At 67.3% G+C, this 49,007-nt stretch carries 43 protein-coding genes and 1 pseudogene; 12 read left to right on the top strand and 32 right to left on the bottom strand.

Going from position 1 to position 49,007, the window contains the following annotated elements; translation table 11 throughout:
* Positions 1-351 (bottom strand): annotated as a pseudogene (locus tag ACM14_RS22525) (cobyrinic acid a,c-diamide synthase); the annotation flags it as partial.
* Positions 352-667: 316 nt separating this feature from the next.
* Here ACM14_RS22525 and ACM14_RS22520 point away from each other — a divergent pair.
* From ACM14_RS22520 to ACM14_RS22510, 3 genes are all read left to right on the top strand, one after another.
* Positions 668-877: a hypothetical protein gene (locus ACM14_RS22520; RefSeq protein ID WP_012204637.1), complete on the top strand. Its 210-nt coding sequence runs from the start codon at positions 668-670 to the stop codon at positions 875-877.
* A 33-nt stretch (positions 878-910) separates the two neighbouring features.
* Positions 911-1,312 (top strand): cell division protein ZapA, encoded by a 402-nt coding sequence (locus ACM14_RS22515; protein ID WP_065347347.1) that lies wholly within the window; start codon positions 911-913, stop codon positions 1,310-1,312.
* Positions 1,313-1,702: 390 nt separating this feature from the next.
* Positions 1,703-2,521, top strand: coding sequence for a sulfite exporter TauE/SafE family protein (locus ACM14_RS22510; protein WP_012204635.1), 819 nt, complete (start codon positions 1,703-1,705; stop codon positions 2,519-2,521).
* Here ACM14_RS22510 and ACM14_RS22505 read toward each other — a convergent pair.
* The 4 genes from ACM14_RS22505 to hemN all read right to left on the bottom strand — a co-directional run bounded on the left by ACM14_RS22505 (position 2,485) and on the right by hemN (position 8,488).
* A complete protein-coding gene (locus tag ACM14_RS22505) occupies positions 2,485-4,971 on the bottom strand; it encodes a bifunctional diguanylate cyclase/phosphodiesterase (protein WP_013803222.1) in 2,487 nt (828 codons plus the stop codon). The two genes, ACM14_RS22510 and ACM14_RS22505, sit on opposite strands and share 37 nt — an antisense overlap.
* Complete coding sequence (locus ACM14_RS22500; RefSeq protein ID WP_071954957.1) at positions 4,968-6,314, bottom strand: HD-GYP domain-containing protein; 1,347 nt, start codon at positions 6,312-6,314, stop codon at positions 4,968-4,970. The genes ACM14_RS22505 and ACM14_RS22500 overlap by 4 nt, the downstream gene beginning before the upstream one ends.
* A 69-nt stretch (positions 6,315-6,383) precedes the next feature.
* On the bottom strand, positions 6,384-7,100 hold the full coding sequence (locus ACM14_RS22495) for a sulfite exporter TauE/SafE family protein (RefSeq protein WP_012204632.1): 717 nt from the start codon (positions 7,098-7,100) through the stop codon (positions 6,384-6,386).
* A gap of 5 nt (positions 7,101-7,105) precedes the next feature.
* Entirely contained in the window at positions 7,106-8,488 is a 1,383-nt protein-coding gene (gene hemN, locus ACM14_RS22490; RefSeq protein WP_034391810.1) for an oxygen-independent coproporphyrinogen III oxidase, read from the bottom strand.
* A gap of 162 nt (positions 8,489-8,650) precedes the next feature.
* Here hemN and fnr point away from each other — a divergent pair, with 162 nt between their 5' ends.
* A complete protein-coding gene (fnr, locus tag ACM14_RS22485; RefSeq protein WP_034391808.1) occupies positions 8,651-9,370 on the top strand; it encodes a fumarate/nitrate reduction transcriptional regulator Fnr in 720 nt (239 codons plus the stop codon).
* Between the two features lie 81 nt (positions 9,371-9,451).
* Here fnr and ACM14_RS22480 read toward each other — a convergent pair whose 3' ends face one another.
* The 9 genes from ACM14_RS22480 to ACM14_RS22440 form a co-directional block, all read right to left on the bottom strand.
* Positions 9,452-9,739, bottom strand: a complete 288-nt coding sequence (locus tag ACM14_RS22480; protein WP_013803226.1) for a hypothetical protein — start codon at positions 9,737-9,739, stop codon at positions 9,452-9,454.
* Positions 9,740-9,918: 179 nt separating this feature from the next.
* Positions 9,919-10,239 carry a FixH family protein gene (locus ACM14_RS22475; RefSeq protein ID WP_065347346.1) on the bottom strand — a complete coding sequence of 107 codons (321 nt, stop codon included), beginning with the start codon at positions 10,237-10,239 and terminating at the stop codon, positions 9,919-9,921.
* Between the two features lie 57 nt (positions 10,240-10,296).
* Positions 10,297-11,751 carry a cytochrome c oxidase accessory protein CcoG gene (ccoG, locus tag ACM14_RS22470; RefSeq protein ID WP_065347345.1) on the bottom strand — a complete coding sequence of 485 codons (1,455 nt, stop codon included), beginning with the start codon at positions 11,749-11,751 and terminating at the stop codon, positions 10,297-10,299.
* A 77-nt stretch (positions 11,752-11,828) separates the two neighbouring features.
* Entirely contained in the window at positions 11,829-12,746 is a 918-nt protein-coding gene (gene ccoP / locus ACM14_RS22465) for a cytochrome-c oxidase, cbb3-type subunit III (protein WP_012204626.1), read from the bottom strand.
* Between the two features lie 27 nt (positions 12,747-12,773).
* Positions 12,774-12,911, bottom strand: a complete 138-nt coding sequence (locus tag ACM14_RS22460; protein WP_012204625.1) for a cbb3-type cytochrome c oxidase subunit 3 — start codon at positions 12,909-12,911, stop codon at positions 12,774-12,776.
* An 11-nt stretch (positions 12,912-12,922) separates the two neighbouring features.
* The gene (ccoO, locus tag ACM14_RS22455) at positions 12,923-13,555 is read right to left on the bottom strand and encodes a cytochrome-c oxidase, cbb3-type subunit II (RefSeq protein ID WP_012204624.1); all 633 of its coding nucleotides are present in this window, start codon (positions 13,553-13,555) and stop codon (positions 12,923-12,925) included.
* 19 nt (positions 13,556-13,574) lie between these two features.
* Positions 13,575-15,011 (bottom strand): cytochrome-c oxidase, cbb3-type subunit I, encoded by a 1,437-nt coding sequence (gene ccoN / locus ACM14_RS22450; protein ID WP_063326627.1) that lies wholly within the window; start codon positions 15,009-15,011, stop codon positions 13,575-13,577.
* Between the two features lie 63 nt (positions 15,012-15,074).
* Complete coding sequence (gene ccoS, locus ACM14_RS22445) at positions 15,075-15,212, bottom strand: cbb3-type cytochrome oxidase assembly protein CcoS (protein ID WP_013803228.1); 138 nt, start codon at positions 15,210-15,212, stop codon at positions 15,075-15,077.
* A gap of 163 nt (positions 15,213-15,375) precedes the next feature.
* Complete coding sequence (locus ACM14_RS22440) at positions 15,376-17,811, bottom strand: cation-translocating P-type ATPase (RefSeq protein ID WP_065347344.1); 2,436 nt, start codon at positions 17,809-17,811, stop codon at positions 15,376-15,378.
* A gap of 116 nt (positions 17,812-17,927) precedes the next feature.
* Here ACM14_RS22440 and ACM14_RS22435 point away from each other — a divergent pair, with 116 nt between their 5' ends.
* Entirely contained in the window at positions 17,928-18,371 is a 444-nt protein-coding gene (locus tag ACM14_RS22435; protein WP_065347343.1) for a universal stress protein, read from the top strand.
* Between the two features lie 108 nt (positions 18,372-18,479).
* Here the strand turns inward: ACM14_RS22435 and ACM14_RS22430 are convergent, their stop codons facing one another.
* From ACM14_RS22430 to ACM14_RS22415, 4 genes are all read right to left on the bottom strand, one after another.
* The gene (locus ACM14_RS22430) at positions 18,480-20,033 is read right to left on the bottom strand and encodes a malonyl-CoA synthase (RefSeq protein ID WP_065347348.1); all 1,554 of its coding nucleotides are present in this window, start codon (positions 20,031-20,033) and stop codon (positions 18,480-18,482) included.
* A gap of 43 nt (positions 20,034-20,076) precedes the next feature.
* Complete coding sequence (locus ACM14_RS22425) at positions 20,077-21,264, bottom strand: CaiB/BaiF CoA-transferase family protein (RefSeq protein ID WP_043781451.1); 1,188 nt, start codon at positions 21,262-21,264, stop codon at positions 20,077-20,079.
* Between the two features lie 163 nt (positions 21,265-21,427).
* Entirely contained in the window at positions 21,428-22,396 is a 969-nt protein-coding gene (locus ACM14_RS22420; protein ID WP_065347342.1) for a tripartite tricarboxylate transporter substrate binding protein, read from the bottom strand.
* A gap of 182 nt (positions 22,397-22,578) precedes the next feature.
* Entirely contained in the window at positions 22,579-23,328 is a 750-nt protein-coding gene (locus ACM14_RS22415) for an enoyl-CoA hydratase/isomerase family protein (protein WP_012204616.1), read from the bottom strand.
* A 39-nt stretch (positions 23,329-23,367) separates the two neighbouring features.
* On the opposite strand from ACM14_RS22415, the gene ACM14_RS22410 reads away from it, so the two are divergent.
* Complete coding sequence (locus tag ACM14_RS22410) at positions 23,368-24,084, top strand: GntR family transcriptional regulator (RefSeq protein WP_013803234.1); 717 nt, start codon at positions 23,368-23,370, stop codon at positions 24,082-24,084.
* Between the two features lie 12 nt (positions 24,085-24,096).
* On the opposite strand, the gene ACM14_RS22405 is transcribed toward ACM14_RS22410, so the two are convergent.
* From ACM14_RS22405 to ACM14_RS22365, 9 genes are all read right to left on the bottom strand, one after another.
* Positions 24,097-25,251 carry an esterase-like activity of phytase family protein gene (locus ACM14_RS22405; protein WP_065347341.1) on the bottom strand — a complete coding sequence of 385 codons (1,155 nt, stop codon included), beginning with the start codon at positions 25,249-25,251 and terminating at the stop codon, positions 24,097-24,099.
* Positions 25,252-25,367: 116 nt separating this feature from the next.
* Complete coding sequence (locus ACM14_RS22400) at positions 25,368-26,366, bottom strand: tripartite tricarboxylate transporter substrate binding protein (protein ID WP_012204613.1); 999 nt, start codon at positions 26,364-26,366, stop codon at positions 25,368-25,370.
* A gap of 96 nt (positions 26,367-26,462) precedes the next feature.
* Positions 26,463-27,908, bottom strand: coding sequence for a malonyl-CoA decarboxylase (locus ACM14_RS22395; protein ID WP_065347340.1), 1,446 nt, complete (start codon positions 27,906-27,908; stop codon positions 26,463-26,465).
* Between the two features lie 232 nt (positions 27,909-28,140).
* A complete protein-coding gene (gene lgt / locus ACM14_RS22390) occupies positions 28,141-28,986 on the bottom strand; it encodes a prolipoprotein diacylglyceryl transferase (protein WP_225614206.1) in 846 nt (281 codons plus the stop codon).
* A 61-nt stretch (positions 28,987-29,047) separates the two neighbouring features.
* Entirely contained in the window at positions 29,048-29,512 is a 465-nt protein-coding gene (locus ACM14_RS22385; protein WP_034391791.1) for a MarR family winged helix-turn-helix transcriptional regulator, read from the bottom strand.
* Positions 29,513-29,621: 109 nt separating this feature from the next.
* On the bottom strand, positions 29,622-31,412 hold the full coding sequence (locus ACM14_RS22380) for an acyl-CoA dehydrogenase (RefSeq protein WP_065347339.1): 1,791 nt from the start codon (positions 31,410-31,412) through the stop codon (positions 29,622-29,624).
* On the bottom strand, positions 31,409-32,779 hold the full coding sequence (locus ACM14_RS22375) for an MFS transporter (RefSeq protein WP_065347338.1): 1,371 nt from the start codon (positions 32,777-32,779) through the stop codon (positions 31,409-31,411). Before ACM14_RS22375 ends, ACM14_RS22380 begins: the two co-directional genes overlap by 4 nt.
* 106 nt (positions 32,780-32,885) lie before the next feature.
* Positions 32,886-35,057 (bottom strand): acetate--CoA ligase family protein, encoded by a 2,172-nt coding sequence (locus ACM14_RS22370; RefSeq protein WP_065347337.1) that lies wholly within the window; start codon positions 35,055-35,057, stop codon positions 32,886-32,888.
* Between the two features lie 70 nt (positions 35,058-35,127).
* Positions 35,128-35,967: a p-hydroxycinnamoyl CoA hydratase/lyase gene (locus tag ACM14_RS22365; protein ID WP_063326635.1), complete on the bottom strand. Its 840-nt coding sequence runs from the start codon at positions 35,965-35,967 to the stop codon at positions 35,128-35,130.
* A gap of 263 nt (positions 35,968-36,230) precedes the next feature.
* On the opposite strand from ACM14_RS22365, the gene bfr reads away from it, so the two are divergent.
* Positions 36,231-36,707: a bacterioferritin gene (bfr, locus tag ACM14_RS22360; RefSeq protein ID WP_013803242.1), complete on the top strand. Its 477-nt coding sequence runs from the start codon at positions 36,231-36,233 to the stop codon at positions 36,705-36,707.
* A gap of 338 nt (positions 36,708-37,045) precedes the next feature.
* Here bfr and ilvD read toward each other — a convergent pair whose 3' ends face one another.
* Both ilvD and ACM14_RS22350 read right to left on the bottom strand, forming a co-directional pair.
* The gene (gene ilvD / locus ACM14_RS22355) at positions 37,046-38,905 is read right to left on the bottom strand and encodes a dihydroxy-acid dehydratase (RefSeq protein WP_013803243.1); all 1,860 of its coding nucleotides are present in this window, start codon (positions 38,903-38,905) and stop codon (positions 37,046-37,048) included.
* A 189-nt stretch (positions 38,906-39,094) separates the two neighbouring features.
* A complete protein-coding gene (locus tag ACM14_RS22350) occupies positions 39,095-39,343 on the bottom strand; it encodes a TIGR04438 family Trp-rich protein (protein ID WP_013803244.1) in 249 nt (82 codons plus the stop codon).
* A 106-nt stretch (positions 39,344-39,449) separates the two neighbouring features.
* Between ACM14_RS22350 and ACM14_RS22345 the strand changes: the two genes are divergently transcribed.
* Positions 39,450-39,755 (top strand): c-type cytochrome, encoded by a 306-nt coding sequence (locus ACM14_RS22345; RefSeq protein WP_034398318.1) that lies wholly within the window; start codon positions 39,450-39,452, stop codon positions 39,753-39,755.
* A 104-nt stretch (positions 39,756-39,859) separates the two neighbouring features.
* On the opposite strand, the gene ACM14_RS22340 is transcribed toward ACM14_RS22345, so the two are convergent.
* Positions 39,860-40,342, bottom strand: coding sequence for a Signal transduction histidine kinase (locus ACM14_RS22340; RefSeq protein ID WP_065347336.1), 483 nt, complete (start codon positions 40,340-40,342; stop codon positions 39,860-39,862).
* A 175-nt stretch (positions 40,343-40,517) separates the two neighbouring features.
* On the bottom strand, positions 40,518-42,518 hold the full coding sequence (acs, locus tag ACM14_RS22335) for an acetate--CoA ligase (protein ID WP_013803247.1): 2,001 nt from the start codon (positions 42,516-42,518) through the stop codon (positions 40,518-40,520).
* Positions 42,519-42,749: 231 nt separating this feature from the next.
* On the opposite strand from acs, the gene ACM14_RS22330 reads away from it, so the two are divergent.
* From ACM14_RS22330 to proX, 4 genes are all read left to right on the top strand, one after another.
* Positions 42,750-43,358, top strand: a complete 609-nt coding sequence (locus ACM14_RS22330; protein WP_012204594.1) for a TIGR00645 family protein — start codon at positions 42,750-42,752, stop codon at positions 43,356-43,358.
* Positions 43,359-44,100: 742 nt separating this feature from the next.
* A complete protein-coding gene (gene proV / locus ACM14_RS22325; RefSeq protein WP_139093481.1) occupies positions 44,101-45,435 on the top strand; it encodes a glycine betaine/L-proline ABC transporter ATP-binding protein ProV in 1,335 nt (444 codons plus the stop codon).
* Positions 45,432-46,631 carry a glycine betaine/L-proline ABC transporter permease ProW gene (gene proW / locus ACM14_RS22320; protein WP_065347334.1) on the top strand — a complete coding sequence of 400 codons (1,200 nt, stop codon included), beginning with the start codon at positions 45,432-45,434 and terminating at the stop codon, positions 46,629-46,631. Before proV ends, proW begins: the two co-directional genes overlap by 4 nt.
* 110 nt (positions 46,632-46,741) lie before the next feature.
* Positions 46,742-47,788, top strand: coding sequence for a glycine betaine/L-proline ABC transporter substrate-binding protein ProX (gene proX, locus ACM14_RS22315; RefSeq protein ID WP_012204550.1), 1,047 nt, complete (start codon positions 46,742-46,744; stop codon positions 47,786-47,788).
* Between the two features lie 45 nt (positions 47,789-47,833).
* On the opposite strand, the gene ACM14_RS22310 is transcribed toward proX, so the two are convergent.
* The coding region (locus ACM14_RS22310; RefSeq protein WP_065347333.1) for a PTS fructose transporter subunit IIC at positions 47,834-49,007 on the bottom strand (1,174 nt) is incomplete at its 5' end.

Genomic DNA, 49,007 nt, shown 5'->3' with positions numbered 1-49,007 from the left:
GCCCAGCCGCTCGGCCACATCGGCCGCGCAGGGCGTGCCGTCGAACAGGCCCATGACGCCTTCCACCAGGATGAGGTCGGCCTCGCAGGCGGCGGCGTGCAGGCGCGCACGCATGTCGGCCTCGCCCGTCATCCACAGATCGACGCTGTGCACGGGCGCGCCGCTGGCCAGCTCGTGCCAGTGCGGGTCCAGGAAGTCAGGGCCGCACTTGAACACGCGCACGCGGCGCCCCTGGCGCGCATGCAGCCGCGCCAGTGCAGCCGTCAGCGTGGTCTTGCCCTGGCCCGAGGCCGTGGAAGTGATCAGCAGCGCCGGGCAGCGTGCCCCGCCCCGGCCAAGGTCAATATTCATGTGTATTTGTTTGCTCCGTGCGACGCTGCCTGGAACCGGCCGCTCCGCCAACGCGGCGCATTGTAGTGCGCACCCCCGCCGTATCCGCACCCGACCCGCACCGCGCCCGCAACCAATGCTTACGCATTACACCCCGCCGAAGCAGACGCGTCCTACACATGGCGCTACGATTTTGTGAGACAGTCTGCCGCCTGCGCTCGAATACCTGAGCACGGCGCTGACGTCAAGCCTTCTAAGCCCCCCTGCTATCAGGTTTCCTCGGATACTTCCACGGAATGCGCTCACTTCGTTCGCACGTCCTACAATCTCAGCGTCTATGACCTCCCAGACTTCCCTCGACCACATTGCAGAGCGCGTGGAGCGCCTGCTGGTTCGCCACGAGGAACTGCAACGCACGAATGCGCTACTCGCCGAACAGGTGGCGGCCCTGACCCAGGAGCGTGATTCGCTGCGCTCGCGGCTCAACGCCGCACGGGCCCGCGTCGATGCCCTGATCGAGCGCCTGCCCTCCAACCAGGGGGCTTGACCCCCTTCGCAACCGCCGACGTCCCGAACGCCCATGAAGCAGATCGAAGTGCAAATCCTGCAGCAAAGCTATGTGCTGACCTGCCCCGATGGCCAGGAAGAGCGTCTGCTCGAGGCCGTGCGCCGTGTGGACACGGCCATGACCCGGATCCGCGACAGCGGCAAGGTCCGCTCGCGCGAGCGCGTGGCCGTGCTGTCCGCGCTGAACATGGCCTTCGACGTGCTGGACCGCGAAGCGCAGGAAAGCGCCATGGCCACGGCCCAGGCCGAAATGCAGTCCCTGCATGACGAGGTCACCTCACAGCATGCCGCCCAGTCCCTGCCGCCCGAGCCCAGCCCCGAAGAACTGGCCGAGCGCCAGCGCCAGCAGGCCCTTGCCGAGCAACTGGTGCTGCGCCTGGACCAGGCCCTGGAAGGCGATGCACGGCTGCTCTGAGCCGCAGCACTCCCCGTCCATCCAACGGCCTCTTCGGAGGCCGTTTTCATGGCATCGGCCATGTCAATGGAAAGCCCATGCCGTTCAAAGAACTTGATTGCGGGCCTGCCCAATCGCCGTAGAATGGAGGCGTCTGCAAACCCGCCGGGCTTTATAGTTCCTTGGACCAATGCTCTATGAGCCCGGGCTTGGTACATTGCCATTCGAGCGTGATCGTCTCGCGTTAGATGAACCCAACGTCTGGCTGCCCTTGCCCCCCTGAACCCCGGTTCAGGATGACGGCCCGGTGGTCTTTGCAGACACCTGATTCCAACCCGGCGCACCTCCACGGTGCGCCGGGTTTTTTGTTGCCCGCCCCTCCCCGCCCATCCACTACCGACCTTCTGCCGCATGCCTGACCTGCTGTTTCTCGAACTGGCCCTGCTGGGCCTGTGCTCCGGTTTCCTGGCCGGCCTGCTGGGAGTGGGCGGCGGCATGGTGCTCGTGCCGTTTCTGACCTACTTCCTCGACAAGCGCGGGGTCGGCCCCGACCTGTCCGTGAAGATGGCGATCGCCACGGCCATGGCCACCATCGTGTTCACCTCGATCTCCAGCCTGCGCGCCCACCATGGGCGCGGCGCCGTGCGCTGGGACATCGTGCGCAGTCTGGCGCCGGGCATCATCACGGGCGGCCTGCTCGCCAGCCTGGGCGTTTTCGCGCTGCTGCGCGGCAAGTACTTGGCACTGTTCTTTGGCGTGTTCATCGGCTACATGGCGCTGCGCATGCTGCGCAGCAACAGCCAGCCCACGGCCACGCGCGCCCTGCCGGGGCCGCTGGGGCTGTACGGCGCGGGTACGGGCCTGGGCTTCATCTCGGGGCTGGTGGGTGCGGGCGGGGCTTTCATCAGCGTGCCCTTCATGATGCGCTGCTCGGTGCCCATGCACATGGCCGTGGGCACCAGCGCGGCGCTGGGGTTTCCGATTGCCGTGGTGAATGCGGCGGGCCTGATCTTCACCGGCGCGGGCGACGCCGGGCGCCCCGAATACTCGCTGGGCTACCTGTGGCTGCCGGCCCTGCTGGCCCTGGCCTGCTGCAGCGTGCTGACGGCACCGCTGGGGGCACGGGCCGCGCACCGGCTGCCCGTGGGCCAGCTCAAGCGCATCTTTGCCACGCTGCTGTTCGGCCTGGCGGCCTACATGCTCTGGAAGGGCTTGAGCGCAGGCAGCTGAGCGCTCGCGGCCTGGGCCATTCTCTGCCGGTAGGCGATGGCGCCAATGCCGGCGCGCTGCGCCTGCAGGCATTCGCCGAACTGCTCGCGCGGCAGGCCCGGGGCACACAGGAAGCCCTGGAAGTAGTGGCCCTGCATGCGGTGGATGGCCGTCAGCTGCTCGTGCGTTTCCACGCCCTCGGCCACGATCTCCACGCCCAGCGCCAGCCCCAGGCTGATGATGGCGCCGACGATGGCCTGGTCGCCCTCGTCGCTGGGCAGGCCGCGCACGAAGCTCTGGTCGATCTTGATCTTGGAGATGGGCAGCTTCTTCAGGTAGGCCAGGTTGGAGTAGCCGGTGCCGAAGTCGTCAATCACCATGCCCACGCCCAGATCGGCGATCTGGCATACGCGCAGCGCCATGTCCTGGGCGTCCTGCAGCAAGATGCTTTCCGTCAGCTCCAGCTCCAGCAGCTGGGGTGTCAGGCCGTAGCTGCGCAGCAGCTCGGTCACCCGCTCGACAAAACCTGACTGGCGGAACTCCAGCGCCGACACGTTGACCGAGACCTTGATGGGCATGCCCTGCTGCTGCCAGCGTGCAGCCTCCTGCACGGCCTGCTCCATGACCCAGGCGCCCAGCGTGACGATGTAGCCCGACTCCTCGGCCAGCGGGATGAAGACACCCGGCGAGACCACGCCGAATTCGGGATCGGTCCAGCGCAGCAGCGCCTCGGCGGCGACGATGCGGTCGCTGTCTATGTGCACCTGCGGCTGGAAGTAGACCGCCATGCGGCCATGCTCCAGCGCCTGGCGCATGGCGTGCTCCAGCTTCATGCGCGACAGCAGGCCGGCGCTCATCTGCGGCTGGTAGAAGCTGAAATGGCCCCGGCCCCGCTCCTTGACGCGGTACATGGCGGTGTCGGCCTGGCGGATCAGCTCATCCAGCGTGAGGCCATCGGCCGGGTACTGGGCCACGCCGATGCTGCACTGCACGGAGAAACCCAGGCCGTCGAGCAGGAAGGGGCGCTCCATCTCCTGCAGGATGCGCTTGGCCACCGACGCGGCCAGCTCGGCGTTGCAGCCCTGCAGATAGAGCACGAACTCGTCGCCACCCAGGCGGCACAGGATGTCCACGGGCCGCATGCAGTCGCTCAGGCGCTGCGCGACCAGCTTGAGCACGCGGTCGCCGAACTGGTGGCCCAGCGAGTCGTTGATGATCTTGAAGCGGTCCAGGTCGATGAACAGGATGCTGAACACCGTGCCGCCTGCGCGCGCGGCCTCGATGGCTGCATCCACGCGCTCCGTGAGGTTCAGGCGGTTGGGCAGGCCGGTGAGCGCGTCGCTGTAGGCCAGCTGTTCAATGCGCTGCTGGGCCACGCGCTGCTGCGTGAGGTCGCGCATGAAGCCGATGCTCTGCACCACGTCGCCCTGCGCGTTGCGCAGCGGCACCCAGGACAGGCGCACGGCGCAGCGCGCGCCGCCGGCCTGGCGCAGCCACAGGTCGCCCTCCCAGAAGCCGCCCTGGTGCCACTGGATGCGGGCCAGGTCGCCCAGGGTGTCGGCCTGGCCTTCGGAGGCCTCGAACAGCGACTCCACCGTGCGCCCCTGCACGGGCATGCCGCCCAGCAGGCGTTCGCAGGCCGGGTTGGTGCGGGCCACATCCATGTAGCCGTCGGCAATGAAGATGCCGTCCAGGCTGGATTCGAAGACGCGCGCGGCCAGCTCCAGGCCCGCCTGGGTCTGGGCCTCGGCCGTGATGTCGCGAAAGGAAAAGATCCGCCCCATGGGCAGGCCCCGGCGCAGCTGGGGCACGGCGCGGCGCTCCAGGATGCGGCCGTCGCGCAGGTCCAGCACGTCGGCCGCCTCCATCAGGGGCTGGGCCGACAGCAGCTTCAACTGGCGCGCATAGGATTCGGCATCGCGCACCTGGCTGGCCAGGTGGTCGAGGATGGCCACGTCGTTGCGGCGCACCAGCAGCGCCTCGGGAATGCCCCAGAGCGTGGCAAAGCGGTGGTTGAAGGCGCGGATGCGGCCATCGGGATCGCAGACCAGGATGGCGTCGGCCGCGGACTCCAGCGTGGCGCGCAGCTCGCCCAGCAGGCTCTCGAACTCGGCCTCGTGCAAGGCCTGCTCGCGCCGGTCCAGCATGCTGACCAGCAGCACCTCGCCGTCGAGCGCGCGCACGCGCATCTCCACGGGCGCCAGCTGGCCGTCGGCGCGGCGCACCTCGGCAATGAACTGGGCTCCGGCCTGCCAGTTGAAGGGATCGCTCCAGAAAGCCTGCTGCTGCGGCGTGGCGGCCAGCACCTGCACGGGCAGGCCCGGGGCCGCATCGGCCTCATAGCCGGTGACGGATTCGCTGGCGGCGTTGGCGCGCAGCACCTTCAGGGTGCGCGCATCGATCAGCCACAGGGCCTCCTGCAGTGCATCGAGCAGGCGGGGCCAGGCGCGGTTGAGCGCTTGCTTGTTCAAGACGCCACCTTCGGTGGATCCAACTCCACCGCCCGTTCAAAGTAATAGCAGACACGCCGGCGCGGCGACAGGTAGTCCAGCGCATCGCGCGGCAGTTGCGCGGGCGCCACTCCCCGGCGTATGCCCAGCTCGGGAAACAGCTCCAGCGCCAGCACGGGCGCCTGCGCGGCCGGCACGCCGGCATCGTGCACCATCACCGAGGGCTTGAGCGGGCGTGATGCATTCACGGACATGACCATGGCATGGCGCCCATCGGTCAGCTCCACCACCGAGCCCGGGGGGAACACACCCATCATGCGGATGAAGCCATTGAGCACGGGCGCGGCGAACTTGTCGCGCAGCCGACTGAACAGCATGGACAGGGCCTCGTGCGGCGTATGCGGCGTCTGTGCATCGCCGGGATTGCACAGGCGGTCGTAGCTGTTGACCAGGGCCAGGATCTGGCCCGTGAGTTCCATGTCTTCGGCCACCAGGCTCAGCGGGAACCCCGTGCCGTCGGCCCATTCATGGTGCTGGGCGATGGCCGTGGTGACCTGGGCCGACAGGCCCATGCGCATGGCAATGGCCACGGATTCGCCCACATGGCGCTCGTAGCGCTCGCGCAGGGCGTCGGGCACGGAAGGCTCCAGCGCCAGGCCGTGCATGCCTTCGACACCGGCCACGGGCTTGCCCGCGTCATGCAGCAGCGCCGCCAGACCCAGGTCGCGCAGCAGCGATTCCTGCAAGCCCAGGGCCCGGCCCAGCAGCAGGCTGAGCACGGTCACGTTGACGGCATGCACGCTCTGGCTGCTGCCCACGCCATCGGACAGCAGGTGAATGGCCACGTCCTGCGGGCCCGCCAGTTCGGCCAGGCAGCCATCGACCAGGGCCTCGGTGGGCATGCGCGCCTGCTCGGGCGCGCTGGCGATGGTGGTCTCTATGGCCACATAGCCGCGCTCAACCTTCTGAAAGCGCGCATTGCAGTCCTCCAGCCGGCCGCGCCAGTCGGGCACGGACAGCAGCAGCGGTGCTGGCGCAGGTTCGGTGGGTGCAGGCTCGGGGGCCACCACGACGGGCGGCAGCTCCTGCGGCGGCGGGGTGCGCACCTCGGCGGGCCAGGTGTCGCTTTTGTGCGGGACACAGCGTACCACCTCCAGGCCCAGGGATTTCAGGGTCTGGATCTGTGCGCTGGAGGTGATCTTGAAGCTGCTGACCGGAAAGGGATGGTTCAGCCACCCAACATCGAGCTGGACAAACATGCCCGGACGGAGGTCTCGGATATCGATGAGGACGGAATGGTTCACGCGCGGCAACGGCCCCGAGGCTGAAGGAATCGGCAATATGTAAGCCGATGATTCGGGCATTATCTCCAGTTCTGAGGGCCTCGCAGCCAATCCGCGACCCCAGGTGCCAAGTCTGGCCTCAGCTGTTGCTCAACGGCACCAGAGGCTGGGCTTGTAGATCAGGTCCATCCACAGCGCCCAGACGGCCACGCCCACCAGCATCAGGCCGGCCAGGCGCGTGCCCCATTCGGCGCGCAGGCCGTTCAGGCGCTGCCGGCCCAGCCGCCACAGCCAGGGGCCGGCCACCAGCCACAGGCCGCTGCCCACGCCAAAGGCCGCCATGGCCAGCGCGCCCTGCAACGGGCCGCCGCTGAGCGCGGCGACCAGCACGGCCGAATACAGCAGTCCGCAAGGCATGAGCGCCCAGGCATAGCCTGCCGCCAGCGTGCCGCCCGGCGCCGACACCCAGGGCTGCACGCGCCGCCAGGCGGCGCGGCCAGCAGACTCCAGCCAGGCGGGCTGGCGGGCCTGCACCATCATGGCCAGGCCCCAGGCCATCACGGCGACATGGGTCAGTGTCCAGAACGGCTGCAGCGCCGTGGTCTGGCTGGTGAGCCAGGACAGGCTCTCCATGGCCAGGGCCGAGGCAGCGCCCAGGCTGGCATAGCCGGCCAGACGGCCGCCGTGGAACAGCGCCGTGCGCAGCCACAGCCGGCTTTGCAATCCATGCACGGCCACCACCTGCGAGCCGCCGCCCTGCCCCGCCCCGCCCGTGACCACGCCGCAGGGCGCAGCGCACATGGCAAGGCAATGGGGCCCGCCGACGAGCCCCATGATCAAAGCGGTCCAGAGCAGCGACAAGAGCATGGGGCCTAGATGATCCTCGAAAACCGCGCCCGGTTCTTGTCCGCCTGCAGATATCGGTCAAACAGCATGGCCACGCCGCGCACGAAGTACCAGCCCATGGGCGTGACCTGGAAGCCCTCGTCGCTGATCTGCACCAGGCCCTTGGCCTGCAGGTCCTCCAGGGCCGCCATCTCGGGCGCGAAGTACTCGCGAAAGCCCAGCAGCCAGGCCTGCTCCATGGGCTCGAACAGCACGGCGCCCTGACACATGATGGCCATGATGACGGCGCGGCGCACCAGGTCGTCGCGCGACAGCGCCAGGCCCCGCACCACGGGCAGGTGGCTGGCGTCGATGGCGTCGTAGTACTCCTCCAGCGTCTTGGCGTTCTGGCTGTAGCTGGCGCCCACCTTGCCGATGGCCGACACGCCCAGCGCAATCAGGTCGCAGTCGGGCTGAGTGCTGTAGCCCTGGAAATTGCGGTGCAGCCGGCCCTGGCGCTTGGCCACGGCCAGCGAGTCCTCGGGAAGGGCGAAGTGGTCCATGCCCACATAGACATAGCCACCGTCCATGAACGCGGCGATGGAACGCGACAGCATGGCCAGCTTGTCGGCCCCCTGGGGCAGATCCTCGGCCGCAATGCGCCGCTGCGGCTTGAAGCGCTCGGGCAGGTGGGCATAGGCATAGAGCGCGATGCGGTCGGGCCGCAGCGCGTTGACCTGGGCCAGCGTGCGCTCGAAGGATTCGGGCGTCTGCTTGGGCAGGCCGTAGATCAGGTCCACGTTGATGGAGGCAAAGCCCAGCTGCCGCGCGGCCGCCACCAGCTCGAACACCTGCTCTGCCGGCTGCACGCGGTGCACGGCGATCTGCACCTGCTCGTCGAAGTCCTGCACACCGAAGCTCAGGCGGTTGAAGCCCAGCTCCTTGAGCACGGCCAGGCGCTCGACGCTGACGGTGCGCGGATCGACCTCGATGGAGTACTCGCCACCCGGCTCCAGCTTGAAATGCTCGCGCAACAGGCCCATCAGCGTGCGCAGCTCGTCGTCGGAGAAGAAGGTGGGCGTGCCGCCGCCCAGGTGCAGCTGGCTGACGGTCTGGCCCTTGCCGCAATGGGCCGTGTGCAAGGCCATCTCGCGCGCCAGGTAGTCCAGGTAGACGGCGGCGCGATCGTGGTGGCGCGTCACGATCTTGTTGCAGGCGCAGTAGTAGCAAAGCGACTCGCAAAAGGGCACGTGCACATACAGCGACAAAGGCATGGCACGCGCTGCGGTACTCGATTTGCGTTGTTGCAGCGCCAGGATATAGTCCTCTGCACCAAAGGCCTCGACAAAGCGGTCGGCGGTAGGGAACGAGGTGTATCGGGGCCCCGGTACGTCAAAGCGACGCAGCAGCTCTGGGGTGACAGCGGTCATGGGTTTTTTCCTCTAATACCTCGACTGTGCCGCAGCACATCGGTCATGTCCTTGACTCACATCAAGAGTTGTTTGAGGGACTGCTGCGACAATTTGATCCAACTCATCGCAATCCACGAGGTCACCGCCGGCACGCTGTGTGCCGCTGATGTTTATCACTCCATGAACCTTCAGACCATCAAAGCCTCCTGCTCCAACTGCAACCTGCGCGAACTGTGCATGCCCATGGGCCTGGATGCCGAGCAGATGCAGCGCATCGACGACATCGTGGCCACGCGCCGCAAGGTCAAGCGCGGAGGCCTGCTGTTTCGCAACGGCGAGACATTCACCTCGCTGTACGCCATCCGCACCGGCTTCTTCAAGACCTGCGTGGCCACCGAGGACGGACGCGACCAGGTCACAGGCTTTCAGATGGCCGGCGAGATCATCGGCCTGGACGGCATCGTCAACGACCACCACACCTGCGATGCCGTCGCACTGGAAGACGCCGAAGTCTGCGTCATGCCCTTCGACAAGCTGGAAGACCTGTCGCGCGAGGTCACGGCCCTGCAAAACCATGTGCACAAGGTCATGAGCCGCGAGATCGTGCGCGAGCACGGCGTGATGCTGCTGCTGGGCAGCATGCGCGCCGAGGAGCGCCTGGCCGCCTTCGTGCTCAACCTGGTGCAGCGCCTGCATGCGCGGGGCTTTTCCAAGTCGGAACTGGTGCTGCGCATGACGCGCGAGGAAATCGGCAGCTACCTGGGCCTGAAGCTGGAGACGGTGAGCCGCACCTTCTCCAAGTTCGCGGACGACAACATCATCGAGGTGCGCCAGCGCCATCTGCGCATCCTGGACACGGAGGCGCTCAAGCGCATCGTCAACAGCCAGCAGTGCCAGTGAGGCTGCAGGGGCGGCAAGCATTCATCCGCCAATGAACAAGGCCCGCGACAGCGGGCCTTGTTCATTGCGGCGGGCTCTCGCTCAGTCCCGCCCCAGCCCCTGCATGGCCAGATCCGGGTCGGGCTCGGAGACCACGCCGTCATTGAGATCGCGGGCCGAGCGGCCCAGCATGGTGGTCATCAGGCTGGAGAGCATGGTCACGCCCCAGAAGGCGAAGAAGGCCAGCGTGTAGATGCCCTGGCGCGACCAGCCCAGGTCGCCGAGCCAATGCAGCTCCAGCGGGTCCACAAAGGCAAAAACCAGCATCTCCATCACGGCGGCTGCCAGAAAGGCAGGCCAGGCAATCCACATCCAGCGTTGGGCCAACATCAGCGATCTCCTTGTGCTGTCGAGGGGTCGCCTTCATTGTGCGCCGCGCCAACGCATGGCGCCAAGCCCCGCAGCGCCCTGCACGCCTGTAGGAAACCCTCACCCGTCGCGCATGCCGGAGATGCGATCCGCCATGCAAAAAGGCCACGACTGCGGCCTGTTGCAGGAGTGCACGGCGATCAGCGGTCCGTGGGGTGATCGTGCGCGGGCGTGGCCGCATGGTTGCGGCCGGTGACGGCGGGCGCCATGCTCTTGGGCACTTCGCGCACGCCATCGGCACGCTCGTTGATCGTGATGCCGTTGCGGTAGTAGTCGGGGTCGATCACGGGATCGGCGCCATTGATGGCGATGATGGCCGTGATCACGGCAGCGACCACCACGGCCGCCGGGCCGGCCACCACCAGCCAGACATGGCCGAACTTCCACCAGGGCTTGCCGGCGTCGGGGTGCGAGGGAGCCTGCGCGGGCGCGGGCGCGGACACTGCGGGACTGGAAGACATGGGAAACCTCTTTCTTTCAGGCGGCAGGCGCGGACCGTGCCGCGCCTGCCAGGAACATCACCGGGGCACCAGGAAGACGGCCTTTTCGGACGCGCGTCCCGCGCCTGAATGCACGGCATCGATATCGAAGAATACGGTGTGCGAGCCCGGCTCGGCCGAACCGTAGGGAATCTGCAGGCGCGCCGCAATGCCGCGCGTCTCGGCCGGGCCGACCTCGACTTCCTGCTCGGACGCCAGCTCCAGCCCATCGAGGCCATGGGCGCTGATGCGGTAGCGCTGGGCCTGCTCGGTGGCATTCATGATCTGCAGGCGGTAGACATTCTCCAGCTTGCCGCCCGCCACGATGCGCGACAGCGAGGCGCGGTCGCGGATCACGTCCACCTTGACCGACTGGCGCAGCGCCAGGCTCACGATCATGGCCACGCTCAAGCCGATCAGCACGGACGAGTAGATCAGCACGCGCGGACGGAAGATGCGGCGCAGCACCTGGGCACGCCGCCACAGGCCGGCCATGGCGTTCTGCGTGGTCAGGCGGATCAGGCCGCGCGGGTACTCCATCTTGTCCATGATGGAATTGCAGGCGTCTATGCACAGGCCGCAGCCAATGCATTCGTATTGCAGACCGTTGCGGATGTCGATGCCCACGGGGCAGACCTGCACGCACATCTTGCAGTCGATGCAGTCGCCCAGGCCCTGGGCCTTGTAGTCCACCTTCTTGGTGCGCGGCGCACGCGGCTCGCCCCGGCCCGTGTCGTAGCTGACGATCATGGTGTCCCGGTCGAACATGGCGCTCTGAAAGCGCGCATAGGGGCACATGTACTTGCAGACCTGCTCGCGCATGTAGCCCGCGTTGCCATAGGTGGCAAAGCCGTAGAACAGCACCCAGAACATCTGCCAGCTGCCCTGCAGCGCCAGCAGCTCGCCGCCCAGCTCGCGGATGGGCACGAAGTAGCCCACGAAGGTGAAGCCGGTCCACAGCGCAATGGCGATCCACAGCAACTGCTTGAGCGACTTCTTCCAGGCCTTCTCGAAGGTCCAACCGTTCTTGTCCAGCCGCATGCGCGCGCTGCGGTCGCCTTCGACCTTGCGCTCCACCCACATGAAGATCTCGGTGTAGACCGTCTGCGGGCACGAGAAGCCGCACCACAGGCGCCCGGCCACGGCCGTGAACAGGAACAATGCCAGCGCCGAGATGATCAGCAGGCCCGCCAGGTAGATGAAGTCCTGCGGGTACAGCACCAGCCCGAAGAGATAGAAGCGCCGCGTTCCGAGGTCGAACAGCACCATCTGGCGCTGGCCCCACTCCAGCCAGGGCAGGCCGTAGAAAACCAGTTGGGTGAGAAACACCAGGGCCCATCGCCAGCGTGCGAAGACACCGCTGATGGAGCGCGGGTAGACCTTCTTTTCCGACTCGAACATCGACACCAGCTCGCCCGGATCAGGCGTGGCCGGCGTGATCGGAATGACTTTGCGGGGAGGCTTCCCGGTGTCATCCCCGCTCTCGGGCTTCATGGTGGGTTCCTTTGTTTTTTTGAAATATCTGAAAACTCAAAACGCAAAAAGGCGGCGCCGCAGCGCCGCCCCTGTGCTTACTGACGGACTGCGCCGTCTTTGTGCGACATGCCCCAGACATAGGAAGCAAGCACCGCGATCTGCGCCTCGGTCAGCTTGTCCTTCTGGGCAGGCATCTCGTTGTGCTTGCCGTTGTTGATCATGGCCGTGATGGCGGCCTCGCCCCAGCCGTGCAGCCAGATGTCATCGGTCAGGTTGGGCGCGCCCAGGGCCTGGTTGCCCTTGCCGTCCATGCCGTGGCAGGCAGCGCAGGCCGTGAACTTGGACTTGCCCAGCGAAGCCTTGAGCGAGTCGTGCGGGCTGCCCGACAGGCTCAGCACATAGTGCGAGAGGTTGCGCACATCGTCGGGCGTGCCGACGGCAGCGGCCATGGGCGGCATGATGCCGATGCGGCCGCCCGTGATGGTTTCCCTGATCTTCTCGGGCGTGCCGCCATGCAGCCAGTCGCCATCGGTCAGGTTGGGGAAGCTCTTGCCGCCGCGTGCATCCGAGCCGTGGCACTGTGCGCAGTTGTTCATGAACAGGCGCTCGCCGATGGCCATGGCCTGGGGATCCTTGGCCATGTCTTCGGTGCTCATGCTCGTGAACTTGGCGTACAGCGGCTCCAGGTCCGCGCGGGCCTTGGCCATCTCGTTTTCATAGGCGCCCAGCTGCGTCCAGCCCAGCTTGCCCGCGAACGAGCCCAGGCCCGGATAGGCCGCCAGGTAGGCGAAGCCGAACACCGAGGTGATGATGAACAGCCACATCCACCACTTGGGCATGGGGTTGTTCAGCTCGCGCAGGTCCTCGTCCCAGACGTGGCCCGTGGTGTTGTCGGCCGAGGGGACCACCTTCTTGCGTGCGGTGAGATACAGCAGCAGCAGGCAGCCGATGATGCCGCCCAGCGTGATCGCCGTGACATAGATCGACCAGAAGTTGTTTACGAAATCGCTCATGGGAAGTTCTCGTTCTGGTGGAGGGACTCAGTCTTGCTCGAACGGCAGCTGGGCGGCCTCGTCGAAACGGGCCTGGTTGCGGCGGGCGAACGCCCACCACCAGATGCCGATGAAGCAGGCCAGCGAGGCCAGCGTGGCCACGATGCGCATGGTGGTGATGTCCATGTCGCTCTCCTTTACTTGACCGAACGGCCCAGGACCTGCAGGTAGGCGATGACGGCGTCCATTTCCGTCTTGCCCTTGACCTGCTCGGCAGCGCCGCTGATTTCCTCGTCGCTGTAGGGCACGCCCACCTTGCGCAGCGCGCTCATGTGCTGGGCGACCACGGTGTCATCCACCTTGTTCTTTTCCAGCCAGGTGTAGGCAGGCATGTTGGACTCGGGCACCACGTCGCGCGGGTTGTTCAGGTGGATGCGATGCCATTCGTCGCTGTACTTGCCGCCCACGCGGTGCAGGTCGGGACCCGTGCGCTTGGAACCCCACTGGAAGGGGTGGTCATAGACGAACTCGCCAGCCACCGAGTAGTGGCCGTAGCGCATGGTCTCGGCGCGGAAGGGGCGGATCATCTGCGAGTGGCAGTTGTAGCAGCCCTCGCGCAGATAGACGTCGCGGCCCATCAGCTGCAGCGGCGTGTAGGGCTTGAGGCCAGCCACCGCTTCCGTGGTCGACTTCTGGAAGAACAGCGGAACGATTTCCACCATGCCGCCGACGGCCACCACCAGCAGGGTCAGCACGATCAGCAGGAAATTGTTGGTTTCCACCTTCTCGTGGGAAAAGCTCTTGGGAGCGCTATTGTTGTGATCGGACATGAGTAATGCTCCTAGACGCTCAGGCGTGGGCCACGACGGCAGGCACGGCCACCTTCACCGAACGGCCCGAGATCGCGGTCTTCCAGGTGTTCCACAGCATGACCAGCATGCCGCCCAGGTACAGCAGGCCACCGGCCACGCGGATCACGTAGAACGGATAGCTGGCCTTGACGCTTTCGACGAAGGTGTAGGTCAGCGTGCCATCGGGATTGACGGCGCGCCACATCAGGCCCTGCATCACACCGGCGATCCACATCGCGGCGATGTACAGCACGATGCCGATGGTGGCCATCCAGAAGTGCAGTTCGATGGCGCCCACCGAGTGCATCTTGGTCTTGCCGAACAGGCGCGGGATCAGGTAGTACAGCGAGCCCATGGTGATCAGGCCCACCCAGCCCAGGGCGCCCGAGTGAACGTGGCCCACGGTCCAGTCCGTGTAGTGCGACAGCGCGTTGACGGTCTTGATGGACATCATCGGACCTTCGAACGTGGACATGCCGTAGAACGACAGCGACACGATCAGGAAGCGCAGGATGGGGTCGTCGCGCAGCTTGTGCCATGCGCCCGACAGCGTCATCACGCCGTTGATCATGCCGCCCCAGCTGGGAGCCAGCAGGATCAGCGAGAACACCATGCCCACGGACTGCGTCCAGTCGGGCAGCGCGGTGTAGTGCAGGTGGTGAGGACCCGCCCACATGTAGGTGAAGATCAGCGCCCAGAAGTGGACGATGGACAGGCGGTAGCTGTAGACCGGACGGCCAGCCTGCTTGGGGATGAAGTAATACATCATGCCCAGGAAGCCCGCGGTCAGGAAGAAGCCCACGGCGTTATGGCCGTACCACCACTGCACCATCGCGTCCTGCACGCCGGCGTAGGCCGAGTAGCTCTTCATCCAGCCGGCCGGAATGGCTGCGCTGTTGACGATGTGCAGCAGTGCCACGGCGATGATGAAGGCGCCGAAGAACCAGTTGGCCACGTAGATGTGACGGACCTTGCGGATGCCGATGGTTCCGAAGAACACGATGGCATACGAGACCCAGGTCACGGCGATCAGCAGGTCGATCGGCCACTCCAGCTCGGCGTACTCCTTGCCCTGGGTGTAGCCCAGCGGCAGGCTGATGGCGGCGGCGAGAATGACGATCTGCCAGCCCCAGAATGTCAGGCTGGCCAGCTTGGGCATGAACAGCCGCGTCTGGCAGGTGCGCTGCACCACGTAGTAGCTGGTTGCGAACAGCGCCGATCCGCCAAAGGCAAAGATCACGGCGTTCGTGTGCAGCGGACGCAGGCGTCCGTAGCTCAGCCATGGAATGCCGAAGTTGAGTTCCGGCCAGGCCAGCTGCGAGGCGATCAACACCCCGACAGCCATGCCTACCACCCCCCAGACGACGGCCATGATAGAGAACTGCCTTACGACGGAATCGTCGTAATAGACAGCGTTTTTATTTGAACTATCCATCGTGCACCCCTTAGATTGCTATCAAAGTGTTACGTTCTTCGCTCCCGGGCGTGTTGACCCACGTCAATCGTCCCGAAGAATGCGCTCACCCTCTTGCTCCACACTCTCGAACTGCCCGCGATATACGGCCCACCACAGGGCCGCAAGGATGGCCAGCACCAGCACCACCGACAGCGGGATCAGCAAATACAAAATATCCATGGTCAGTTCCCCGTGGCGCTGACGCGCCACGCCTTGCCCCCAGAACGGGCGCGATCCAGCTCAGTGACACCGAGCAAGAGCCGCCTCGCGGCGAAGGTGTCGTTCCCCTCCCGCGAAGCGAGAGAGGGGGAAGCGGCGCAGCCGCTCAGGGGGTGTATTTCCATCAGAACCTCCCCACCGTTGCGGTGGAGCCCGTCTTCATCGCGACGGACGCTGCGGGCGCAGCAGGCGTGCCCGTGTGTTTCGTTGCAGCCAGTGGCAGGCTGCGCGCAAGGCGCGCGGCATTCATCACCACCAGCAGCGAACTCAGTGCCATTCCCAGTCCGGCCACCCAGGCAGGCATGAAGCCCGCCAGGGCCAGCGGAATCGACACCGCGTTGTAAGCGGCTGCCCAGGCCATGTTCTGGCGCACCACCTGCAGCGTGCGGCGCGACAACAGGCATGCCTGGAGTACCAGTTCCAGGCTGTCACCCAGAACAACGAAATCTGCGCGCGATTGTGCCAGGGGCACTGCTCTACCAAAAGCAAAAGAGACATGCGCTCCAGCTAAAACTGGGCCGTCGTTGAGGCCGTCGCCCACCATGGCCACGTGGTGGCCGCCAGCCTGCGCCTGCTGCAGGCGCTCCAGCTTGTCCTGCGGGCTGCAGCCGCCTTCGGCCTGGGTGATGCCCACGCGCGCCGCCATGGCGCGGGCCGCGTCCTCGCGGTCGCCGGACAGCAGCATCACCTGCACGCCATGCCGGTGCAGCGCCTGCACCACGGCGGCGGCCTCGGGCCGCACGTCCTCGCTGAGGACGAAGCGGGCCAGTGTGTGCCAGCCCTGCGAGGTCTCCTCGGCCAGCAGCACACCCTGCACGGGCTGCTCCCCGGCCAGGCCTGCGTGCAGGGCCGAGCCCAGCCGCAGATGGCGGCGCGCGCCGGGGCGCTGCACCCAGGCGTCCAGGCCCAGGCCGGCCATTTCCTGCATGGTGTCCAGCTTCCAGTCGGTGGCGGCATCGGCGCCGGCCTGCGCAATGGCGCGCGAGGCCGGGTGGATGGACTGGCGCGCCAGCAGCGCCGCCAGTGCCAGCACTTCGTCGGCATCTTCGCCCGCAGCAGGCTCGAAGGACGACAGGGCCAGGCCATCGCGCGTGAGCGTGCCGGTCTTGTCGAACACCAGGGTGTCCACGGCGGCCAGCGCCTCCAGGCCCTGCAGGTTGCGCACCAGCACGCCGCTGCGCGCCAGCGTGCCGGCGGCGGTGAGCATGGCCACGGGCGTGGCCAGCGACAGCGCGCAGGGGCAGGTCACGATGAGCACGGCCACCGCCACCATCATGGCCTTGCCGGGATCGGTGGGCCACCACCAGATGGCAGCGCCCAGCGCAGCCAGCAGCACCACGACGAGAAAAGGCCGCGCCACCTTGTCGGCCAGCTGGGCCAGGCGCGGCTTTTGCAGCGAGGCGCTTTCCATCAGGCCCACGATCTGGGCGAAGCGCGTATCGGCGCCCACGCCATCCACGCGCACATCGACCACGGCATCCAGGTTGTAGCTGCCGGCCGTGACGGTATCGCCCTCGGCACGCAGCACGGGCGTGGACTCGCCGGTGAGCAGGGCCTCGTCGGCATGGGTGCGGCCGCGCACGATGGTGCCGTCGGCCGGGAAGGCCTCGCCACTGAGCACGCGCACCCGGTCGCCCGCCCGCAGGCGGCGCGTGGCCACGCGCTCGAAATGGCCGGCTGCGTTCTCGCGCAGCACGGCATCGGGCAGGCGGTTCATCACCGCTTCCAGCGCGCCGGCCGTGCGGTCGCGCAGGCGCAGCTCCAGCCAGCGGCCGGACAGCAGGAAGAAGACGAACATGGTCAGCGAGTCGTAGAAGACTTCCTCGCCGAAGGGCCCCGAAGGATCGAAGGTGCCCAGCGAACTGATCACGAAGGTGATCAGCATGCCCAGGGCCACGGGCAGGTCCATGCTCACGCGGCGCTGGCGTATGTCGCGCAGCGCGCTGGAGAAGAAGGGGCCGCAGCAAAACAGCACCACGGGCAGCGAGATGACCCAGGAGGCCCAGCGCAGCAGCGTCTCCATCTCCTGCGACAGGTCGCCGGGGCGGGCCACGTAGGCGGGCCACGCATACATCATGACCTGCATCATGCAAAAGCCGGCCACCAGCCAGCGCCACAGCGCACGGCGGCTCTCGGCCTGGCGGCGCTCGCGCGCAAAGGCATCGCGTGCGGGAAGCGCCTGGTAGCCGGCGCGCCGCACGGCCTCCATCCACTCGGAGGGAAGCACCTGCGCATGGCGCCAGGTGACACGGGCGCGGCGCGTGGCAGCACTGACTTCGGCCTTCTCCACTCCGGGCACGGCACGCAGCGCATCCTCGATGGTCAGGGCGCATGCGGCACAGTGCATGCCTTCCAGAACGACGTGCGAATCCCAGGCGGGAAAGTCGGTAGGTTCCTTGGAAGGGTCGGCGGGAGTTGCGGGGCCTGCGGGCCGTCCGAACGAACTCCACTCCTGCGGGTCATCCAGCAGCCGGGCGGTGGCCTGCTGCGAGGGCGAGGGGCCTGAATCAAGCGCCGCCACTGCCGCCTCGCTGGATGGGGCTATCGTGGTGTGGGGCATGGTTCTTAGCGTAATCGGGCCGCATGATAAGCGTATTGACATTAATCAACCGTTAACTCATGGTTGGGTCTATGCTGACTTCATCCCATCCATCAGCACACACGAAAGGAGCACGCATGTACAACCGCATCCTGATCGCCACCGACGGTTCCGAGCTTTCCGACAAGGCCGTGGACAGGGGGCTGGGCCTTGCCGCGCTGTGCGGCGCCAGCGTCGTCGTCGTCCAGGTGGTGCAACACTATCCGCGCAGCTACTTCGAGGGCGGCGAGACCGTGGACCTCAAGCAGATCGAGCGCATCGAAGGCCAGTGGACTTCCAACGCGCAGACCGTGCTGGATGCCATCCATGCCAAGGGACAGGCTCTGAAGGTCAACGTGACCACCGAGATCGTCAAGTCCGACCTGGTCGCCGAAAGCGTGATCGACGTGGCCAAGCGCCGCGACTGCGATCTCATCGTCATGGCCTCGCACGGACGCAAGGGCCTGCAGCGCCTGCTGCTGGGCAGCGAGACGCAGCATGTGCTCACGCACACCCATATCCCCGTGCTCGTCCTGCGTTGAAGGGTAGCGGCAGCCTCGGCGGCCGCCACACAAAAAAAGGCATCGGCGGCGCCGATGCCTTTTGCTTTTTCAATCAGGCCAGGGCGCAATCCGCACCCTGGCGCCAACTCAGGCGAACAGCTGCTTGTGTTCGTCGCGCAGCAGGTTCTTCTGCACCTTGCCCATGGTGTTGCGCGGCAGCTCCTGCACCACGAAGCAGCGCTTGGGAATCTTGAAATTGGCCAGTTGGCCCTTGAGCGCATCGACCACCGCCTGGGGCTCCAGGGCGGCACCGGGGCGCGGCACGACCACGGCCACGCCCACTTCGCCGAAGTCCGGGTGCGGCACGCCGACCAGGGCGCTTTCGGCCACGCCGGGCAGCTCGTTGATGAAGCCTTCGATCTCGGCCGGATAGACGTTGTAGCCGCCCGAGATGATCAGGTCCTTGCTGCGGCCCACGATGCTCACATAGCCCCGCTCGTCGAGCTTGCCCACGTCGCCCGTGCGGAACCAGCCATCGGCCGTGAACTCCTCGGCCGTCTTCTCGGGCATGCGCCAGTAGCCCTTGAACACATTGGGGCCGCGCACCTGGATATTGCCGATCTCGCCCACGGGCACCTGCTCGCTTGCGTCGTCCACGATGCGCACGCCCACGCCGGGCAGCGCAAAGCCCACGGTGCCGGCGCGGCGCTCGGACTGGCCGCCGTTGTGCGCGTCGGCGCGGTAGGGATTGGAGGTCAGCATGATGGTCTCGCTCATGCCGTAGCGCTCCAGGATGACATGGCCGGTGCGCTCCTGCCAGTCGCGGTGCGTCTCCACCAGCATGGGGGCCGAGCCCGAGATGAACAGCCGCATGTGGGCCGCCGCCTCGCGCGTGAGCCGCGCGTCCGCCAGCATGCGCACATAGAGCGTGGGCACGCCCATGAAGACGGTGGCGTCGCGCATGCGCGAGATCACCGTGCCGGGCTCGAACTTCGACAGCCAGATCATGGGGCTGCCATTGATCAGCGCGCCGTGGATGGCCACGAACAGCCCGTGCACATGGAAGATGGGCAGCGCGTGGATGAGCACGTCGCCGTCCTGCCAGCCCCAGTAGTCCTTGAGCGTCTCGGCGTTGGACAGCATGTTGCCGTGCGTGAGCATCGCCCCCTTGCTGCGGCCCGTGGTGCCGCTGGTGTAGAGGATGGCGGCAAGGTCGTCCTCGCCGCGCTCCACCACCTCATGCTCGTCGCCATGGTGGGCCGCGCGTTCCAGCAGCGTGCCGCTGCGGTCGTCGCCCAGGGTGTAGACATGGGCCACGCCCGAGGTGAAGGCGATCTTGGAGACCCAGCCGAAATTGCCCGGCGCGCAGACCACGACGGCGGGCTCGGCATTGCCCACGAAGTATTCGATCTCGGCGCTCTGGTAGGCCGTGTTCAGCGGCAGGAAGACATGGCCGCTGCGCAGCGTGGCCAGGTAGAGCATCAGCGCCTCGACCGACTTTTCCACCTGCACGGCGATGCGGCTGGCGGGCGGCAGTTGCAGCGACTGCAGCAGGTTGGCCATGCGCGCGCTGCCACGGTCCAGGTCGGCCCAGCTGTAGAACAGGCTGGCGCCGTCCGCGCCTATGGCCTCTACGGCCCACTTCTGCAGATCCTGGGGAAAGGCGGCGCGCAAGGCAGCGAACAGATTGCGGTTGGTCATGGCTGTGAAGAAGAAGGAAGAGTCCGCGGGAAGCAGGGAAATCTCAGGCACGTTCATGGTTGGGCGAAGGCTGCGCCACGGACAGCTCGCGCAGGATGCGCTCGCGGTCCGCGTCCAGCGCGGGCGGCTGCCTGCGCACCAGGGGCTGATCGCACGCGGCCAGCAAGGGGTTGCCCGCCACGCGCAGCGTCTGGCCACCGGGGGCCTGCACCTGGGCCAGCATGCCGCGCTCGCGCACCTGGGGATGCTCGACGACATCGGCCACGCTGTTGTACTCCCCCGCCGGGATGCCATTATCAGTGAGCAGGCGCAGCCAATGCGCCCTGGGACTGTCCCGCAGGCGCGCCTCCAGCGCGGCCTTGAGTTCGGCCTGGTGCTCGCAGCGCAGGGCATTGCCGGCAAAGCGCGCGTCCTCGGCCAGTTCGGGCAATTGCAGCAGGCTGCACAGCTTGCGGAACAGCGCATCGCTGCCCACGGCGATGACGAACCAGCCGTCCTGCGCCGCGAACACATCGAAGGGTGCCATGGACGGATGCCGCGTACCCATGGGCCCCGGCACGCTGCCCAGCGCACCGAGCCGCGCCACGGGGTTCTCCAGCAAGGCCACCTGGCAGTCGAGCATGGAGACATCGACACGCTCGCCCTGCCCCGTGCGGGCGCGGCGCATGAGTGCGGCCTGCGTGCCGATGACGGCGTACAGCCCCGCGCCCAGGTCGCCGATGGACACGCCCACGCGGCAGGGCCCGGCGCCCGGGTGTCCGGTCACGCTCATCATTCCGCTCATGGCCTGCACCACCATGTCGTAGGCAGGAAAGCCGCTGTAGGGGCCCGTCTGGCCAAAGCCAGAGACCGACGTCATCACCAGCCGGGGATGGCGCGCATGCAGGGTCTCCCAGCCATAGCCGAGCTTGTCCATGGTGCCGGGGCGGAAGTTCTCGACCAGCACATCGGCGCCTTGCAGCAGGCGCTCGAAGACCTCGCGGTCCTGCGGCTGCTTGAGGTCCAGCGCAATGGATTCCTTGTTGCGGTTCACCGACAGGAAATAGGCCGAGCCCCCGTCCACAAACGGCCCGATGCCGCGCGCATCGTCGCCCGTGCCGGGCTGCTCCACCTTGATCACGCGCGCGCCCAGGTCGGCCAGCATCTGCGTGCACATGGGGCCGGCCAGCACGCGCGTGAGGTCGATGACGGTAAGGCCTTCCAGCGGCAGGCCCGTGGCTTGTTCATTCATAGGGATTTCCATATCGTTATCTATTGCTTGATGCGACACCCACAACCCGTGGGACCGGCGGGGCCCAAGACCAGGACACCGAGGAAGGGCCGCTCCCGCACCGAGGGTGTCGTCCCCCCCGCGAAGCGAGAGGGGGAAGGCGCGTGGCGCCTCAGGGGGTGTCTCACTGCAGCCCGGCGCCGGAACGCTGGGTCAAGGCCTTGGACTCCTGCCCTTCCTTCAAGGCCCAGGCACGGAATTCCTCAAGGGATGCCGAGGGCGCTGCCAGATTGCCCTGCTTGGCCAGCCTGGCCTTCACATCGGGGTCTTCCAGGGCCTTGGTGCTGGCATCGAACAGCTTCCTGGCCACCTCCTCGGGCAGGCCCGCCGGTGCGAACAGCCCGAACCAGAAGGTGTAGTCAAAGCCCGGCACGCCGGACTCCTTCATGCCCGGCAGCTCGGGAAACAGCGGCGAGCGCTCTGCCGTGCTCACGGCCAGCATGCGCAGCTTGCCGGCCTGGGCCAGCGGCAGCACCGAGGGCGGCGTGCCGAAGGTCAGGTCCACATCGCCGGCGGCCACGGCCTGTATCGATGGCGCACCGCCCTTGAACGGCACATGCAGCATGCGCAGCCCGCCGCTGGCGCCCGCGAACGACAGCGTGGCCAGGTGCGTGATCACGCCTGCGCCCGAGGAGGAATAGCTGAGCTTGTCGGGCTGGCTGCGCGCCAGCGCCACCAGGTCGTCCACGCCCTGGCCCGGAAAATCCTTGCGCACGGCCAGCAGCATGGGGGCCGAACTCCAGCGCGTGATGCCCGTGAAGTTGCGCGCGCCGTCATAGCGCGCGCTCTTGTAGAGCAGCTGGTCCGAGCCATAGATATTGGCGCTGCCCAGCAGCAGCGTGTAGCCGTCGGGCGCTGCACGCGCCACATGCTCGGAGGCCAGCGTGGTGCCGGCGCCCGGGCGGTTGTCCACCAGCAGGGGCTGGCCCAGGATCTTGCCGACCTTGTCGGCCACGATGCGCGCCACCGCGTCGGCGCCGCCACCGGGCGGAAATCCCACGACCAGCGTGACGGGCCGGGCGGGATAGGACTGGGCCATCGCGCCACCGGCCAATCCGGCCAGCAGCAACGACAGTGCAAAACGCTTGAACATGGCTTGTCTCCTGTTTATTGATACCCCCTGAGTCGCTGCGCGCCTTCCCCCAAAGGGGGACGACACCCTCGGTGCGGGAGCGACCCTTCCTCGGTGTCCCCGAGTTGGGCCGCGCCGGTTCCGTGGGCTGTGGGCGGTAGGCAGCACCACGGGCAATCTGCGTGTATGCGGGAGGATGCGGTTCAGCGCCCCTTGAACTCCGGACTGCGTTTCTCGCGCCAGGCCCGGCCGCCTTCCTGCAGGTCTTCGGAGGCGATGCTGCGCTGCACCTCGCGCGTGATCTCGGCCACGTCATGGCGGCCACGCGCTATCAGGTTCAGGTGCTTTTTCATGCCGAACAGGGGGATGGGCGCCATGGCGGCCAGCGTGCCGGTGAGCTGCTCCACGGCCGCGGCGAAGGCGGCGGGATCGGCCAGATGGGTGAGGAATCCGCAGGCCTTCATCTCCGGGGCCTGGATGCGCTCGCAGGTCAGGAACAGCCGCTTGGCCGTGTCCAGGCCCAGGCGCGAGACATAGCGCTCCAGCCCGCCCGCGTAGAAATGCAGGCCCAGGCGCGCGGCCGGCATGAACATTTCGGCCGCCGTGCTGCCCACGCGAAAGTCGCAGGCCAGGGCCATGTCGGTGGCGCCGCCGTAGACGCCGCCGTGGATCGCGGCCACGGTCACGGCGCGGCATTGTTCGATGGCGTCCACCATCTCGCCGAAGCTGCTGCCCTCGGTCTGGCTTCCCTGGATCTCTGATATATCATAACCACTGCAAAAGTACTTGCCTTCGCTGCGCAGCACCACCACGCGCACATCGTCGCGGTGGTTGATATGCTCCATGTGCGCGACCAGCGCGCCCAGGTCTTCCGGGGCCAGCTTGTTGGCCGCTTCGGGACGCTGCAGCGTGATGGTGGCCAGGTGATCCTGGATGTCGAGTCTGGGTGTCATATGTATCAGTCAGTCAATCAGATATATTTGAATTAGAAAATGCTTCCAGCCAAGCAGCCATTGGAGAAAACCCCGGCCACGTCCAGCCTGCAGGAGCGTATACGGCAATCGCTGGAAGACGAGCTGCGCTCGGGCGCCATGCGGCCCGGCGACGCCATCGACGAGCCGGCCCTGTGCGAACGCTTCGGCGCCTCGCGCACCCCCGTGCGCGAGGCGCTGCTGCTGCTGGTGGCCAAGGGGCTGGTGGAGATCGTTCCGCGCTCGGGCATCTATGTGCGGCGGCTGGATGCGCGCGAGCTGGTGGCCATGATGGAAGGCCTGGCCGAGCTGGAAGGCGTGCTGGCCCGGCTGGCTGCCACGCGCATCCATGCGCAGCTGCGCGAGCGGCTGCAGGCGGCGCTGGCGCACACCGCCGCCTGCGCCCAGGCGCAGGATGCCGAAGGCTATGTGCAGGCCAACATGCAGCTGCACGAACTGATATACGAGGCCAGCGGCAACGACTTCATCGTGGAGCAGACGCGGCTGCTGCGGCTGCGCATCACGCCCTACCGTGGCCGCATGTTCGAGAAGCCCGGCCGGCTTGCGCGCTCGCAGCAGGAGCACGCCACCGTGGTGGCCGCCATCTGCGCAGGCCAGGCGGAGGTGGCCGCCGAGGCCATGCGCCAGCACATCTGCGCAGGCGGCAGCGCCTTCACCGACATGGTGCTGGGCGCGCCCGCGCAGGCGGGCTACGAACGCCCGCGCAAGTCAAGGTAGCCCGAAGAGGGCTCAGGGCCGCACTTCAAAGGCCAGGAACTGCGTGACCTGGTTGTCCGCGAAGTTGTTGTCGGCCACCAGCACCAGGGTGCGGTTGCCGTTGGCCAGGCGCGGACCCCAGGAGATGCCTTCGATGTTGTCCAGCTTGATGCCTTGGTAGGTCACGGGCATTTCCAGCAGCAGCTCGCGCTTCATGGGCTTGTAGCTGGCGCCCACCAGGCTCTTGAAGCTGCGCACGTCGGTGGTGTCCGGCTCGATGGTGGCGCGCGTCAGGCGGATGGTGTTGCCCACGCCATCGGCAAAGGCGCGCTCGATGGCGATGAACTCGTTGTTGGAGACGGCCAGCAGCTCGGGCAGGCCGTTGTCCGGCGGAAAGCTGCCGCTGGCGGCCTTGTCCAGGGGAATCTTCGGCAGTTGGTAGGCGTACTGCGCGCCGGACTTGCCCGTGGCCGGATCGAGCTTAAGGACGCGGATGACGCTGCCCGCAACCAGCGTGGTGAGGGGGCCGTCTTCCACCAGCGCATCCTCGTTGGCCGTGAATACGCTGCCGGCGGGCGTGACGGCCAGGGCCTCGAACAGCTTGTTGTTGCGCCCTCCGCTGGTGGTGTTGTCCACGTAGTTGAAGGCCGCAGGCGTCTCGAAGTCGCGCACGAAGCTGCCGTCGACCTTGATCTCGCGCACAAAGGGCTGGAACAGGCTGGCGGGGTCGGTGCTGAAGTTGCCCTCGCTGGACACGTAGAGGTTGCCGTTGGGCGCCACGCGGATGCCTTCGGGGTCCACGGTGCGGCGTGTGCTGGGCAGCGGCTGGCCGTCGCGGCCCTTGAGCGTGACCATCTTGCGGATGGTCACGGCCTGGATGGCCTTGTCATCGAACTGAATGCCCAGGTTGTAGAAGCGCGGCGTGCCACGCTCGCCGCCGCGCTCATCGGAGATGGCCCAGTAGCTGCCATCGGGCGCGCGGTCAAGGCCGGAGATGCCGCCGAACTCCACGCCGTCGAACAGTGTCTTGGTCCTGATGCTGTAGTCGCCGATCAGCCGCAGCGAGCCGATGGTCTCGGGGCCGTCGTCGCTGCCGCCGCAGCCTGCCAGGCCCGTGGCCGTGCCGAAAGCCAGGACCAGCGCGAGCAGCACGGATGCGGGCGAGCGGACCTTGTCTGCCTTGTTCATATTCCCTCCCAGGATGGATCTCAGAAGGGATGGACCGTAGCCAAGGCCCGTGACAGGGTGGTGACATGCACGCGCATGCCGCCGCCCTGCCCCTGCCCTGACCGGCCCCTCGTCCGCTACTCCAGCTTGGCGCCCGAGGCCTTGACCACCTGCGCCCAGCGCGCGATCTCGCCATGCACCATGGCCGCGAACTGCTGCTGGTTCATGCCGCCGTAGTCGGCGCCGTTGCGCGCCCAGATGGACTTGATCTCTTCGGCCGAGCCTATGCGCTGCACCTGGTCGATGACCTGGGCCTGCACGGCCTGCGGCGTGCCCTTGGGCGCCCACAGGCCGTACCAGGTCGTGACCGTGTAGTCGGGCAGGCCGGACTCGGCCGCGCAGGGCACGTCGGGGAAGGCGGGGTTGCGCTTGTCGCCAGAGACCATCAGCGCGCGGATGCGTCCGCTCTTGATGTGCTGGGCCGACGAGCCCAGGCCGTCGAACATCATGTCCACATTGCCGGCGATCAGGTCCTGCAGCGCCGGGCCCGCGCCCCGATAGGGAATGTGGGTGATGAAGGTATTGGTCTGCAGCTTGAACAGCTCGCCGGCCAGGTGGTGCGAGGTGCCCGCGCCCGCCGAAGCGTAGTTGAGCTTGCCCGGCCGCTTGCGCAGGTCGGACAGCAGCTCCTGCACGGTCTTGTGCGGCACGTTGCGCGGGTTGACCACCAGCACCTGGGGCACGCTGGCCAGCAGGGCCAGCGCGATGAAGTCGCGCTCCAGGTCATAGTCCAGGCGCGGGTACATGGACGGCGCAATCACATGGTGGGTGCCGCCCATGAAGAAGTTGTAGCCGTCCGGCGCCAGCTTGGCCGCGTAGCTGGCGCCCAGGGTGCCGCCTGCGCCGCCGCGGTTGTCGATCACCAGGGTCTTGCCCGCGCTCTTGGCGAACTGGGCCGAGAACGGCCGGGCAAAGGCATCGGTGCCCCCGCCGGCCGGAAACGGCACGACCAGGTTCACGGGTTTGGACGGCCAGTCCGCCGCCGCGCGGGCTGCCATGGGCAGGGCCAGCGCGGCCATCGAGGCCCCGGCTGCGCGCAACACCGCGCGCCGCCCCGTGGGGTGGGAAGCTTGCATGACTTGTCTCCTTGTCGCCTCTTTGAGGCTGTCTTCGTTGTCAGGCGCAGCAGTCCCTGTGCAAGAAAAGGGGCACGGCCTGCGCCGCGCCCCTTTTCATTTGCACAGGGCTTCGATGTCCGAGGACACCGGTATGCGGCCCTGCGCCAGCAGGCCGCGATGCTTGTCCAGGCGCTTGAGGTCGTAGAGGTAGTTGACCATCAGCCCCAGCGACTGCTTGAGTCCCTTGGCCGACAGGTCGGCCGCCCAGTTGAGCCGCTCCACGCGCGCGCCGTTGCCCAAGTGAAAACGCGCTACCGGGTCCAGCGGCCGGCCCTTGGCCGTCTCGCGCCCCAGATAGTGGGCAGCGCAGAACAGCAGTGCGCGGCGCACGGGTGCGTCGGGCTTGAGATCCTGCGGCGCATCCAGCGCCGCCAGCAGGTGCTCGGCGCCCATGCCGCCGGCCTTGAGCTCGAAGGCCTTGCGCTGGCGCTCGTCCATCTTCTCCAGGATGGCATCGCCGTGCTTGGCGATCCAGGCACGCAGGCCCGGAATGGGAGACAGCGTGGCGAAATGGCGCAGCCGGGGGAACTCGCCCGTCAGCGTCTCCACCACATGCTTGATCAGCGAGTCGCCGAAGCTCACGCCGCGCAGGCCGGTCTGGGTGTTGCTGATGGAGTAGAAGATGGCCGTGGTGGCGCGGCCCAGGTCGGCGGCGGCCGCCGTCTCGTCCAGCAGCGGGGCGATGCTGTCGGACATCCGGTCCACCAGCGCCACCTCCACGAAGATCAGCGGTACGGTGGGCATGCGCGGGTGGAAGAACCCGTAGCAGCGCCGGTCGCTGTCCAGGCGGTTCTTGAGGTCGGCCCAGCTGCGGATGTCGTGCACGGCCTCGTACTGGATGAGCTTTTCGATCAGCGAGGCCGGCGAGTCCCAGCTCAGGCGGCGCAGCTCCAGCAGGGCCACGTCGAACCAGTTGGCAAACAGATGCTCCAGCTCGGCGTCCAGCGCGGAAAAGCGCTGCTGCTCCGCCTTGGGCAGGGCCAGCAGTTCGGCGCGCAGGTCCACCAGAAAGCCCATGCCGCCCTGGGGCTGGGCAAAGCGCTGCAGCAGCCGCGTGCGCGGCGACATCAGCGCGCGGCGCAGGTCCATCTCGGCCTGGCCGCGCTCGGCATCGCTGGCCGCCGTGTCATAGCGCTTGCGCGCGGCCATCAGGGCTTCGGTATCGGGGCCGAACTGCTCGACGATCAGCGCCCAGAAATCCTTGTGCGCAGGCAGCTCGGCCTGGGCGTACCAGTCCATGAGCAGTTGCGCATGGCGGCCGCCCTCGACATCGCTCAGACCGGCGTCGGCGGCAGCCTGCAGGTCTTCCATGAGCTTGCGCAGCTCGCGCGGGGACAGCACTTCCTGGCCGCGCCGCAGGGTGGCCTGCAGGCGCTGGGCCGTGCCGCGCGGCGCGGGACCCTTGGCTGCCTCGCCCTCGGACTTTGTTGCAGGCGCAGCCGCATCGGTGCTGCGAAAGCGGGACACATTGCGGGCAATCCAGTCAGTAGCCAGACCCATTCAGAAGTTCCTCCATGTCAAGCGGTCACGGGACTGTCATGCCGCCAATCGGCCAATGACAATCTTTTGCTGCTCACATTATGAGAGTCTGCACGGCAGACCGTGTACGCCGATGTCGCGTTCTTGTCTTCGGGCTATCCCCATGCACGCCCCTGCCCCCTCTCCCGTCAACCTTGCACAAAAAAACAAAGCGGGCACCAGGCCCGCTTCGTATCCGTGCGTACCGCCGGCCTCAGGCCGGCTTGCCCGCCTGGGCGGGATAGGCCGGGCGCCCCGCGGCCCAGAACCACATGGCGATGCCACCGATCACCATGGGCACGCACAGCCACTGGCCCATGCTCATGCCCAGCGACAGCAGGCCCAGGAAGTCATCGGGCTCGCGGAAGTACTCGGCAATGAAGCGGAAGGCGCCGTAGCCGACGAGGAAGACCGCCGCCACCTGGCCCGGCTTGTGCTCCTTGCGCGCATACAGCCACAGCAGCACGAACAGCAGCAGGCCTTCCAGCAGGAACTGGTAGACCTGCGAGGGGTGGCGCGGCAGCATGGAGCCGCTTTGCGGGAAGACCATGGCCCAGGGCAGCTCGGGGCTGGCGAAGCGGCCCCACAGTTCCCCGTTGATGAAGTTGCCGACGCGGCCGGCCGCCAGGCCCGTGGGCACGCAGGGCGCGACGAAGTCGGCCACCTCCAGCCAGGAGCGTGCTCGCGATCGCGCGAACCAGACCATGGATGCGATCACGCCGACCAGGCCGCCATGAAAGCTCATGCCGCCCTGCCAAACATAGAAGATCTCCAGCGGGTGGCTCAGGTAGTAGCCCGGCTTGTAGAACAGGCAATAGCCCAGCCGGCCGCCGACGACCACGCCGAGCACGCCCAGGAAAAGAATGTCTTCCACGTCCTTGCGCGTCCAGGCGCGGTCGCCCTGCATGCGCACGAAGGGCGGGTGGCGCAGCCTGCGCGTTCCCAGCCAGAGGAAGAGGCCGAAAGCGGCCAGATAGGTCAGGCCGTACCAGTGCACGGCGAGGGGCCCGATCTGCAGGGCCACGGGATCGATCTGCGGGTACATCAGCATGGTCGGCATTGTGCCGCAGCGCCGCATGGCCGGCGCCGGCCAGGGGTTGGAAAGCTGGCGGCGCGGCGGTTCAGCCCGGCTGGCTTTCCTGGATGGCCATGAGCTTGTCCAGGGCCGCGAACAGATGGCGCTGCTCGGTGGAGGTCAGCAGTTGCTCCAGCTCGTCTTCGAGTTGCACCACCACGCCCTCGGCCCGCGCCTGCAGCGCGCTGCCTTCGGCCGTCATGTGCAGCTGCTGCAGCCGGCGGTCGCGCGGATCGGGCTGGCGCCCGATAAGCCCGCGCTGCACCAGGCGCTCGACCACCGGCACCAGGTTGGAGGGCGAGATGTCCAGCGCCTCGCCCAGCTGGCGCAGGTAGATGCCGGGATTGGAGTGGATCAGCACCAGGATGGAGAACTCGCTGGGCTTGAGGTCCAGTTCGGCCACGCGCCGCGCGAACAGCTTGTGGATGTGGATTTCCGCGCGCGTGAGGCGGTAGCCCAGGAAACGCTGCAGGCGCGACTGATCGACGGCGGGTTCGGAGGAGCTGTCCATGGACACGGATCTGGAAGAGGAAGAAGGCATACCGAGGCAAAGCCGCCCCGGCGCCTGCGGATCTTCAGGGCCGGTGCGGCGTTCCATCATAAAAGCCCCGGCTGCCCGCTCAGGCCAAGGCAGCCGGCAGCGGCGTGCGCGCGGCGGACTCGGTGCGGCGCAGCCAGTGCTCCGCATCCAGCAGCCCATGCGCGAAGAACCAGGCCGCGCTGTCCGCCTTGGAGCGGCGCAGCGCCGGATCGGCCAGCGGCTGGCTGACACGCGCCGCGCGCGCCCAGGCAAAGGCCATGCACAGCGTGCCGACCAGGCGCAGATAGTCCTCGGCGCAGCGCGCCAGCAACGGGGCGTCGCCTGCGGCGCGGGCGCACAGCGCGCCCGTCAGCGCTTCGGTGCGATCGCTCCAGCTGCGCAGCGCGCCGGCCAGGCCGGGCTCCATGCCCGCCGCCTCGCAGGCAGCGGCCTCCTCGCGCAGTGCCGCCAGCAGCGGTGCCAGGGCGGCCCCGCCGCTGGCTGCCACCTTGCGCTGCAGCAGGTCCAGTGCCTGGATCTGGTTCGTGCCCTCGTAGATCATGGCGATGCGGGCATCGCGCAGCGTCTGCTCTATGCGGTACTCGTGCACATAGCCGTAGCCGCCGAAGACCTGCAGCGCCTCGCTGGCCAGCGCAAAGCCCCGCTCGGTGAAGAAGGACTTGACCACGGGCGTGAGCAGCGAGGCCAGCGCATGGGCCTGGGCGCGCTCCTCGGCATCCGGCGCCTGTTCGGCCAGGTCCAGCTGGTGCGCCACCCAGCCTGCAATGGCGCGCATGCCTTCGGTCCAGACACGCAGGTCGGCCAGCATGCGCTGCACGGCCGGCTGCAGGGCGATGGGGTCGGCGGGGCCCTGCGCATCGGCGGGCCGGGGCTGGGCGCGCATCTGGCGGCGCTCGGCCGCATAGGCGCGCGCCAGTTGCCAGGCCATCTCGGCATGGCCCAGGCCCTGCAGGCCCACGTGCAGGCGGGCGGAATTCATCATCACGAACATGGCGGCCAGGCCCTGGTGGGGCTGGCCGACCAGCCAGGCCTGCGCACCCTCGAAGCGCATGGCGCAGGTGGCGCTGCCCTTGATGCCCATCTTCTTTTCGATGCCGTCGCAGTGAATGGCGTTGGGCAGGAACCCGCCGCCGTCCTGCGGAATGCCGCGCGGCGCCAGGAACAGCGACAGCCCGCGCGTGCCCGCCGGCGCATCGGGCAGGCGCGCCAGCACCAGGTGCACGATGTTCTCGCTCATGTCCTGGTCGCCGCCCGAGATGAAGATCTTGCTGCCGTCCAGGCGGTAGCTGCCATCGCCCCGGGGCCGGGCCTGGCTGCGCAGCAGGCCCAGGTCGGAGCCGGCCTGGGGCTCGGTCAGGCACATGGTGGCCAGCCAGCGCCCGCTGACGATGTGCGGCAGATAGGTGGCGCGCAGGTGCGCGTCGCCATGGGCGTGCAGGCAGGCATAGGCGCCGTGCAGGATGCCCGGGTACATGGTCCAGCCATGGTTGGCCGAGGCCAGCATTTCGTGCAGCGCGGCATCCAGCAGCTGGGGCAGGCCCTGGCCGCCGGCCTCGGGCGCGCAGGCCAGGGCCGGCCAGCCGGCTTCCACGAAGGCCGCATAGGCCTCGGGAAAGCCATCGGGCGTGCGCACCCTGCCCTCTTCCAGTCGACATCCCTGCAGGTCGGCCGGGCCGTTGAGCGGCGCCAGCACGTCGGCGCAAAAGCGCCCGGCCGCCTCGACCACCATGTCGGCCGTCTCCTGGTCCAGGGCGTCATGGGCCGGCATGCGGCGCCAGTCGGCCTCTGCGCCCAGCCAGTGCTGCTGGACGAAGCGAATGTCCTGCAGCGGCGGCTGGTAATGCGAGCAAATTGATGCCTGCGCGCTCATGCCCGGCCCTCCATGGCCGCGACCAGGCGGCGGTAGGGGCCGATGGCGCTGGCCAGGCACAGCACGGACAGCAGCGCGGCCAGGGCGGACACCAGGCCCAGCGACAGGCCCACGAGCTTTTCGTCATGGAAGACGAAGTCCGTGAAAAAGGCCACGAGGAAGGGGCCGAGCCCCAGGCCGATCAGGTTGATCAGCAGCAGGTAGATGGAAGTCACCTGGCCGCGCAGCTGGTTGGGCGTGACCGCCTGCAGGATGGGCGGCGCCAGCGCCACCGGCATGCCCAGGAAAAAGGTGGTGACCGCCACGGCCACCAGGGCCACGGTGGGCGTCTGGGCAAAGGCCAGCACCAGGCCGCTGGCGATGAGCACGCAGGTGGCCACCAGCGAGATGACGATCGAGCCCACCTGCTTGCCGCGCGCCGTGAGGTAGTCGGCCAGGAAGCCACTGAGCAGCATGCCGCCAATGCCGAAGGTCAGGATGATGACGCCGTAGGCGGGGCCGATCTCGCCGGGCGTCCAGCCCCACTGGCGGATGAAGGTGGCCGGCAGCCAGGCCGTGACGCCGAAGGTGATCATGGCCGTGATGCCAGGCGCCAGCAGCAGCGGCAGGAAGGCGCGCTTGTTGCGGAACACATGGGACAGATCGGGCACGGGGCCTGCTGCAGCGGCGGCCCTGGCGGAGGCGCCTGCCGCCTGCAGGCCGCGGCGCACCGGCTCGCGCACGGTGTACATCAGCGCCACCAGCGGAATGCCGGGCAGGGCCACGAAGATGAAGGCCGCCTGCCAGGGCTTGAAGCTGCCCAGCAGCGGGAACACCACCTCGCCGGCCTGGCTGGTGGCCTGGATGACCAGGCCGCCCACGATGAAGGCCGTGGCCGAGCCGATATACACGCCCGAGGTGTAGATGCTCATGGCGCGCGCGCGGCGCTCGGGAGGGAAATAGTCGGCCAGCATGGAATAGGCCGCCGGCGACAGCGCCGCCTCGCCCACGCCCACGAACATGCGCGCCACGAACAGCGAGACAAAGCCCGTGACATAGCCACCGGCCGCCGTGGCCACCACCCAGATCGCCATGCCGATGACGATGAGGTTGCGGCGGTTCCAGCGGTCGGCCAGGCGCCCCAGGAAGATGCCGACGAAGGTGTAGAAGATGGCGAAGGCAAAGCCGTGGACGATGCTGAACACCCAGTCCGACAGCTGCAGATCCTTCTTGATGGGCTGCACCAGCAGGCCCAGGATCTGCCGGTCCACGAAGGAAAGGGTGTAGGCCAGCAGCAGGATGATGGTGACGTAGTAGGCATAGCCGAGTCCGTTCGACTCGGCCGGCGCGGGCGTGGACACGCGGCCCGGCGGGTAAGGCAGGCTCATGGAGACCTCCTGTGGAGGAAGGGAAAGCGAAAAAAAGAAAGCGGGAAAGCGAGACAGGGCTGCGCATGGAAAGGGCCGGCGCACCGCGCCAGCCCTTGCGCGATCATCAGCCGGCGCTGTGCTCGACCAGCATCAGCGCATCAAGCGCCACCACGCCCTGCCCTTCGGGCAGCACGATGACCGGGTTCAGGTCGATCTCGCGGATGGCCGGCGTGCCGCGCAGCACCTGGCCCAGGCGCACGATGAGTTCGGCCAGCGCCTGGCGGTCCAGCGCCGGGGCGCCACGGTAGCCGTGCAGCAGCGGCGCGCCCTGCAGCCGGTCCAGCTCGCGCAGCACCTCGCCGGTGGACAGGTCGGCATCCAGCAGGCGCGCATCGCGCATGATCTCGGCCGTCACGCCGCCCAGGCCGGCCAGGATCACCGGGCCCCACTGCGGATCGTTGCGCGCGCCGATGATCATCTCCAGGCCGCGTTGGCCCATGGTCTCGATCAGCACGCCGTCCAGCGCAATGGCGCTGTCATAGGCCGCCACGTTGGCATGCAGCCGGCCCCAGGCCTCGCCCATGGCCTGCGCGTCGGCAATGTTCAGGATCACGCCGCCCGCATCGCTTTTGTGGCTGAGGTCGGCGGACTGCGCCTTGAGCGCCACGGGCCAGCCGATCTCCGACGCAATCGCCACGGCCTGCTCGGCCGAGGTGGCCAGCCGGCCGCGCGCAAAGGGTATGCCGGCCTGTGCCAGCACGGCCTTGGATTCGTACTCGGGCACCACCGTGCGGCCTACGGGCAGGGTCAGGGCGACGGGCTGGGCATCGGTGCGCTCGAAACTGCGCTGACTGAAGGCGGTCAGGCGCTGCACGGCGCGCAGGGCACGCTCGGTGCTGGGGAAGTACGGCACGCCCAGCGCACGCATCTCGGCGATGAACTCGGCAGGCACGGCCGCGCCCTCGTCCAGGCCCGCCACGATGACGGGCTTGGCCGGCCGCAGCTCGCGCACGGCGCGCAGCACGGGCGGCATCTTGATGCCGCAGGTCACCGGATCGCCCTGGATCAGGCCGACCAGGACGGTGGAAAAGCGCGCATCGCCAAACAGCGCATCCAGCGTGCGGAAATACAGATCCGGCTCCACCAGGCCCTGGGCCGTGAGGTCCAGCGGGTTGCTCACGCCCACGAACTCGGGCAGTGCAGCCCGCAGCGCGGGCGAGTCGTCGTCGCCGATGGCGGGCAGGGCCAGGCCCAGTTCCTCGGCCCAGTCCAGCGTCAGCGCCTTGAAGGCGCCGGACTCGCCCAGCACGGCAACTCCCGCTGCAGCGGCTGCACCGGCCCCACCAGCCGATGGCAGCACGGGGCAGCGGATGGCGATCTCGGCGATGTCGCCCAGCTCCTCCAGTGTCTCGGCAAACACGGCGCCTGCGCGTTCCAGCTTGGTGCGCATCAGCGCATAGTCGCCGGCCATGGCGCCGGTGTGCGTGGCGGCCGAGGCGCGCGCCGCACTGCTCTTGCCCGGATGCAGCAGCACCACGGACTTGCCCAGGCTGCGCGCACGGGCCACGGCGGCCAGGATGCGCGCGGGCTGACGGAACTGCTCGACGATCATGGCGACCACGCGCGTGGAGGGCTGCTCCAGCAGGAAGTCCACATAGTCCTCGGCATGGCTGGCGGCCTCGTTGCCCGTGGAGATGGCGTGCGACAGCGGCAGCGCGCGGCTGGCCAGCGTGGTGCACAGCACGGTCATCATGGCGCCGCTTTGCGAGACCACGCCAATGGCGGGCCGCGCGGCATCGGCCTGCTGCGCGTCGATATTCACCTCGACAAAGGTCAGCGGCACGCGCTGCAGGTAGTTGATGCAGCCCAGGCAGTTGGGGCCTTCCACCACCATGCCCGCCTCGGCGGCAATGCGTGCGATCTCGCGCTGCTCGGCCATGCCGCGCTCGCCCGCCTCGGCAAAGCCTGCCGAGAAGATCACCGCCGCGCCCACGCGGCGCGCCGCCAGTGCGCGCACCGTGTCCAGCACAAAGGGCTGGGGGATGGCCAGCACAGCCACATCCACGCCTTCGGGCAGCTGATCGACCGAGGCCAGGCAGGCCCGCCCGGCGATCTCGCTGCGCTTGGGATTGATCAGGTGGATGTCGCCGGCGAAGCCGTTGCGCTCCAGATTGCCCAGCACCGATGCGCCCAGCGCACCCGGCGTGGCCGAGGCGCCGACGATGGCGATGGAACGCGGCCTCAGCAGCCTGCCGATGTCGGGCCGCAGGGCGGCCGCCATCTCTGTCGTTGTCATTCTTGTCTCCAATGGGTTGGCGGCAGGCGCCCTAGCAGCGAGGGCGCGGCCACTCAGGATGTGCGGGTCTTCAGGACTTTTGCTTCGAGAGGTCGTAGGTGCCCAGGCCGGGCTTGTAGGTCTTGTCGTCCAGGAACTGGCGCATGCCTTCCTTGCGGCCTTCGTTGTCATAGCTGTTGGCGGCTTCCTGGGCACGCACCAGGTAGTCCTCGGCGTTGTCGTAGCTCATGTCGCGCACGCGACGGATGGCGTCCTTGGTGGCCTTCAGGGCGCTGGGATTCTTCTGCAGCAGGGCCTCGGCCACTTCGGTGACGCGGGCCTGCAGGCGATCGGCCGGCAGCGACTCGTTGACCAGGCCCCACTCGGCGGCCGTGCGGCCGTCGATGTTCTCGCCCAGCATGGCGTGGTACATGGCACGGCGGAAGGACAGCAGCTCCACCGCCACCTTGGAGGCGCCGCCACCGGGCAGGATGCCCCAGTTGATTTCGGACAGGCCGAACTTGGCGTCATCCGAGGCAAAGGCCAGGTCGCAGGCGAACAGGGGGCCGTAGCCGCCGCCGAAGCACCAGCCGTTGACCATGGCAATGGTCGGCTTCTGGAACCAGCGCAGGCGGCGCCACCAGCCATAGCTCTCGCGCTGGGCCTTGCGGGTGCCGGCCAGGCCGGTGGCCTCGGTCTCGCGGAAGTATTCCTTCAGGTCCATGCCGGCCGTCCAGGCCGTGCCTTCGCCTGCAAGCACGACCACGCCCACGTCGTCACGGAACTCAAGGTCATCGAGCACACGCATCATCTGGCGGTTGAGCTGGGGGCTCATGGCGTTGCGCTTTTCGGGGCGGTTGAATTTCACCCAGGCCACGCGGCCTGTGACGGTGCAGGACACGGTCTGTTCTTCGGTACGTTCGGTGCTCATTGCGCTTCCTTGTGCAAAGGGGAAATGGGGTTTTGGACACCGATGCTTCGGTTCCATAATCGTTATGATAAATAACTATTATTGAAGCCCGCAATACAGCGTTTACCCTAGCCCCAGCCCTCCGCCAGCCTGCCGCGATGCGAATGCTTCTGCGTCGCGCATGCATGCAATGCGCCGTCCACGGGGAATTGCAGCGCGCGCTTTGGCCCAAGGGCCGGTTCACGCGATACTTGCGGCGTTCACACAGTCAGGAGAAGAAGAACATGCAAGGCCAACCAGAAGTCATCGAATGCCTCATAGAGTTGCTGCGCGGCGAGCTTGCCGCGCGCGACCAGTACTTCATCCACTCGCGCCAGTACGAAGACCAGGGCCTGCTGCGCCTGTTCGAGCGCATCGGCCATGAGATGGAAGAGGAAACCCAGCACGCCGACGCCATCCTGCGCCGCATCCTGTTCCTGGGCGGCCGCCCCGACATGCGCCCGCACGAGTTCACGCCCGGCGAGACCGTCGAAGAGATGCTGCGCAAGGACCTGGCCACCGAATACCGCGTGCGTGACAGCCTGCGCTCGGCCATGGCCCTGTGCGAGCGCCACAGCGACTTCAACAGCCGCGACCTGCTGCTGGCCCAACTGCGCGACACGGAAGAAGACCACGCCTACTGGCTGGAGAAGCAACTGGGCCTGATCGAGAAGATCGGCCTGCCCAACTACCTGCAAAGCAAGATGGGCGAGCCGGCCTGAATGAAGCTCCCCCTGAGGCGCTTCGCGCCCTCCCCCTCTCTCGCTTCGCGGGAGGGGGACGACAGCCTCGCGGCGGGGCGGCCCTTGCTCGCTGTCCCTTGTTTTGGCCGCGCCAGTTTTTCTGGCACTTCCCATAAATGAGAGTGGGCTGTTTGCTCCACGATGAAAACCCGAACCGGCAGCCACGATGAAACGGCAAGCCGGTCGCCCCACGATGAAACAAGAGCCCTCAAGGGCCTGAGAGAAGAGAAAAGAAAAAGGGATGGAAAGCCGCAAGGCCTTCCATCCCTTTTCATTTTCATCGGGTGCGCACCGCCGGGCGGCGGTGCTGCCCGGTGTCAGTCGTCCAGCAGGGACAGGTCGCGCACGGCGCCCTTGTCGGCCGACATCACCAGCTTGGCATAGGCCTTGAGCGCGGCCGAGACCTTGCGCGGGCGTGGCTCGGCGGGCTTCCAGCCCTTGGCATCCTGCTCGGCACGGCGGCGGGCCAGCTCCTCGTCGGAGACCAGCACGTTGATGCTGCGGTTGGGAATGTCGATGCGGATGCGGTCGCCGTTGCGCACCAGGCCGATGGCGCCGCCAGCGGCAGCTTCCGGCGAGCAGTGGCCGATGGACAGGCCCGAGGTGCCGCCCGAGAAGCGTCCGTCGGTCAGCAGTGCGCACTCCTTGCCCAGGCCCTTGGACTTGATGTAGCTGGTCGGGTAGAGCATTTCCTGCATGCCGGGGCCGCCCTTGGGACCTTCATAGCGCACGACGACGATGTCTCCGGCCTTGACCTTGTCGTCCAGGATGTTCTGCACGGCCTCGTCCTGCGACTCGGTCACGTGGGCCGTGCCTTCGAACACGTGGATGCTTTCGTCCACGCCGGCCGACTTGACCACGCAGCCGTCCAGGGCGATGTTGCCCGTCAGCACGGCCAGGCCGCCTTCCTTGGAGAAGGCGTGCTCGTAGGAGCGGATGCAGCCTTCTGCACGGTCCAGGTCCAGGCTGGGCCAGCGCGTGTTCTGGCTGAAGGCCACCTGGGTGGGAATGCCGGCCGGGCCTGCCAGGTAGAAGTGCCTGACGGCCTCGTCCTGGGTGGTGGTGATGTCCCACTGCGCCAGGCCTTCGCCCAGGGTCTTGGCGTGCACGGTGGGCACGTCGGTGTGCAGCTTGCCGGCGCGGGCCAGCTCGCCGAGGATGGCGAAGATGCCGCCGGCGCGGTGCACATCCTCGATGTGGTACTTCTGCGTGTTGGGCGCCACCTTGCACAGCTGGGGCACGGAGCGCGAGAGGCGGTCGATGTCGGCCATGGTGAAGTCGATCTCGGCTTCACGGGCAATGGCCAGCAGGTGCAGGATGGTGTTGGTGGAGCCGCCCATGGCGATGTCCAGCGTCATCGCGTTCTCGAAGGCCTTGAAGCCCACGGAGCGCGGCAGCACGGAGGCGTCTTCCTGCTCGTAGTACTCGCGGGCCAGCTCGACGATGCGGCGGCCGGCACGCTTGAACAGTTCCTCGCGGTCGGCATGCGTGGCCAGCACCGTGCCGTTGCCGGGCAGGGACAGGCCCAGCGCCTCGGTCAGGCAGTTCATGGAGTTGGCGGTGAACATGCCCGAGCAGGAACCGCAGGTCGGGCAGGCCGAGCGCTCGACCTGGGCGACCTGCTCGTCGGTGTAGTTGGAGTCGGCCGCGATCACCATGGCATCGACCAGGTCCAGCTTCTTGAACTCCAGCTTGTGCGTGTTGGGATTGGCCAGCTTGGTCTTGCCCGCCTCCATGGGGCCGCCGGAGACGAAGATCACCGGAATGTTCAGCCGCATGGCGGCCATCAGCATGCCGGGGGTGATCTTGTCGCAGTTGGAGATGCACACCAGCGCGTCGGCGCAGTGGGCGTTGACCATGTACTCCACCGAGTCCGCGATGATGTCGCGGCTGGGCAGCGAATACAGCATGCCGTCGTGGCCCATGGCGATGCCGTCGTCCACGGCGATGGTGTTGAATTCCTTGGCCACGCCGCCTGCGGCCTCGATCTCGCGCGCCACCAGCTGGCCCAGGTCCTTGAGGTGGACGTGGCCCGGAACGAACTGCGTGAAGGAGTTGGCGATGGCGATGATGGGCTTGTCGAAGTCGCCATCCTTCATGCCGGTGGCACGCCACAGGGCGCGCGCACCGGCCATGTTGCGGCCGCCGGTGGAAGTCTTGGAACGGTATGCGGGCATGGGGAATCCAGTTGTCTGTCGTCTCGGTCCATCCCTGGTCCTGTGGGGAAGGCCAGGGTCTGGGCGAAGATTATGGCGCAGCGCCCGCCGCACCGCTGGGGCCCAGGAATGCCCCGGCCGGCATGGGCCGCCCCTTTGCAGACCCCAGGCATCGCCTGCCGCGAAGCCTGCGCCGCCGTTCAAGACCCCTCAGCGGCGCGAACGCGAGCGCGTGCCCGTGCCCATGGCTTCCTTGTTCTTCTCGATGCGCTTCAAGCGCCGCTGCTCGATCTTGTCGGCCGCGCGCCGCTTGGTGTAGCCAGAGGTGTCGGCCCAGGCCCACCAGGCTGCCGTCACGCCATAGGCGCCCAGGATGACGTACCAGGACCAGGAGGCCACAGGCTCGATATCGGCCAACTTCAGCAGGGTGAGCAGGACCGCGATTCCCAACAGATACATAACTTCTCCTTCACCAGACGGTGCTTCACACGAGGTAACGCATCAGGCATGCGCGCCCACTACAATGTTTCGCATAATTATTCCCGACAACCCCCAGGAACTCATGATGAAGCAGACATTGATCGCATTGGCCTTGACCGTCGTCACCGTGGCTCCCGCCATGGCCGACCAGGCTCTTGCCGCCTCCAAGAACTGCATGGCCTGCCACGCCGTGGACAAGAAGCTGGTGGGCCCGTCCTACAAGGATGTGGCCTCCAAGTACGCAGGCCAGAAGGACGCGGTGGACAAGCTGGCTGCCAAGATCATGAAGGGCGGCAGCGGCGTCTGGGGTCCGGTTCCCATGCCCGCCAACCCCCAGGTCAACGATGCCGACGCCAAGAAGCTGGCCGCCTGGGTGCTGTCGCTGAAGTAAGTTCCGCCGGCCTCCCGCCTCGGGGCCCGCAACGAAAAAAACCGCGCAACGCAAGTCGCGCGGTTTTTTTTCATGGTCCTCCCGTGAATCCGGGCGCGGGCCGCCTACCTGTAGTCCGGAGCGCCTGCGCCGGGCTGCTGGTACAGGCGAACCTGCTGCTCCAGCTGCCCCACATAGGCGGCCGTGCTGTTGTCCGACTCCTGGGCACGCTGCACCAGGTGGGCCTCCAGCCCGTCCAGCCGCGCCATCAGCACTTCCTTGTCACGCGCATGCAGGTCTTCCAGCACGGTGCGCAGCTCGGTGAAACGCGAGGCCTCGGCCTTGTCGGCCAGGTCACGCTGGACCTGCATTTCCTTGGCGTGGCGGCGCGCCTCCATCAGTACCGAGCCCTGCAGCCACAGCACATAGGCGACGAAGAACACGCCCAGCAGGCAGGTCAGCGCCAGCATCAGCACGCCCAGCGGCGCCTGGACTTCGGTCACGCCCAGCGACACGACGGAAGGCGCGGCCAGCGTGTTCCAGTTGAATGCCGCCAGCAGCGCAATCAGGGCCACGGTGATCAGCAGCGACAGGGTTCTCAGATTCATGGTGCAACGCCTCCCTCGGCAGTGGTGAAAACAACAGCTTCGGTTGTACTGCAACCATCATGCCTGAGCTGTCGGCCCACACAAAATAGGACTGCAAGACAGCGCGCCGCCCGCAGTCCAGCCAAGAAAAAACCGGAGCCTGTGCTCCGGTTCTTCATGGCGGGCGTGTCCGCCCTCAGTTCGTCTCGGCCAACTGGTCGAGGATGGCCGGGTTCTCCAGCGTGCTCGTGTCCTGGGTGATGGCCTCGCCCTTGGCAATCGAGCGCAGCAGGCGGCGCATGATCTTGCCGCTGCGCGTCTTGGGCAGGTTGTCGCCAAAGCGGATGTCCTTGGGCTTGGCGATGGGGCCGATTTCCTTGGCCACCCAGTCGCGCAGCTCCTTGGCGATCTGCTTGGCCTCCTCGCCCGTGGGACGCGAGCGCTTGAGCACCACGAAGGCGCAGATGGCCTCGCCCGTCAGGTCATCGGGGCGGCCCACCACGGCGGCCTCGGCCACCAGGTCGGTCTTGGACACCAGGGCCGACTCGATCTCCATCGTGCCCATGCGGTGGCCCGAGACATTGAGCACGTCGTCGATGCGGCCCGTGATGCGGAAGTAGCCCCGGTCCTCGCTGCGCACGGCGCCGTCGCCGGCCAGGTAGGTCTGCCCGCCCAGCTCGGCCGGGAAGTAGCTCTTCTTGAAGCGCTCGGGGTCGCCCCAGATGGTGCGGATCATGCTGGGCCAGGGCTTGGTGACCACCAGCAGGCCGCCTGCGCCGTTGGGCAGTTCATGGCCGGTCTCGTCGACGATGGCGGCCATGATGCCCGGCAGCGGCAGCGTGCACGAGCCCGGCACCAGCGGCGTGGCGCCCGGCATGGGGGCGATCACGTGGCCGCCGTTCTCGGTCTGCCAGAAGGTGTCCACGATGGGGCAGCGCTCGCCGCCCACATTGCGGTGGTACCACATCCAGGCCTCGGGATTGATGGGCTCGCCCACGCTGCCCAGCAGGCGCAGGCTGGACAGGTCCGAGTTCTTCGGATGCACGGCGGCATCGCCGTCGGCGGCCTTGATCAGCGAGCGGATGGCCGTGGGCGCCGTGTAGAAGATGGTGCAGCCGTGGCGCTCGATCATCTGCCAGAAGCGGCCCGCGTTGGGGAAGGTGGGCACGCCCTCGAACACGATCTGCGTGGCGCCAGCGGCCAGCGGACCATAGGCCACGTAGGTGTGGCCGGTGATCCAGCCGATGTCGGCCGTGCACCAGAACACGTCGCTGGGCTTGAGGTCGAAGGTCCACTCCATGGTCTGCTTGGCCCACAGCACATAGCCGCCCGTGCAGTGCTGCACGCCCTTGGGCTTGCCCGTGGAGCCGCTGGTGTAGAGGATGAACAGCGGGTGCTCGGAATCCACGGCCACGGGCGCGCACTCGGTGCTCTGGCCGGCCAGGATCTCGCCGAAGGTCTTGTCGCGGCCTGCCGTCATGGCACAGGCCGTGGCCGTGCGCTCGTAGACGAAGACATGGCGCACGGCCTCGCAGCCGCCCAGCGCCAGCGCATCGTCCACGATGGCCTTGAGCGGCAGCTCCTTGCCGCCGCGCATCTGGTAGTTGGCGGTGATCACGGCCACGGCGCCCACGTCCACGATGCGCTCCTGCACCGCCTTGGCCGAGAAGCCGCCGAACACCACGCTGTGCGTGGCGCCGATGCGCGCGCAGGCCTGCATGGCGATCACGCCCTCGATGGTCATGGGCATGTAGATCAGGACGCGGTCGCCCTTTTGCACGCCCTGCGCCTTGAGCGCGTTGGCGAACTGCGAGACGCGCTCCAGCAGTTCGCGGTAGCTGACCTTGGTGACCTCGCCGCCATCGGCCTCGAAGATGATGGCCGTCTTGTGCTCGACGTCCGTGCCCATGTGCTTGTCCAGGCAGTTGGCGCTGGCGTTGAGTTCACCGTCGGCGAACCAGCGGAAGAACGGGGGATTGCTGTCGTCCAGCACCTGGGTGAAGGGCTTGGACCAGACCACGTTCTCGCGCGCCAGGCGGGCCCAGAAGCCCTGGTAGTCGTTCTCTGCCTCGGCGCACAGCGCCTTGTACTGCTCCATGCCGGAGATGCGGGCCTTGGCGGCGAAGTCTGCCGGCGGCGGGAAGACCCGGTTCTCCACCAGTACCGATTCAATGGGGGATGCTGTTGCGGTGCTCATGCTTGCTTGTCTCCTGGGCTGGCCAAATAAAAATTGTGGTGTGACTGTCGGGGGCCGGTCTTACATGCCACTGACTGAAACCCCCTTGGGCGCGTCTACCTGGGGATTCCCCGCAGTTCCCGGCTGTCACTGGCAATGGCCTGTTTCGCCGCTAAAATCGCGCGCCCGTTTTCCACGGCCATTGTCCCCTCCCATCCACGCTCCCACACCAGACAAGCGCGACCGACCACCATGGCCCGCCAGCAAAACTCCAATCGAGCCCCCGGCTCCCCCCTGCGTCCCCTGCCTTCCCTGATCTTCGCCAGCCGCTGGCTGCAGCTGCCGCTGTACCTGGGCCTGATCGCCGCCCAGGGTGTCTACGTCTGGCACTTCCTGCTGGAGCTGTGGCACCTGATCGAGGCCGCCTTCGGCAACCAGGAAGCGCTGCAGGCGCTGATCACCAGCATCGGCTACAAGCACGATGCGCCCATCGGCGCGCTCAACGAGACCATCATCATGCTGGTGGTCCTGGCGCTGATCGACGTGGTGATGATCTCCAACCTGCTGATCATGGTCATCGTGGGCGGCTACGAGACCTTCGTCAGCCGCCTGGGCCTGGACAGCCACCCCGACCAGCCCGAGTGGCTGGGCCACGTGAACGCCTCCATCCTCAAGGTCAAGCTGGCCCTGTCCATCATCGGCATCAGCTCCATCCACCTGCTCAAGACCTTCATCAACGCGGGCAGCTACGACGTCAAGGTGCTGATGTGGCAGACCATCATCCACGTCACCTTCCTGGCCAGCGCCCTGGCCATCGCCTACACCGACAAGCTGATCAACAGCACGGCCAGCAACCACTGAGCCGGCGGCATCCCGCACCGAAGCCCCGCAGCGCCAGCCGCTGCGGGGCTTTTTTCATGGGCGGGCGCAGGCAACGGGTCGGACACCTGCTGGCGCCCGGCCGGCCAGCGCGCCGGGCACGCTTTTTGCCGCAGATCGGGCCTGAAGCTTTCCTCAAGCTGACGCTTGACCGATTTTATTCATCGATGACAGCATACGCCTTGTGAATCATGCCCTCAGTGCTCTCATTAAGTGAGCAAATACTGGCCGGATTGCAGCCCCCAAGGGCTTGAAACAGCCCAAAACAGGCCTCGTTCGGCTCATGCGTTTTGACGCAGTAAAACCTGTTTTATATAATTTCGGCTTCTTTACAACCTGCCAAGCAGGTCATCGGCACCGTCTTCACGGCCTGCCGATACACCCCGGCGGATCGTTGTGCTTCCGGCACAGCCCCGTCAACCGGGCCGAAACTCGGTCCTGATGTTGTGGGGCATCGCGCTGGCTGATCTTCAGCCACGATGCCCGACTGAGACACCGCGCGCCTCGCCGCCGGCTGCTCTCGACTTCTGGCTCTTGCGCACCGCTTCGCGTGCCATCCGAGCCGCCTCGGGTGCTTTCGCACCTGTTTGAATCCCAGCAACGGGGGACGGCAGTCCCCTGCAGCGAACGGCATCAGGGCTTCATTTTTGGCTTGCGCGCCAGCGTCTTCGCCTGTCGAGGACGCTGGACTGTGTTCCATCTCACCCAAAAGGAGAACGCCACAGTGGCCAAGCAGATCATCATCGATCATGTGTTCAAGGTGTTCGGGGACGACCCCAAGACCGCACTCGACCTCGTCCAACAGGGCCTGAGCAAACAGGAGATCCTGGAGCGCACGGGCCAGTCCATCGGCGTGTTCGACGCCAATTTCACCATCGAGGCCGGCGAGATCTTCGTCGTCATGGGCCTGTCGGGCTCGGGCAAGTCCACCCTGGTGCGCATGCTCAACCGCCTCATCGAGCCCACGGCCGGGCGCATCGTGGTCGATGGCCAGGACATCAATGCCCTGAGCGAGCGCGACCTGCGCGCGCTGCGCCGCAAGGACATTTCCATGGTGTTCCAGTCCTTTGCGCTGATGCCGCACATGACGGTGCTGGACAACACGGCCTTCGGCCTGGAGCTGGCCGGCGCCGACAAGGCCGAGCGCCAGACACAGGCCCAGGCCGCGCTGGAGCAGGTGGGCCTGGGCGCCTGGGGCGCCAGCTACCCCGACGAGCTGTCGGGCGGCATGCAGCAGCGCGTGGGCCTGGCCCGGGCGCTGGCGTCCGATCCGTCCATCCTGCTGATGGACGAGGCCTTCTCGGCCCTGGACCCCATCATCCGCACGGAGATGCAGTCCGAGCTGCTGCGCCTGCAGCAGATCCAGCGCCGCACCATCGTCTTCATCTCGCATGACCTGGACGAGGCCATGCGCATCGGCGACCGCATCGCCATCATGAAGGACGGCCAGGTGATCCAGGTCGGCACGCCCGACGAGATCCTGCGCAGCCCTGCCGACGACTATGTGCGCAGCTTCGTGCGTGGCGTGGATGCAGCCTCGGTCTTCAAGGCCGGCGACATCGCGCGCCAGGCGCTGACCGTGGTGTCCGAGCACAGCGACCGCGGCTGCCGCGCGGCACAGCGCCTGCTGGAAGACTCCGACCGCGACTACGCCTATGTGGTCAACGCGCGCCGCCGCTTCCTGGGCGTGGTGTCCTCGCAATCGCTGCGCGACGCACTGCACGGCCGCCCGGGCATGCTGGGCCTGAGCCACGCCTTCCTGCCCAACGTCGAGCCGCTGTCCGCAGGCACGCCGGTGGCCGAGCTGTTCGGCCCCGTGGCCGCCGCGCCCTGCGCGCTGCCGGTGACCAGCGACGACGGCCAGTTCATGGGCGTGGTCAGCCGCACCACCATGCTGCGCTTCCTGGACCGCGACACGCCGCCCGTGCCGCCGCCGCAGGAGATCGTGCCGCCGGTCACGCTCAACCCGCATTTCCCGGCCTCCAACGCTCCCACCGTTGCCCCCACCGTCGCGCCGACCGTGGAGCCGATTGAACAACGACAAGGAGATGCCGCATGAGCGATGCAACCAACAGCCTGAACCCGAACACCGCCGCTGCCGCCACCGAACCCTGGGCCGATGCGAGCGCAGCCCCTGCTTCCACCGATTCCTCAGCGTCTGCTGCCTCTGCAAGCGCGGATCCCTGGGCCACCGCCGCCACGCCGGCACCCGATGCCTCGGCCGATCCCTGGGGCGCTGCCAGCGGCGGTGATGCCGCAGGCGGTGACTGGCTGGGAGCCTCGGCCGGCTCGGGCGTTCCCGACGACGCCCATGCCAGCCTCTGGCACCAATTGACCACCGACGGCCTGCCCGTGCAGGGCTGGATCAACAGCGGCCTGGAATGGGTGGTCCACCATTTCCGCCCCTTCTTCCAGGCCGTGCGCACGCCCATCGACGGCACGCTGTCGGGCATCACCGATGCCATGCTGGCCCTGCCCTGGCCGCTGCTGATCCTGATCCTGACCCTGGTGGCCTGGCAGTTCGCGGGCCGCGCCATGGCCATTGGCGCAGCCGTCTCGCTGGTGGTGGTCGCCATGCTGGGCATCTGGCCCGAGGCCATGGTGACGCTGTCCCTGGTGCTGACCTCGCTGGTGTTCTGCATGGTCATCGGCCTGCCCGCGGGGATTTTGCTGGCCTCCAGCGACCGTGCGCAGCGCTGGACACGCCCGCTGCTCGACGCCATGCAGACCACGCCGGCCTTCGTCTACCTGGTGCCCGTGGTGATGCTGTTCGGCATCGGCAACGTGCCCGGCGTGATCGTGACCATCATCTTCGCGCTGCCGCCGCTGATCCGACTGACCAACCTGGGCATACGCCAGGTGCGCCCCGACCTGATCGAGGCCAGCCGCGCCTATGGCGCATCGCCCTGGCAGTTGCTGTGGAAGGTGCAGCTGCCGCTGGCCATGCCATCCATCATGGCCGGCGTGAACCAGGCGCTGATGCTGTCGCTGTCCATGGTGGTGATCGCCTCCATGATCGCCGTGGGCGGCCTGGGCCAGATGGTGCTGCGCGGCATCGGCCGCCTGGACATGGGCCTGGCCACCGTGGGCGGACTGGGCATCGTGCTGCTGGCCATCGTGCTGGACCGCATCACCCAGGCCATGGGGCAGACGACCCGTGGCGGTGCGCGCTGGTGGCACAGCGGCCCCGCCGGCTGCATCGCCCGCCTGCTGGGCGCCGGCAACAAGCCGGTCCATCGCGGCAGCACCAGCTGAATGCCTTCACTGCGGCGCGGATGGGCCCACTGCCGCGCCGCCTTCCCGAAAAGCGGCCAGCCACGCTGGCCGCCCACTCCCCTTTCATCACACAACGGAGGAACCCGAGGATGAACCAAGCCCTGAACCACAATCGACTGCCAACTGCCGCTGCCAGCCACTGGCTGCGCACCGCCACGATGGCTGCCGGCATCGCACTGGCCTGCGCAGGCGCATCAGCCGCCAGCGACCAGCCCGGCAAGGGCGTGAAGGTGTCGCCGCTCAAGAGCTCCATCGCCGAAGAAAGCTTCCAGACCCTGATCGTCATGAAGGCCCTGGAGAAGCTGGGCTACGACGTGCAGCCCTTCCAGGAAGTCGAGTACCCCACGGCCCACGTGGCGATTGCCAATGGCGATGCCACTTTCCTGGCCACGCACTGGAACCCGCTGCACGCCGACTACTACAAGAACGCGGGCGGCGACGCCAAGCTGTTCCGCAAGGGTGTGTATTCTGACAACGCGGCCCAGGGCTACCTGATCGACAAGAAGACGGCCGACGAATACAAGATCACCAATATCGGCCAGTTGAAGGACCCCAAGATCGCCAAGCTGTTCGACTCGGACGGCGACGGCAAGGCCGACCTCACCGGCTGCACGCCGGGCTGGGGCTGCGAGGCCGTGATCGAGCACCACCTGACGGCCTACAAGCTGCGCGACACCGTGACCCACAAGCAGGGCACGTACTCGGCGCTGATCGCCGACACCATCTCGCGCTACAAGGCCGGCAAGCCCATCCTCTACTACACCTGGACACCCTACTGGGTGAGCAACGTGCTCAAGCCCGGCAAGGACGTGGTGTGGCTGGAGGTGCCCTTCTCCTCGCTGCCCGGCGAGCAGGCCAAGTTCGATACCAAGCTGCCCAACGGCAAGAACTACGGCTTCGTGGTGAACAAGCAGCAGATCGTGGCCAACAAGGCCTTCACCGACAAGCATCCCGACGCCGGCAAGCTGTTCGAGCTGATGCAGCTGCCCGTGGGCGACATCAGCGCGCAGAACCACATGATGAGCCAGGGCCAGAACAAGCCCTCGGACATCAACCGCCATGTGGACGGCTGGATCAAGGCCCACCAGAAGACCTTCGACGGCTGGCTGGAACAGGCCCGCGCCGCAGCCCGCTGAACGCTGCGGGGGGAGCCGCTCCAGGCGTTCCCCCGGCTTCCGGCTTCAAAGGCCCGCTTCGGCGGGCCTTTTGAACATGCGCAGGGCGATGGCCGTGACCACCACGCCCGCCACCAGCGCCACCGCATACATGGCCACGTGGGTCACGGCGTTGGGAATGGGCGCGACGAAGATGCCGCCATGCGGCACCTTCAGCTCCACACCCGCCAGCATGGACACGGCGCCGGCCACGGCCGAGCCCAGCACCAGGGCCGGAATCGTGCGCAGCGGATCGCGCGCCGCGTAGGGAATGGCCCCCTCGGTGACAAAGGCCAGGCCCAGCACGCCGGCCGAGGCGGCGCTGCCGCGCTCCTCGCGCGTGAAGCGGTCGGCAAACAGGCGCGTGGCCAGGGCCAGCCCCAGCGGCGGCGTCATCCCGGCGATCATGGCTGCAGCCATGGGCGTGTAGACCTGGCTCGCGATCATTCCCGTGGAAAACGCATAGGCGGCCTTGTTCACCGGCCCGCCCATGTCAAAGGCCATCATCGCGCCCAGCAACAGGCCCAGCAGCAAGGCACTGGCGCCCTGCATGCCGCGCAGCCAGGCGCTCAGCCACTGCAGCAGCTCGGCCACGGGCGCACCGACCAGATAGAACATCAGCAGCCCCGTGGACAGGCTTCCCAGCACAGGCAGGATCAGCATGGGCAGCAAGCCATTGAGCGCCTGCGGCAGCCGGATGTGCGCCGCCATGAAGGCCACGCCGTAGCCTGCGATGAAGCCGGCCGCGATGCCGCCGATGAAGCCTGCGCCCATGCTGGACGCGATCATCCCGCCGATCATGCCCGGCGCAATGCCGGGCCGGTCGGCAATGGAATAGGCGATATAGCCGGCCAGCGCCGGCACCATCAGCGCAAAGCCGCCCTTGGCGCCGATCTGGAACAGCGTCCAGCCCAGGGTTCCCTGGTGCGCATCGTCATGGACATAGATGCCGCCCAGCGCAAAGGCCATGGCGATCAGAATGCCGCCCGCCGTGACGAAGGGCAGCATGAAGGACACGCCGGTCATCAGGTGGCGATAGGCACCGCCCTGGGTCCGGGCCGGCGTGGGCGCGGCGCCGCCTGCAGCAGCGCCCACGCCGGCACCATGCACGGTGGCTTCGGCCAGCGCCTTGGCGATCAGCCCCGAGCCGTCGCGTATGGCCGGCTTGGTGCCGCTGCGCAGCAGCGGCTTGCCCACGATG

It is taken from the genome of Delftia sp. JD2 (assembly GCF_001682645.1).
Taxonomy (GTDB): domain Bacteria; phylum Pseudomonadota; class Gammaproteobacteria; order Burkholderiales; family Burkholderiaceae_C; genus Comamonas; species Comamonas acidovorans.
The sequence above is the reverse complement of the archived record's forward strand: the minus strand, read 5'-3'. Positions and strand labels throughout refer to the sequence as shown.

Excerpts from the sequence above, each read along its gene's own strand:
- proW (WP_065347334.1), top strand. The coding sequence starts at position 45,432 with ATGAGCGATGCAACCAACAGCCTGAACCCGAACACCGCCGCTGCCGCC.
- ACM14_RS22385 (WP_034391791.1), bottom strand. The coding sequence starts at position 29,512 with ATGGACAGCTCCTCCGAACCCGCCGTCGATCAGTCGCGCCTGCAGCGT.
- ACM14_RS22400 (WP_012204613.1), bottom strand. The coding sequence starts at position 26,366 with ATGCAAGCTTCCCACCCCACGGGGCGGCGCGCGGTGTTGCGCGCAGCC.
- ACM14_RS22520 (WP_012204637.1), top strand. The coding sequence starts at position 668 with ATGACCTCCCAGACTTCCCTCGACCACATTGCAGAGCGCGTGGAGCGC.
- hemN (WP_034391810.1), bottom strand. The coding sequence starts at position 8,488 with ATGACCGCTGTCACCCCAGAGCTGCTGCGTCGCTTTGACGTACCGGGG.
- ACM14_RS22340 (WP_065347336.1), bottom strand. The coding sequence starts at position 40,342 with ATGAATCTGAGAACCCTGTCGCTGCTGATCACCGTGGCCCTGATTGCG.
- bfr (WP_013803242.1), top strand. The coding sequence starts at position 36,231 with ATGCAAGGCCAACCAGAAGTCATCGAATGCCTCATAGAGTTGCTGCGC.
- ACM14_RS22330 (WP_012204594.1), top strand. The coding sequence starts at position 42,750 with ATGGCCCGCCAGCAAAACTCCAATCGAGCCCCCGGCTCCCCCCTGCGT.
- ccoG (WP_065347345.1), bottom strand. The coding sequence starts at position 11,751 with ATGAAGCCCGAGAGCGGGGATGACACCGGGAAGCCTCCCCGCAAAGTC.
- ACM14_RS22345 (WP_034398318.1), top strand. The coding sequence starts at position 39,450 with ATGAAGCAGACATTGATCGCATTGGCCTTGACCGTCGTCACCGTGGCT.
- ACM14_RS22510 (WP_012204635.1), top strand. The coding sequence starts at position 1,703 with ATGCCTGACCTGCTGTTTCTCGAACTGGCCCTGCTGGGCCTGTGCTCC.
- fnr (WP_034391808.1), top strand. The coding sequence starts at position 8,651 with ATGAACCTTCAGACCATCAAAGCCTCCTGCTCCAACTGCAACCTGCGC.
- proX (WP_012204550.1), top strand. The coding sequence starts at position 46,742 with ATGAACCAAGCCCTGAACCACAATCGACTGCCAACTGCCGCTGCCAGC.
- ACM14_RS22460 (WP_012204625.1), bottom strand. The coding sequence starts at position 12,911 with ATGGACATCACCACCATGCGCATCGTGGCCACGCTGGCCTCGCTGGCC.
- ACM14_RS22350 (WP_013803244.1), bottom strand. The coding sequence starts at position 39,343 with ATGTATCTGTTGGGAATCGCGGTCCTGCTCACCCTGCTGAAGTTGGCC.
- ACM14_RS22380 (WP_065347339.1), bottom strand. The coding sequence starts at position 31,412 with ATGAGCGCGCAGGCATCAATTTGCTCGCATTACCAGCCGCCGCTGCAG.
- ACM14_RS22420 (WP_065347342.1), bottom strand. The coding sequence starts at position 22,396 with ATGTTCAAGCGTTTTGCACTGTCGTTGCTGCTGGCCGGATTGGCCGGT.
- ACM14_RS22495 (WP_012204632.1), bottom strand. The coding sequence starts at position 7,100 with ATGCTCTTGTCGCTGCTCTGGACCGCTTTGATCATGGGGCTCGTCGGC.
- ACM14_RS22515 (WP_065347347.1), top strand. The coding sequence starts at position 911 with ATGAAGCAGATCGAAGTGCAAATCCTGCAGCAAAGCTATGTGCTGACC.
- ACM14_RS22425 (WP_043781451.1), bottom strand. The coding sequence starts at position 21,264 with ATGAATGAACAAGCCACGGGCCTGCCGCTGGAAGGCCTTACCGTCATC.
- ACM14_RS22475 (WP_065347346.1), bottom strand. The coding sequence starts at position 10,239 with ATGTCTTCCAGTCCCGCAGTGTCCGCGCCCGCGCCCGCGCAGGCTCCC.
- ccoN (WP_063326627.1), bottom strand. The coding sequence starts at position 15,011 with ATGGATAGTTCAAATAAAAACGCTGTCTATTACGACGATTCCGTCGTA.
- ilvD (WP_013803243.1), bottom strand. The coding sequence starts at position 38,905 with ATGCCCGCATACCGTTCCAAGACTTCCACCGGCGGCCGCAACATGGCC.
- lgt (WP_225614206.1), bottom strand. The coding sequence starts at position 28,986 with ATGCCGACCATGCTGATGTACCCGCAGATCGATCCCGTGGCCCTGCAG.
- ACM14_RS22435 (WP_065347343.1), top strand. The coding sequence starts at position 17,928 with ATGTACAACCGCATCCTGATCGCCACCGACGGTTCCGAGCTTTCCGAC.
- ACM14_RS22415 (WP_012204616.1), bottom strand. The coding sequence starts at position 23,328 with ATGACACCCAGACTCGACATCCAGGATCACCTGGCCACCATCACGCTG.
- ACM14_RS22370 (WP_065347337.1), bottom strand. The coding sequence starts at position 35,057 with ATGACAACGACAGAGATGGCGGCCGCCCTGCGGCCCGACATCGGCAGG.
- ACM14_RS22430 (WP_065347348.1), bottom strand. The coding sequence starts at position 20,033 with ATGACCAACCGCAATCTGTTCGCTGCCTTGCGCGCCGCCTTTCCCCAG.
- ACM14_RS22480 (WP_013803226.1), bottom strand. The coding sequence starts at position 9,739 with ATGTTGGCCCAACGCTGGATGTGGATTGCCTGGCCTGCCTTTCTGGCA.
- ACM14_RS22405 (WP_065347341.1), bottom strand. The coding sequence starts at position 25,251 with ATGAACAAGGCAGACAAGGTCCGCTCGCCCGCATCCGTGCTGCTCGCG.
- ACM14_RS22410 (WP_013803234.1), top strand. The coding sequence starts at position 23,368 with ATGCTTCCAGCCAAGCAGCCATTGGAGAAAACCCCGGCCACGTCCAGC.
- ACM14_RS22395 (WP_065347340.1), bottom strand. The coding sequence starts at position 27,908 with ATGGGTCTGGCTACTGACTGGATTGCCCGCAATGTGTCCCGCTTTCGC.
- ccoO (WP_012204624.1), bottom strand. The coding sequence starts at position 13,555 with ATGTCCGATCACAACAATAGCGCTCCCAAGAGCTTTTCCCACGAGAAG.
- ACM14_RS22375 (WP_065347338.1), bottom strand. The coding sequence starts at position 32,779 with ATGAGCCTGCCTTACCCGCCGGGCCGCGTGTCCACGCCCGCGCCGGCC.
- ccoS (WP_013803228.1), bottom strand. The coding sequence starts at position 15,212 with ATGGATATTTTGTATTTGCTGATCCCGCTGTCGGTGGTGCTGGTGCTG.
- ccoP (WP_012204626.1), bottom strand. The coding sequence starts at position 12,746 with ATGAGCGATTTCGTAAACAACTTCTGGTCGATCTATGTCACGGCGATC.
- ACM14_RS22365 (WP_063326635.1), bottom strand. The coding sequence starts at position 35,967 with ATGAGCACCGAACGTACCGAAGAACAGACCGTGTCCTGCACCGTCACA.
- ACM14_RS22440 (WP_065347344.1), bottom strand. The coding sequence starts at position 17,811 with ATGCCCCACACCACGATAGCCCCATCCAGCGAGGCGGCAGTGGCGGCG.
- ACM14_RS22500 (WP_071954957.1), bottom strand. The coding sequence starts at position 6,314 with ATGCCCGAATCATCGGCTTACATATTGCCGATTCCTTCAGCCTCGGGG.
- acs (WP_013803247.1), bottom strand. The coding sequence starts at position 42,518 with ATGAGCACCGCAACAGCATCCCCCATTGAATCGGTACTGGTGGAGAAC.